Below are 56110 nucleotides of genomic sequence, written 5' to 3' on the forward strand. Positions count from 1 at the left end.
CGACAGGGGCGATCAGTCATACCGGACCTGGCGACCAGGAACCCCCTCGACGAGGGAGCGCGAGGAAGGTAACGGGGCCGCGAGGTCGAGGCGGCAGCCGCCGCGAGCCCTCCGGATGACCACATCCTCGATGTCGCAGCGCCGCACCGCGTCCGGCGTGCCTAGCCTGGCCCGCGGCCCGGCGCGCACGCGCCGGCCGGGAGGAGAGCGGACCATGTGCGGCATCACCGGCTGGGTGTCCTTCGAGCGGGACCTGGGGGAGCCGGGGCACCGCGCCGACGCGGAGGCCATGACGGCGACCATGGCGTGCCGGGGACCGGACGCCGAGGGCCTGCACGTCGAGCGCCACGCGGCCCTCGGGCACCGCCGGCTGGCCGTCATCGACGTCGAGGGCGGCGCCCAGCCGATGTCGGTCCGCACCGACGACGGCGAGGTCGTGCTCCTGCACAGCGGGGAGATCTACGGCTTCGAGGACCTGCGGGCCGAGCTCGTCCGCCGCGGGCACCGCTTCCGCACGCGCAGCGACACCGAGGTGGTCCTCCACGGGTACCTGGAGTGGGGCGAGGCCGTCGCCGAGCACCTCGACGGCATGTTCGCCTCGGCGATCTGGGACGGACGGGTCGAGCGCCTCGTCCTCGTCCGCGACCGGCTCGGCATCAAGCCGCTCTACTACGCCGAGACGCCGGACGGCGTCCTCTTCGGCTCGGAGTCCAAGGCGCTGCTGGCGAACCCGCTGGGGGACCGCACGGTCGACCTGGACGGGATGCGGTCGATGCTCAGCCTCGCCGTGCCGCCGGGCGCGTCGCTGTGGCGGGGCATGCGCGAGGTGCTCCCCGGGGGCCTCGTCGTCGTCGACCGCGACGGCCTGCGCGAGCACCGCTACTGGACGCTCGCGACCCGGCCCCACACCGACGACCTGCCGACCACGCTCGAGACCGTCCGCGGGCTGCTCGAGGACGTCGTCGCGCACCAGACCGTCTCGGACGTCCCCCGCTGCACCCTGCTCTCGGGCGGGCTCGACTCCAGCGTGCTGACGGCGCTGGCCGCGAAGGCGCTCGCCGCACGGGGCGAGCAGGTGCGCAGCTTCGCCGTCGACTTCGTGGGCGAGGGTGACGGGGAGGGCGCCACGCCGGACAGCCCCTTCGCCACGGAGGTGGCCGAGCACGTCGGCACGCGGCACGAGCGCATCGTCCTCGACCACCTGGCCATGGCCGACCCGTCGGTCCGCCGCGCGGTCATCGCCTCCCGCGACAGCCCCGTCACGTGGGGCGACATCGACTCCTCGATGTACCTGCTCTTCAAGGCCATCCGCGAGCACTCCACGGTCGCGCTGTCCGGGGAGGGCGCCGACGAGCTCTTCGGCGGGTACGAGTGGTTCACCCACCCCGAGCGGCGGGCGCACGACAGCTTTCCGTGGATGGAGGTGCTCGTCCGGCGGTCGCAGGCCCAGCTCTCCTCGCGGCTCAGCGGCGACCTGCGGGCGGCGCTGGACCTGCCCGCCTTCGTCGACGCGCAGTACGCCTCCGCCGTCGCGGAGGTGGGGCACCTCGACGGGGAGAGCGAGGAGGAGCGGCGCTACCGGGTGATGTCCTACCTCGCGGTCACCCGCATCGAGCGCTCGCTGCTGGAGCGCAAGGACCGCCTGAGCATGGCCGTGGGCCTGGAGGTGCGCGTCCCGTTCTGCGACCACCGGCTCGTCGAGTACGTCTACAACGTGCCGTGGGCGATGAAGAGCTACGACGGCCACGAGAAGAGCCTGCTGCGCGGCGCGGCGGGCGACCTGCTCCCCGCGTCGGTCCGGGAGCGGCGCAAGCTGCCCTACCCGGCCAACCCCGACCACGACTACACCCGGGCGCTGCTGCAGCAGGGCGCCGACCTGCTCGCCGAGGGCCACCCCGTCCTGGAGCTCGTCGACGACGGGTGGCTGCGCGACGTCGTGCGGCGGGACCCGGCCGAGACCCCCCTCGGCGTGCGCGCCGGCGTCGAGCGGGTCCTCGGGCTCGGCGTCTGGCTGGACCTGTACCAGCCGCGGCTCGTGCTCGACTGACGTCGGCGCGACGGCCGCCGCGCGGGCGTTCCCGCCGCGTCGGGGACGGCTCGTCGGGGTGGCCCGGAGCGGGCCGGGGCGCGTCGCGGGCTGCCCCGTCCCGTCCCCGGTGCCAGGGTGGCGGGCGTGAGCGACACGAGCACCGCACCGCCCCTCGACCTCGACGGCCTGCGCGCGCAGGTGCCCGCCCTGGGCGAGGGCATCGCCTTCTTCGACGGCCCGGGCGGCACGCAGGTGCCGGCGCCGGTGGCGGACGCCGTCGGCGCGATGCTCGGCTCGGCCGTCTCCAACCGGCACGGGCCGCACCACGCCAGCCGCCGGGCCGAGGAGGCCGTGGCGGCGGCCCGCCACGCGGTGGCCGACCTCGTCGGCGGCGTCCCCGAGGGCGTCGTCCTCGGCCCGTCGATGACGCACCTCACGTACGTCATGGCGGGCGCGCTCGCCAAGGGCTGGGCCGAGGGCGACGAGGTCGTCCTCACGCGGCTCGACCACGACGCGAACGTGCGCCCCTGGGTCCAGGCGGCGGCGCGGGCCGGCGCGTCGGTGCGGTGGGTGGACGTCGACCCCGCGACGGGCGAGCTGGTCGAGCCGCTCGCGGCGGTCACGGACCGCACCCGGCTCGTGGCCGTCACCGGCGCGAGCAACGCCCTCGGCACCCGGCCGGACGTGGCCGCCATCACCGCCGCGGCGGACGCCGTGGGTGCCACCTCCTACGTCGACGGCGTGCACCTCACGCCCCACGCGCCCGTCGACGTCGCCGAGCTGGGCGCCGACCTCTACGCGCTGTCCCTGTACAAGCTCATGGGCCCGCACATGGCGGCCGTCGTCGCGGACCCCGTCCTCCTCGAGGGGCTGCAGCCGGACAAGCTCGTGCCCGCCTCGGACGCGGTGCCGCTGCGCTTCGAGCACGGCACACCGCCGTTCGAGCTCATGCCCGGCGCCACCGCGGCGGTCGACCTGCTCGCCGGCCTGGTGCCCGGCGCCCCCGACGACGACCGCCGCACCCGCGTGGTCCGCTCCGCGGCCGCCCTCGAGGCGAGCGAGGAGCGGGTCTTCGCCCGCCTGCTCGACGGCCTGACGGGCACGGACGCCGTCACGGTGGTCGGGGCGCCGGCCCGCCGCACGCCCACGGTCTCCTTCCGCGTCGCCGGCGCGAGCCCCCGCGAGACCTCGCGCTGGCTGGGGTCACGCGGCGTCGCCGTGAGCGACGGCGACTACTACGCGCGCGAGCTCGTCGAGGTGCTCGGGCTCCGCGCGTCCGGCGGGATGGTGCGCGCCGGCGTCGCGCCGTACACGAGCGACGACGACGTCGACCGCCTGCTGGCCGCCGTCGCCGAGGTCGCCGACGGCGCCCGGGTGTGAGGGGGGCGTGACGAGCGCACCGGCGCGGCTGCGGACGGCCGCCCTCGACGACGTGCCCGCGGTCGTGGCGCTCGTCGAGCGCGCCTACCGCGGCGAGGCCAGCCGGGGCGGGTGGACGACGGAGGCCGACCTCCTCGACGGGCGGCGCACCGACGAGGCGTCGGTCGCCGAGCTCGTGGACGCGCCGGGCTCCGCGGTGCTGCTGCTCGAGGACGGCGCCCTCCTCGCCTGCTGCCACGTGCGCGTCCTGCCCTCCGGGGGCGGGCCCCGGCGGGCCCACGTGGGCATGGTCGCCGTGGACCCCGCCCGCCAGGGCGGCGGGACGGGCCGCGCGGTCCTCGACGCGGCCGTCGAGCACGCCCGCGGGCTCGGCGCGCAGGTGCTCGAGATGACCGTCATCACCCAGCGCACCGAGCTCGTGGCCTGGTACGAGCGGCGGGGGTGGCGGCGCACGGGCGAGCAGCGGCCCTTCCCCTACGGCGACGAGCGCTTCGGGCGACCCCGGCGCGAGGACCTGGCCTTCGACGTCCTCGAGCGCTCCCTCCTCGGGCCGTCCGCGGGCCTCTGACGACCCGCGGGCGCGCGGCGCCCCCGCTCACGGCACGGGCGCAGCGCCCGCTCACGCGTCGACGACGTCCTCCTGGCTGCGGAAGCAGCTCTCGAGGACGGCGGTGAGCGCCTGGGAGCGCGCCGTCGAGGACAGCGAGCCGGCGCGGCGGGAGCCGCTGAGGTGCACCGCGCTCAGCAGGCCGGTGATGCTCGCCACGGCGATGACCCCCTCCGGCGGCACGGACTCGTCCACGACCCCCTTCGCGGGCGCACCGGCGGACGGCGGCACCGGACCGCCCCCGCCCGGCCCCCGGGCCCCGAGGACGGCGCCGTCGGCGCGTGCGCGGGCGGCGGCCATCTCGCGGGCGACGCCCAGCGCCACGAACTCCGACCAGGTGTCCTCGACCCGCTGGGCGACGCCGTCGTCCGTCGCGGCGGTCCGCAGCAGGGAGCGCCAGTAGTCGCGCGTCTCCGGGTCGTCCCAGCAGCGCTCGACGAGCCCGGCGAGGTAGGCGGCGCGCTCGGCGCGCGGCAGGGCCGCCATCGCCTCGAGCTGGTCGTCGAGGGCGCTCGGCCGCCGCACGACCTGCTCGAAGAGGTCCTGCTTCGTCGAGAAGTAGTAGCGGACGAGCGCCGGGTCGCAGTCGGCGTCGCGGGCGATGGCGCGCGTCGAGGCGCCGTCGTACCCGTGGTCGGCGAAGGACCGCACGGCCGCCTCGGTGATGCGGCGCCGGATCTCCCCGCGGGCGCCGCGGGGGCCGCGGGTCGCGGCGCTCGCGGTGGGCGCGGCGGGGGAGGCGCCGTCCTCGGTCGGGTGATCCACCGTGCTCGTCCTCCACTACGTCGTACACCAGCCCCTGCGGGGTGCATCATCACCCGAGGTCGCCCCCGGCGCCCGGCGCCGTGCCGGTGGGCGTCGCGCTCCTCGGATCGCGCGGGTGCTCCTACGCTGGGGAAGTCGCGGTCCAGACGACGGGCGGCGACCGAGGGCGGCGCGGAGGGGGGACCCGTCGTGGACGCAGACGTGAGAGAGCGCTCCCATGGCCCCTCCGGACGTCCGGCGCCGCACGTCGCCGAGGTGGCGGTCGCGCGGCGGGTGGCCGAGGAGGTCTCGGCCGACCGGGTCGCCCTCGTGCTCCCTCACGGGCGGCGACCACTACCCCGTGCGCGGCTCGGACGCCGTGCTCGTGCGGCTCGCCGAGCAGGAGCGGCTGGCCGGCGAGGGCCCGGGCACCGACGTCGCCCGGACGCCGCGCGACCTGCCTGGGCGACATGCACGAGGCCGTCGCGCGGTGGCCGGCGCTCGCCGTCTGCGGTCCGCCGGCGCAGGTGCGGACGCTGCAGCTGCACCCCCTCCTCGGCCGCGGCGGAGACGACCGCCCGCAGGTGCTGGGGTGCTCGCCCTCAGCCGCTCGCAGGTACGCCCCTTCTCCCCGGCCGAGACGGCGGTGGTGGGCCGCCTGGCGGACCTGCTCTCCCACATGCTGCAGGCGCGGGCGCTCGACGACCTGGCCGCCGACGAGGCCGGCCGCCTCGGGGGGCGGCTGGACGAGGTGCTCGACCCCTCGGCCCACGTGCTGCCGCTGGCGGTGGGCCACCTCATGGTCCGCGAGGGCCTCAGCGAGGACGAGGCGCTCCTGCTGCTCGAGCGCCGCGCCTCCGAGTGCGGCCGGTCGGTGGACGACCTGGCGCGCGAGCTCCTCCGCAGCGGAGCGGACGCCGCGGAGCCCTGAGGCCGGAGCCCTCGCGGGGGGCGGACGGTCGTCCGCCGAGGAGGTCCGACGGGCGGGTCCGGTGCCGGAGGAGCACGCTCGTGGCGGGGGCTGGAGCAGCGCGGCTCCCCGGCACCTCGCGCACCGCAGGAGGCCCCATGTTCCGCCACGTCAAGGAGCTGCAGTTCGAGGCGAAGCCGGAGAAGCCGGACGCCCTCTACGCCATGAAGTTCCAGGAGATCCTGGGCGGCCAGTACGGCGAGATGACCGTGATGATGCAGTACCTCTGGCAGGGGTGGAGCTGCCGCGTCCCGGGCAAGTACAAGGACATGATCATGGACATCGGGACGGAGGAGATCGCGCACGTCGAGATGCTCACGACGATGCTCGCGCGGCTCCTCGAGGGCGCTCCGGCCGAGACGACGGCGGCCGCCGCCGCCGCCAACCCCGTCCTCGCCGCCACCCTGGGCGGCCAGAACCCCCAGCAGGCCATCGTCGCGGGTGGCGGTGCCATGCCGACGAACAGCATGGGCGTGCCGTGGAACGCCGGCTACATCGTCGCCAGCGGCAACCTGCTCGCCGACTTCCGCGCCAACGCGGCGGCCGAGGCGCAGGGCCGGCTCCAGACGTCGCGCCTCTACGGCATGACGGACGACCCGGGCGTCAAGGCCATGCTGAAGTTCAACTTGGCGCGTGACACCTGGCACCAGCAGCAGTGGCTCCTCGGCATCGAGCAGCTGATCGAGGAGGGGTACTCCGAGGTCGTCGAGCACTCGAACGCCGAGGACGAGGACCAGCGCTGGAACAAGGCGTTCTACTCGCCCAACGCGGGCAGCGCGGCGGGCGAGGGCCGGTGGGCGCAGGGGCCGACGCTGCTCGGCGACGGCGACATCGAGTACGTCGCGGACGCCCCGCCGCTCACCGACGACGACGGGACGCTGCCGGCGCCGGACCCGAACCTCTTCGCGACGTACGACGGCTCGCAGGGCCCCGGGACGCCGGGCACGCCCGGCGGCCGGGCGAAGGGGGCCGCCGAGGGCGTCGTCGGCAAGATCAAGGACGCGCTCGACTGAGCCGGCGGGCCCGCCCGCGGCGCTCGCGACGCCCGGGCGGGCCCACCACCCGCACCGCCGCCCCCGCGCGACCCACCAGCCCGGAGGCGACGAGGGAGCCCTCGACGACACCGGCGTCGTCGGCTCCCTGCTGCCCGCTCGCGCAGGCACCCAGCGTCCCGTCCTGGGACCGCCGTCGTGCTCCAGCGGGGCGAGGGGGCGCAGGGGCAGACTAGGGCAGGCGGGGCGCGTGGTGCCCGGTGCGGTCGAGCGGCCGGTCTGCTGGGGCTCTCGTCCGGAGCCGGGCGCCGGTGCACCGCGGTCGGCGGGACAACCGGTACCTTTCCTCCGCCCGCGGAGGCGGGGCGCTCGCCGCCCCGCCGAGTTGAGACGCCAGCTCGCGCGTGGCCGCCGTCGGGGTCTGGCCGTGCTCTGGCGAGCGAGGGTGAGCGCCGCCAGGCGCACGAGGCCGCAGGACCACCGCGCATGTCGTCGCACGACCCCCGCGAGCCGCACCACCGCACCCCGGACCACTCGTCCCCGCCGTCCGCGGCCTCCGCGGGCGCTCCCGCACCCGGCGCAGCGGCGCACCCCGCGCTCGCCGCCCTGGGTCAGATCCCGCTCGACCAGCCGCTGGGGCACGTCCTGCAGCAGGTCTGCGACCTCGCCTCGCAGGTGCTCGTCGACGTGGACGCCCTCTCGGTGACGCTCGTCGACGAGGCCGGCGGCGCCCGCAGCGCCGCCTTCGCCGGCGTCGTCGCGGCCACGCTCGACGAGCGGCAGTACGAGGACGGCTTCGGGCCCTGCATGGACGCCGCGCGCTCCGGCGGGGTCGTCCGGATCCGCGACACGGACGCCGACGCCACGTACCCGGGCTTCAGCGCGCTCGCGCACCGCCACGGCGTGACGTCGGTCGTCTCGGTGGGCGTCCCGTGGGCGGACCGGGTCGTCGGGGCGCTCAACCTCTTCAGCACCGGTGGCGCCGTGCTCGACGACGACTCCGTGGAGGTCGCCGGGGTCTTCGCCGGGTACGCGGGCGCCGCCCTCGCGCACGCGGCGCTGCTCACCTCGACGGCGGAGCACGCGGGTCAGATGCAGGAGGCGATGCGCTCGCGCGCCGTCATCGAGCAGGCCAAGGGCGTCCTCGTCGCCGCCCTCGGGCTCGAGCCGGAGGCGGCCTTCGCCGAGCTGTCCCGGCGCAGCCAGCGGACGAACACCAAGCTGCGCGACGTCGCGGCGCAGGTGGTGGGGCAGGCGCTGGAGGCGCACGCCGACCCCGGCGTCGACGCCGACGGCGGTGACCGCGCCTGAGGTCCGCCGGGCGGGGCCGCGGCGCGGGCGGCACGCTCGGGCCATGAGAGCAGCGCAGGTCCGGCGCACGGGCGGCCCCGAGGTCGTGGAGGTCGTCGACGTCGAGGAGCCGCGGCCCGGGCCGGGCCAGGTGCTCGTCGAGGTCGACGCCGCCGGCGTCAACTTCATCGACACCTACCAGCGCAGCGGCACCTACCCCGTCACGACCCCCTTCGGCCTCGGGCTCGAGGGCGCCGGCCGGGTCGTCGCGGCGGGCGAGGGCGCGGACCTCGCCGAGGGCGCGCTCGTGGCGTGGAAGCAGGCGCCGGGCAGCTGCGCGGAGCGCGTCGTCGTCGACGCCGCGGAGGCCGTGCCCGTGCCCGACGGCGTGGACGCCGAGACGGCGGCCGCGCTCATGCTCCAGGGACTGACGGCGCAGTACCTCTGCGCGTCGACGTACGCCGTGGCGCCGGGCGACGTCGTCGTCGTCCACGCCGCCGCGGGCGGCGTGGGCCTGCTCCTCACCCAGATGGTCGTGCTGCGCGGCGGGCGCGTCCTCGCGACGACGTCGACGCCGGAGAAGGCCGAGCTCGCCCGGCGCGCCGGCGCCGAGGAGGTGCACGGCTACGAGGACTTCGCCGCGCGGGCCCGCGAGCTCACCGACGGGGAGGGCGTCGCGGCCGTCTACGACGGCGTGGGCCGGGCCACCTTCGCGCAGGGCCTCGACGCGCTCCGCCCCCGCGGCACCATGGTGCTCTTCGGCGGCGCGAGCGGGCAGGTCGAGCCGCTGGACCTGCAGCAGCTCAACGCGAAGGGCTCGCTGTACGTGACCCGGCCCTCGCTCGCGGCGTACACGCGCACCCGCGCGGAGCTGCTCGAGCGGGCCGGCGCCGTGCTCGGGTGGGCGGAGCAGGGGCGGCTCTCGGTGCGGGTCGGCGGGCGCTACGCCCTCGAGGACGTCGCCCGGGCCCACGAGGACCTCGAGGGACGCCGGACCACCGGCAAGCTCCTCGTCCTGCCCGAGGGCGCGGCCGAGGCGGAGCTCGGGCGGAGCTGAGCGGTCGAGCCCTCCCGCGGGGCGGCGCGGTCGGTCGGCGCGCGGTCGTGCGGGTCGGGGCGCGGTCAGGCGGCGTGGGGGCCCGTGGCCGACCGCAGGAGCGGGCTCGCCGGTCCGGCGACCAGGCGGGCCAGCCCGTCGACGGCGTCACCGGTGCGCGAGAGGCGCACCCGGTCGCCGCCGAGGACGAGGCAGCGCTCGAGCGCGGTCAGCCCGCAGCAGTCGACGAACGCGACGGCGGAGACGTCGAGGACGACGTCGGCGCCGCCGTCGACGAGGGCCAGGACGTGGTCGGCGAGGCCCGGGGCGGCGGACAGGTCGAGGTCCCCCGAGAGCCGCACCTCCACGGACGGGCGCCGGGGACGCCGTGCGCGGGGCGTGGTCGACCGGTCGGTGGTCGACCGGGGGGTGGTCGACCGGGCGGTGGTCGATCGGGTGCGCGGGGCTGCGGTGGCGGTGGTCACGTCGTCTCCCGGGGCCGGGGTCGTCGTCCGCGGGCGACCTGGTGCCCCCAGGGCACACCCGCGGGCCGTGAGGGACGTGGGCGCCGGCTGGTGGTCTCCTGGACGACCGGGACGCCCCCGCCGGGAACCGCGCCGGGACGGCGGTGCGTCCCACCGCCATGAGGACCGGGAGCGGGACGGCGACGCCGCCGAGGGGGCCGGCAGGTGGGAGCTCGGCACGACGGGCCGTGCTCGTGCTCGCCGTCGCGGCCGCGTGCGGGGCCTGCGGGGACGGGGGAGCGCCCGTGGCCGGCGGACCGGCGTCACCACCCGCCCCGTCGACGTCGCCCGCCCCGTCGACGTCACCCGCCCCGTCGACGTCGGCAGCGCCGCCGCCGACGGGCAGCGGCGCGCCGCCGTCCGCCCCCGGCGCGGGGCCCGCGGCGGGCTCGTGCCTGGCGGCGGTCGAGGTGGCGGGGAGGACGTACGTCTGGTGGGAGCCCCCGTCGGGCGTCGAGCCGCCGCCGCCGACGGGGCCGGAGCTGGCGGCCGTCGTCCTGCCCTGCGGGGACGCCGCCCTCTACGAGGGCGTGCCGACCACGCCGTCGCCGGTACGGGTGCGTGCGCTCGCGGGCGTCCCGGTGGAGGAGGCCGTCTTGCTCGACGGACGCGTCCACCTGGCCGACCCGTCGTCCCCGCCGGCGGCGCTCAGCGCGCCCTGACGCGGCAGCGCCGTTCGTGCGGAAGGCCTCCACTCCCCGACCCGGGCGACCGATGATCCGTGGCGTGACCCGAACACGCCGCGCCGGCACGACCCTGCTCACCGCTGCCGCCCTCGCGCTGCCGGCGGCCGCACCGGCCACGGCGACGCCCGCGGTCGTCCCCGCGCCGACCGCGGTCGTCGAGCAGCTCGAGGGCGTGCTGCCGGAGGAGGTCGCGGAGGACCTGCCCGCCCGGGCGGCGGCCGAGGTGGCCGACGCTCTCGTCGAGGACGGTGACGGCGCCGTCGTCGCGCTCGCCGTCCCGACCGACGACGGCGGTCTGACGGTCGAGCGCGTCCCCGTGGAGCCCGCGGAGGCGGCGGACGTCGTCGAGCTGCTCGAGGCGCTGCCCTCCGTGGAGGCCGCCTCGGTCGACTCCCGCGTGCGCGCCATCGGCGAGGTCACGACCTCCGCGCAGGTCAGCGCCTCCGCCGCGCCCGACCCCCTGCGCAGCCGGCAGTGGGGCCTCGACGCCCTCGGCGCGGAGCGCCTGCGCGCGCTCGCCGCCCCGGACGCACCCGTGGTCGCGGTGGTCGACACCGGCGTCGACGGCCGGCACCAGGACCTCACGGGTGCGGTGCTGCCCGGCCTGGACCTCGTCCGGCCCGGCGGAGACGGCTGGCGCGACGAGAACGGCCACGGCACGCACGTGGCCGGCACGGTCGCCGCCCTCGTCGGCAACGGGCTGGGCGGCCAGGGCGTCCTCGCCCGCGCCCGGGTGCTCCCGGTCCGCGTCCTCGACGGCGCGGGCGAGGGCTACACCTCCGACATCGCCGAGGGCGTCCTCTACGCCGCGGAGCAGGGCGCCGACGTCGTCAACCTCTCCCTCGGCGGTCCCGGACGGGACCCGGTGCTGGCGGCGGCCGTCGCCCACGCCGTCAGGAGCGGGGTCGTCGTCGTGGCCGCCATGGGCAACGAGGGGCAGGAGGGGTCCCCGACCTCCTACCCCGCCGCGCTCCCGGACGTCCTCGCCGTGACCGCCCTCGACCGCACCCGGGCGCGGGCGCCGTACTCGTCGCAGGGCGGGCACGCCGACCTCGCGGCGCCCGGCTCGGACGTCGTGTCGACGATCCCCGGGAACCGGTACGCGAGCGCCGACGGCACCTCCATGGCGGCCCCCCACGTGTCCGCGGCGGCCGCCGCCCTGGCGGCGGCCGTCCCCTCGGCGACGCCGACCGAGGTCTCCGCCGCCCTCACCTCCACGGCCGACGACCTCGCGACCCCGGGGCGCGACCCCGGCACCGGGTACGGGCTCGTCGACCCGGACGAGGCGATCGCGCTCCTGCGCGCCAGCACCGCGGTGCTGCCCGCGGTGCCCCAGCGACCCGTCGTCACCTCGAGCGACCGTCGCGCGGTCGTCTCGTGGTCAGCGCCCGCGACCACGGGTGGAGGGGGCCGGCCCACCTGCTACGAGGTGGAGGTGCGCGGGAAGGGGCAGCCGGTCCAGCACCCCGTGCTCGACGCGGGGACGACGACCTGGGCGGCCACCGGGCTCGTCAACGGCCTCGGCTACGAGGTCCGGGTGCGCGCCCGGAACGATGCGGGCGTCGGGCCCTGGACGTCGACCGTGGTCGCCCGGCCGGCCACGAGGCCGTCCGCCCCGCGCGGCCCCGCCGTCCGCGACGGGGACCGCTCGGCCGTCGTCAGCTGGTCGCCCCCCTCCTCCCACGGCGGCTCGCAGATCACCCGGTACGACGTCGTCGTCCGCGGCAGGGGGCAGCCCGAGCAGCGGCTGAGGACGACGGCCCGCTCGCTGCAGGTCACCGGCCTCGTCAACGGGCTGGGCTACGAGGTCCGCGTGTCCGCGGTGAACGCCCAGGGCGGGTCCCCCACCGCCTACGTCGTCGCCCGACCGCGGACGCTGCCCTCGGCGCCCCGCTCGCCGTCCGCGTCGAGCGGGTCGACCCGCGACCGGGCCGCGACCGTGACGTTCCGCTGGGCGGCCCCGAGCTCGCACGGCGGCGCGGCGATCACCGGGTACCGCGTGGTGGTGCGCGAGGACGGCACCACCCGCGACGTGACGCTCACCGCGCCGAAGGGCGCGACGTCGCTCACGGCGAGCGGCCTGCGCCGCGGCGCCGGGTACACCGCCGTGGTCCGGGCGGTGAACGCGGCGGGCACCGGCCCGGCGTCGGCGCGCACGGCCACCGCGACCGCCCGGTAGCCGCCGCCGCGGCAGCCGGCGCCTCACGCGACGCGCTCGGCGCCCCCCGCGGCGACGACGGCGACGAGCTGCGGCCGCGGGTGCCCGGCGTCCGCGCTCGCGCGGCCGACGGCGTCGGCCACGGCGTCGACGCCGTCGGCCCGCACGAGCGCCACCGCCGAGCCGCCGAAGCCGCCCCCCGTCATGCGCGCGCCGAGGGCCCCCGCCTCCCGCGCGGCGTCGGTGACGACGTCGAGCTCGGGGGAGGACACCTCGTGGTCGTCGCGCAGGGACGCGTGGGAGCCGTCGAGGAGGGGGCCGATGTCCTGCGGCCGGTCGGCGCGCAGGAGCCGCACCACCTCGCGGGTGCGCTCCTCCTCGGTGAGCACGTGCCGCGCCCGTCGGAAGACCTCGTCGTCGGCGCCGGCCGCCAACAGCCGCTCGAGCACCGGCCCGACGCCGTCGTCGCCCGCCGCCCGGGCGAGGTGCCGCACCCCGAGCAGCTCGGCCGCCCGGGTGCACGCGGCCCGGCGCTGCGCGTACTGGCCGTCGACGAGGCGGTGGGGCGCGCGGGTGTCGACGACGAGGAGCACGAGCCCGTGCTCCTCCAGGGCGAGGGGCACCTGCTCGACCGACCCGTCGGCGGAGTCGAGCAGCAGGAGGTGGCCGGCGCGGGCGCGCAGCGAGGCCTGCTGGTCCATGCCGCCCGTCGGTGAGCCGGCCACCTCGTTCTCCGCGCGCACGCAGGCCGCCACGAGGTCGGCCCGCAGGGCCTCGTCGTCCTCGTGGCCCAGGAGGTCGGCGACGGCGAGGGCGGTCGAGCAGGTGAGCGCCGCCGAGCTCGAGAGGCCGGCGCCCACGGGCACGTCCGAGGCGACGGCGAGGTCCACGCCCGGGACGTCCCACCCCGTCCTGCCGCGGCCCGCCTCGCTGCCGCTCACGTCCTGGCCGAGCGCCCACAGCACGCCGGCCGGGTAGGCGGGCCAGCCGTCCACCGAGCCGGCGCGGTCCCCCTCGCCGGGGCGGACGTCCGCCAGCGCGCCCTCCCACGGCTCGTCCGGCGCCCAGGCCGACACGAGCCGCACCCACCCGTCCTCGCGGGGGCGGACGGCGACGAGCGTGCGGTGCGGCAGGGCGAGGGGCAGCGACGTCCCCCCGGCGTAGTCCACGTGCTCGCCGACGAGGTTCACGCGCCCCGGGGCGGCCCAGACGCCGGCGGGCTCGCCGCCGTGCGCGGAGGTGAAGACCTCCCGCACCTGCGCCAGCAGGCGCGCGGGATCGAGGTCGGGCACCCGGTCGACGCCGGTCCCGCGGGCGGCCTCCTCGCGCACCGCCTCCCCGCTCGCCGTCGTGCGGTCCGTCGTGCCGTCCGTCGGGCCGCTCATCGGGCCACCTCCCGCAGCCGCTCGGCGATCGCCTCGGGCGTCCTGTCGTTGATCCACGCGGCCACGCCCGACTCCGAGCCGGCCAGGTACTTGAGCTTGCCGGGCGAGCGCAGCAGCGAGAACGCCTGCAGGTGCAGGCGCCCGAGGTCGCGGCCCTCGCCGGTCGGGGCCTGGTGCCACCCCGAGATGTACGGCAGGTGCTCGACCTCGTCGAAGAAGCGGTCGAGCCGCTGCACGAGGTCGAGCTGGACGTGGGCGAGCTCCTCGCGCTCGTCGTCCTCGAGCGCGGCGAGGTCGGGCACGTCGCGGTGCGGCGCCAGGTGCACCTCGACGGGCCAGCGCGCCGCCGCGGGCACGTAGGCGGTCCAGTGCTCGGCCTCGAGGACCACGCGCGTGCCCGCCCGCCTCTCCGCGGCGAGGACGTCGGCGAGGAGGTTGCCGCCCGTGCGCTCGCGGTGGGCGCGGGCCCGGCGCAGCAGCGCCTGCGTGCGCGGCGGCACGAAGGGGTAGGCGTAGACCTGCCCGTGCGGGTGGCGCAGCGTGACGCCGATCTCCTCGCCGCGGTTCTCGAAGCAGAAGACCTGCGCCACGTCGGGCAGCGCGGACAGCTCCTCCGTGCGGTGCGCCAGCGCCCGCACGACCGTCCGGAGGCGGTCGACGCCGAGGTCGCCGAAGGACGCGTCGTGGTCGTCGGAGAAGCAGACGACCTCGGTGCGCCCGACGGCGCGGCCCACCGGCCAGAGCTCCTCGCCGTCGAGGAGCGTGCCGTCGTCGGGGCCCGTGGCGACCTCGGCGAAGGAGGGGAACCGGTTGTCGAGGACGGCGACGTCGTAGGCCCGCGCGGGCACCTCCGACGGCTGCCCCGAGGAGCCCTCGCTGCCGCTGGGGCACAGGGGGCACTGCCCGGCGGGGGGCAGGAAGGTGCGCGTCATGCGGTGCGCGGCCACGGCGACCCAGTCGCCGGTCAGCGGGTCCTGGCGCACCTCGCCGGCGCGGCCGCGGTCGGCCTCCGTCATCGGCCGCTCGTCGGGGCGAGGCCGCTCGGCGCCGGAGCCGCCGTCGTCGTCGTAGTAGCGCAGGGTGCGGCCGTCGGCGAGGCGCTGCTCGGTGCCGGTGCCGCGCACGGCGGAGGCCGGGCGCGCGGGGGACGGGGCGGTGGGTGGGTCGGGCGGGGTCACGAGGGGTCCTCCTGGCGGGGGCGGGGTCCGGTGGGGGCGAGGACGAGCCGGCCCGCGCGGGTGGCGGCCTCCTCGCGGGCGGCGGGCGGGAGGCCGTCGTCGGTGACGAGGACGTCGACGTCCTCGAGCGGCAGCGCGGCGGCCAGGCCGACGACGCGCCACTTCGAGGAGTCGGCGAGGACGACGACGCGGCGTGCGGCGCGGGCCAGCGCCCGGTCGGTCTCGGCCTCCTCGAGCGTCGGCGTCGTCAGCCCGCGGGCGGGGTCGACGCCGTGGGCGCCGAGCAGCAGGACGTCGACGTTGACCGCCTCGAGCGCGCGGACGGCGACCGGGCCGACGAGGGCGCGCGACGGCGTCGGCCGGCCTCCGACGAGGAGCACCTCCGCCCCGCCGGGCGCACCGGCGAGCAGGTCGGCCACGGGCAGCGAGTTCGTCACCACGGTGAGGCCGGGCACCTCGCGGAGCAGGCCGGCGGCGAGGTGGGTCGTCGTCCCGGCCGAGACGGCCACCGACGAGCCGGGCGGCACGAGCGCGGCGGCCTCGCGGGCCACCGCCGTCTTCGCCGCGACGTGCAGCCCCGACTTGGCCGCGAAGCCCGGCTCCTCGGTGCTCGGCGCCCGCAGGGCCATGGCGCCGCCGTGCACGCGGTCGAGCACGCCGCGCCCGGCGAGCTCCGCGACGTCGCGGCGCGCCGTCATCTCCGAGACGCCGAGCTCCTCGGCCAGCTCGGTGAGGCGGACGGCGCCGCGGGCGCGCACGAGGTCGGCGACGGCCTGGCGGCGCTCCTCGGCGAGCACGGGACCTCCTGGTCGAGCGGGGCGGCGCTCGGAGATCGCCGGCCCTCGTCGTGTTCGACCGTGTCAGGTGCTGTTCGGGGTTGTCAAGGCGGTCCGAGGTGGGGGTCAGCCGTGGCGGCCCGCCCCTCTCCGCCCGCCGGGACTCGTGCTTGCGGTTGACGCGGCGTCAGCTCCTAGCGTCCGTCGAGCCGGTGGGACGGTCCCGCCGGCGCCGTGGTGAGCGGCGGCACGAGGGAGCGGACCAGTGGCGTGGACGACGGCCGAGGTGGCGCGGATGTCGGGGACGACGGCGCGCACGTTGCGGCACTACGACGCCGTCGGGCTGCTCGTGCCCGCCGGCACCGGGGCGGGCGGGGTCCGGCTCTACGAGCGGGAGCACCTCCTGCGGCTGCAGCGGATCCTCCTGCTGCGCGCGCTCGGGGTGCCCCTCGCGGTCGTCGGGCAGGTCCTGGCCGGACAGCGCGACGAGGCCGCGGCTCTCCGGGCCCACGCCGACCAGCTCGCGGCCGAAGGTGCACGGCTGGCGCGTCTGGCCGCGACCGCGCGCCGCACCGCGGACCACCTGGAAGGGGACACCGACATGACCGAGCAGCAGTTCTTCGAGGGACTGGCGCGCGATCGCGACCAGTACGAGCAGGATCTCGTGGTCCAGCACGGGGAGGGCGTGCGGGCGGCGTTCGCCCAGGCGCGGGAGCGGACGGCGGGCTGGAGCCGGGAGGACTTCGAGCGAGCCGGGCGCGAGCACCGCGAGCTCGCCGAGCGCCTGGGCGCGGTGATGCGACGCGGTGCGGCGCCGGGCGACGAGGAGGTGCAGGCGCTCGTCGCCGAGCACCACGCCGGCGTCGCCGCGCACTGGACGCCGGACCGCTCGGCGTACCGGGGACTCGCCGACACCTACGTCGAGGACGACCGCTTCCGAGCCTTCCACGACGACGTGGAGGCCGGCCTGGCCGCCTGGCTGCGGGAGGCGATGGGTGTGTGGGCCGACGCCCACCTCACCTGAGCGCCGGACCCGACGCCGCACGGGTACGGCCTCCGCGCCGGACCCGTGCGGCGGCCCCGCGCGTCGTCCGCCGACGAGCGCGGTCGTGCCGAAGCGGTGCAGGTGCTGCGGGACACGGAGACGCTGCGTGCGTGGTGACGTCCACCGGGTCGCGTCGCCCCGCAGGGCTCGTGGTCACGAGCAGTCCGGTGCTCGCTCCGCCGTCGTCGTCCAGCCCGACGACCTCCCGTCGAGGACGTGGCTCGTCGCGCCGACCTACACGTCGGCGCGACCCGCGTCGTCCCGCCCCGAGGTGGAGGTCGAGAGCCGTGCCACCCGGGACCTCGCCGAGCAGACCGCCGCCGTCGCCTGCCGTCGGCTCGGGGAGGTGGGCGGCGCTCGGGCCCTCGAAGAGGTGCAGCGGGTCGACGCCGCGCTGCACCTCGTCATGGAGCTGTAGGCGATTCCCGCAGACCATCCCCTTCTGGCGAAGCGCTGCCGATCCGACGTCACAGGGCCAAGTGCAGGCGCAGCGCCTCGTCCACCTCGGCCAGGAGCTCTCCGCCGAGTCGACCCAGCGCGGCGCCGACCCGCTGGACGGCGACCGAGCGCACCTGCTCGGCCTGCGCCTTGGAGTCGCGCTCGAGACCGGTGTACTCGGCGGCCAGCAGGACCTGGAAGGGCCACACGCGCGCGGTGTTGCTCGTCAACGGGACCACGGTGATGACGCCTCGGCCGGAGCCTGCTGCGGCGGCGTTGGCGTGGTCGTTGCTGACGACCACGGCGGGGCGGCGCTTGTTGGCCTCGCTGCCCAGTGCTGGGTCGAGGTCGACCAGCCGGATCTCACCGCGCAGCATCGTCGAGGCCGTCTCCGGTGGTCGTCTCCCACCAAGCCCGCTCACCGGAGACGTCCCACTCGGCGTACGCCTCGGCATAGGCCTGCTGCAGCCCTTGGTGTCGCAGACGGCGCACCGCCTGCTGTACGGCAGCGGACCGCGAGGGCAGTCCTGCCGCGCGGACGTACTCGTCGAGCGTGGCGACGTCGTCCTCTGTCAGACTCACACTGAGTTTCACACCGCAATGCTACCTCGATGCCACCGACGCGGATCGAGTGCAGCCGGTCAAGCTGACCGACTGCCGCCTCTTCTCCGACGCCGCCGACTCCCAGCGAGCCGGCCGTCGCGGCCCCACAAGGGATCGTTGGCCGGACAGCGTCCCGCTGTCGATCGCTTACCGGAGATGTTGCTCGGCGCGTCGAGCGCGTAGGGCGAGGTGCTTCTGCTCGGCGAGGTTGGTGGCTCGGGCGGCTGCCTGCCGGTAGCTGAGGGCGGCGGCGGCGGTGTCGCCGGCTCGTTCGAGCAGGTAGGCGCGGACGGCGGGCAGCCGGTGGCCGGTGGCGAGCGGTCCTGCGTCGAGGTCGTCGAGCGCGGCCAGGCCCGCTCGGGGGCCGTCGCGCATGCCGAGGGCGACGGCACGGTTGAGGTCGACCACAGGGCTGGGCGCCAGCCGCTGCAGCACGTCGAAGAGGCCGACGATCTCGGCCCAGTCGGTGTCCTCAGCCGACGGCGCTAGGGCGTGGACGGCGGCCACGGCCGCCTGCAGCTGGTAGGGACCGACCGGTCCGGTGCGCAGCGCGGCCTCGGTGAGCCGCGCGCCCTCGGTGATGGCGGCGTGGTCCCACCGGTCGCGGTCCTGCTCGGCGAGAGGCACGAGCGCACCGTCGTCGTCCTGGCGGGTGGCCCGACGACTGTCGACGAGCAGCATCAGCGCCAGCAGACCGGTGGTCTCGCTCGAGGAAGGCAACGACCCGTGCAGCAGCCGGGCCAGCCTGACTGCTTCCGCGCACAGGTTCGGGCGGTTCAGCTCGGGCCCGGCCGCAGCGGCGTGCCCCTCGGTGAAGACGAGGTAGAGCACCTGGTGCACCACGTCCAGACGCGCGATGAGCTCGGGCCCGGACGGTACGGCGAACCGGGCGCCGGCCTCTCGCACCGTCGCCTTCGCCCGGGTGATACGGCGGGCGACCGTGGTCTCCGGCAGCAGCAGCGCCGCGGCGATCTCCGCGGTCGTCAAGCCTCCGACGGCGCGCAAGGTCAGGACCAGCTGCGACGCCGGTGTCAGAGCGGGGTGGCAGCACAAGAACAGCAGCGCGAGGGAGTCGTCGCCCTGCTGCGGTTCTTCGTCGGCGGCAGGCGCGAACAGTCGCACCTGCTGGGAGAGCGCGAGCTCTCGACGCTCACGTGCGGCGTCGGCGCGAAGGGCGTCGATCAGCCGCCGCGTCGCGACCGTGACCAGCCACCCCCTCGGTGAGCCCGGGACCCCGTCGGCCACCCACGCCGTGTGCGCGGCGAGCAGCGCCTCCTGCACCGCGTCCTCGCACCGGGGGAGGTCGCCGTGGCGGCGCACCAGCGCGCCGAGGACCTGCGGGGTCAGCTCCCGCAGCAGGTCCTCGACGCGCTGGTCGTGCCCCGGCTGGCCGGACAGGTTCACGCGGGCGCGTCACCGTGGGTCATCAGCGGCCAGACCTCGAGCCCGCCGCCGTGAGCCGAGGGGTGGCGCAGCGGCGGGTAGGAGCGGGCGATGGCCAGCGCGCGCTCCTCGTCGGCGACGTCGAGGAGGAAGAAGGACCCGACGTGCTCCTTCGCCTCCAGGTAGGGCCCGTCGCTGACGACCGGCGCCCCACCCCGGGCTCGGACCGCGTGCGGGGACGGGATCAAGCCCTCGACCGCCACCATCTCGCCGGACTCCCGCAGCGCGGCGTTGAAGGCGTCGACCTCGGTGATCAGCGCCGCGACGTCGACCTCGGGGTCTCCCCAGACCTGCTCGTTGCCGTAGACCAGCACCAGGAACTTCATCACTGCCTCCATCCGCGGGCCCCCAGCGGGCCCGTCACCCACTGGTCGGAACTGGCACCGCCGATACGACACACCACCAGAGACAACCTCAGCCACCCTCGGCCCGCCCTCTTCAGACCGCGCGACGGCGAGGACGGCCGCCTCCCCCGCCGTTGCGACGACCACCTGAGCCCGCCGACCCCCAACCGGCGACGACGCAGGGCACGCCGCCGCAGGCGCACTGCTCAGCGGGCTGCGTCCCGTTCGACCCGCCCGGAGGCGGTCCCGGCCGACGCCCGGCATGTGGAGCAGTGCGAGCCCGCCGCACGGGAGACGAGGAGTGGTGAGCCCGCTCACCAGCCTGGTGGTGGCTCGAGCGCGCAGGCGGTGCCGCCGACGCCGTCCCTGACGCCGCGCATCCACGGCGCCGGTCGACCCGGGGCGCTCAGCGACACCGTCCGGCGCTCGGTGAGGCGGAGGCGCTGCCCGTGTCACCGTCGCGACCGCGCCCATGAAGATCAAGCGCGCGTCCGGTCCGCGCCGTATCGTCCGATCGGCGCCGCTTGGTGCCCTCGTGGTCGACACCCCTCCGAGGTCCTGGTGCTTCATCCTCCCGCCGCCTCCCGACCGCCCGTCGTCGTGCGCTCGCGCCGCACGGCCCTCGTGGCGGCCGCCGCCCTGGCCGCGAGCCTGCTCGCCACCGGAGGCGTCGGCGCCCGCCCCGCCGCCGCCGCCCCGTCCGCCTGCGCCGACGTCGAGGTCGTCGTCGCCCGCGGGACGGGCGAGGCGCCGGGCCTCGGCGTCGTCGGCCGCTCCTTCGCTCGGGAGCTGGCGGCCGCCCTGCCCGGGCGCACGACGACGACCCGTGCCGTCGCCTACAGCGCGGAGCAGACCCGAGAGAGCGTCGAGCAGGGCGCCGCCGACCTCGCCGCCCACGTCGAGCGCCGGATCGACGAGTGCCCCGGCACCAGGTTCGTCGTCAGCGGCATGTCGCTCGGCGCCGCCGTCGTCAGCCTCGCGGCGGCGCGGGCGTCCGGCCGCCAGGGTGGCCGGGCCGTGCCCGCCGCGGACGCCGACCGCGTCGCCGCGGTGGTCGTCTTCGGCAACCCGCTGGGGAGCCTCGGCCTGTCGCTCGACGAGCTCGTGCCCGAGCTGGAGGGCCGCTCGCGCGACTACTGCGCCACCCTCGACGACGTCTGCGGCCGCTACGAGCCGGCCCTGCCCGGCGGGCACGCGTCGTACGTTTCCGGCGGGGCGACCCGCGAGGGTGCGGCCTTCGCCGCGGCACTGGTGGACGGGGTCGCGGCGGCGACGCCGGGGCGGGCGCCCGCGCGCTGACCGCCGGCCTCGCCCCCGCCGCGGACGGGAGGCGCCCGCCGCCCGGGAGCGCTGCGGCGCGGGCGCCGACCCGACCCGCGGAGCGGCTCAGGATCGCCCGGGTACCGGCCGACAGGAAGGGCATGCCCGAGACCGCTCCCGACCGCCGCGCCGGCGTGCTGGGGTTCCTCCCCCGCGGGGGCGCCCTCGACGACAGCGCCTTCGCCGCCCGGCACGCGATGCTGTGGTGGCTGCTCGTCGCGCACGTGCCCGTCCTCGCGGTGCTGGCGGTGTGGCACCTGCGGTCGGCGCACGGAGGAGCCGGGCACCACGACGGCGGGATGGGCGGGATCACCACCGGCGCGGTCGTCGTCGTCGTGCAGCTCGTCGCCGTCCTCGCGCTCGCCGCCCTGGCGCGGGCCGACCGGCGCCAGCCCGTCCGCGCCGGGGCCGTCGGGCTCGGCCTCATGGTCTGCGCCGGCGTGCTCGTCCACGTGGGCGGCGGCCTCACCGACCTCCACATCTGGTTCTACGTGCTCCTGGCCGCCGTGGCGCTGTACCAGCAGTGGGTGCCCTTCGTGCTCGCCGTGGTCTTCGTCGCCGTCCACCACGCGGTCATGGGCGTCTGGATGCCCACGGCCGTCTTCACCACCCCGGCGGCCCTCGAGCACCCGGTGCGCTTCGTGCTCCTCCACGCCGTCTTCATCCTCGCCGAGGGCGTCTTCCTCGCCTACGGCTGGAAGTACACCGAGGCCGCCGAGGCGGCCCGGCGCGCCGAGGCCGAGCGCGCCGCGGAGCGCCACCGCTCCGAGGCGGCCGTGCACGCCCAGCTCGGCGAGGAGCGCCTGCGCGCGGCCGAGCAGGAGGCCGAGGCGCTGCGGGCCCGCCACGAGCGGGCGGAGGCGCTGCGGGGCCGTCTCGTCGCGCTGCAGGAGGGCAGCTCGCGCCTCAGCCAGGACGTCGCCGTCGCCGGGACCGTCATGGGCGGGCTCCACCAGGCCATCGACGAGATCAGCCGCGCCGCGTCGAGCGCCACGACCACCGCGCGCCGCGCGGACGAGGAGGCGCGCGAGAGCGCGGCCGCGGTCGCTCGGCTCACCGCGACCATCGGCCAGATCGACCAGATGGCGACGGCGATCGGCGCCATCGCCGGCCAGACGAACCTCCTCGCCCTCAACGCGACCATCGAGGCCGCCCGCGCCGGGTCCGCCGGGCGCGGCTTCGCCGTCGTCGCGGGCGAGGTGAAGGAGCTGGCGCAGGAGACCTCGCGCGCCACCGAGAGCATCAGCGCCGTGGTCGAGACGGTCCGCGGCGACGTCGCGGCGGCGGCCCGGACGCTCGAGGGCATCCAGGGCGTCGTCGGTGGCGTCGTGGCCGCGCAGGCGACCATCGCGGCGGCCGTCGACGAGCAGTCCGCCGCGACCGCGCAGGCCCAGCAGGCCATGGCGGGCGCCACGTCCGAGGCGGCCGCCGTGGCCGAGCAGCTGGGGGCCGTCGCGCGCCTGGCCTGATGCCCGGCCCGCCCGACATCTGGCCGCCGGACGTCCGGCCGTGCCGGACGTCGAGCGGCCCGGCCTCAGCCCTTGACCGACCCCGCGTTCAGCCCGGCGATGAGGTAGCGCTGGGCGATGAAGGCGAAGACGAACACGGGCAGCGTCAGCAGCAGCGAGGCCGCGCCGGCTTGCTGGAGCAGCGGCAGCGTCTGGCCGAGCTGGGTCGCGATGAAGACCGGGACGGTGGCGCTGTTGACGTCGGTGAGCACGACCGCCGTCAGGTACTCCTGGAAGGCGAAGAGGAACATGAAGAGCGCCGCCGTGATGATGCCCGGCCCCATGAGCGGGATGATCACCCGGCGCAGCAGGGAGAGCCGCGTGCAGCCGTCGATCATGGCCGCCTCGTCGATCTCCTTGGGGATGGCCGCGAAGAAGTTGCGCAGCAGCCAGATGGAGAAGGGCTGGTTGATGGCGACGAGCGCTAGCGCCAGGGCGATCCGCGTGTCGTAGATGCCGAGCGTCCGCGCGATCTCGTACATCGGCAGCACGACGGCGGTGCGCGGGAGGGCGCGGAAGACGAGCGCCGCCACGAGGAGGGCCACCGACACCCAGCTGGGGGAGCGGGAGAGGGCGTAGGCGGCCGGGAGCCCGATGACGAGGGCGATGGCCGTCGAGATGACGGCGACGAAGGCCGTGTTGATGAGGTACTGGTAGAAGTTCGTCGTCTGCCAGAGGTTGACGAAGGCGTCGAACGTCGGGGTGAAGGTGAAGGTCGGCGGGTTGAGGAACGCCACGCTCGTCGGCTTGATGACCGAGAAGGCCGTCCACAGCACCGGGCTCAGCATGACGACGCACACGACGGCGAGGACGACGCCGGCGACGACGCCCCCGATGCGCGAGGTGCGCGGCCCGCGGGGCCGGCGGTACAGCTCGCCCCGCCCGGCGTCCGCGCCGCGGGTCGTCGTGGGCCGCTCGGCGGCCTCCGGGTCGACGGTGCTCTGGTCGCTCACGCGTTGCGCCCCTCTCGTGCGGTGTCGCGGATGAAGGGCAGCAGCATGATGACGATGAGGACGATGAGCAGGACGTTCATCGCGCTGCCGAGCCCGAGGCGCTGGCCGCCGTCGAGGAAGGCCTGGTTGTAGATGTAGAGCACGAGCGACTCGTTGCCGATCTGCACGGCCTGCGGCGACAGCGGGATGAGCTGGTCGAAGAGGCGGAGCACGTCCATGATGCAGATCAGGGCGACGAAGCCGATGACCCCGCGGATGCTCGGGGCGATGACGCTCCAGTGGGTGCGGAGCGTGCCGGCGCCGTCCATGCGCGCCGACTCGAGCAGCTCCGTCGGCACCCCCTGCAGGCCCGCGAGCATGACGAGCATCGCGAAGGGCAGCAGGAACCAGACCACCGAGGCCCCGACGAGTCCGCGGTTGGCCCACGTCTCGGTGAACCACAGCACCTGCGGCAGGCCCAGCGCGCGGATCAGCTGGTTGACGATGCCGCCGAAGTTGTCGTTGAACAGCCAGGAGAACATCGTGCCGCCGACGAGCCCGGGCACGACGTACGGGACGAGCAGCAGCCCGAGCACGAAGGGCCGGGTGCGGCGCCCCAGGCGGTTGACGAGGACGGCGAGGACGTAGCCGCCGAGCACGAGCACCGTCACGGTCGTCAGGGTGATGACGACGGTGAAGGACACGGCGGAGAGGAACCGCGGGTCGGAGAAGGCCTCGCGGTAGTTGTCCAGGCCGACGAAGGTGCCCGGCTGGCCGTAGCGCACCCGCTGGAAGCTCCACTCGATCGTCCGGTACAGCGGGACGACGAGCAGCGCGAACATCACGAGGACGCTCGGGCTCACGAGCAGGGCGTAGTCACGTCTGCGCACAGCGGCTCCTGGGCGACGGAAGGGGCTCGGGGCCGTGACGCCGGCCCGGGAGGGGAGCCCGGGAGGAGAGCCCGGAGGTGCGGCTCGGGAGGGAGGGCGCGGCGCCGGCGGGTGGTGCCGCGACGCGGAGGAGGCGGTGCGGGCACCGCCTCCGGGCTCACCACGGGGGCCGGACCGGTCGCTGCCGGCCCGGCCCCCGCGGAGGGCTCAGGAGTACTGCGCCAGGACGTCCGTGGCGATCTGCTGCATGCGCGCCGTCGCGTCCTCGACGGAGGTCTGCCCGAGGACGACCTCGGCGATGACGGGCCGCGTCTCGTTGGAGATGGGCGCGGTCCACGGGAAGGGCTCGGCCGGCGGGGCGTTGTCGATGGCCTCGCTGGCCGCCTCGATGATCGGCGAGTCCGAGCTGTCGGCGACGCCGTCGCGAGCCGGGTAGGCCGCCGGCAGCGAGGCCTCGGAGGCGTCCTCGGACACCGACGTGGCGATGACCTGGAAGAGGACGTCGTCGTCGACCGCGGAGTTGGCCGGGATCGACCAGCCGTCGACCGACAGCGCGCTGAACTGCGGGCCGTCCGCCTCCACCGAGGGCGGCGGGGCGAAGCCGAAGTCGGCCGCGTACTGCGTGTTGTCCTCGTCGGCCAGGTCGCTCATGCGGCCCGAGAACATGATGGCGATGGCGGCGTCGCCGTTGTACATCTGCTGCTGCACGGCGGGCTGGTCGAACGTCGTCACCTGCGGGTCCATGAACGGCACCAGCGACTGCATCTCCTCGAGGGCCTGGGCGGCCTCGGGGGTGTCGAAGTTCGGCGTCATGGTCTCGGGGTCGACGTAGTCGACGCCGAGGGAGCCCAGGGCGGCGTCGTAGGCGGTGGTGATGTCGCCGCTGGCCAGCCACGGCAGGGCGAGCGGGTACTCGAAGTCGCCCGCGTCCTGGATGGCCTGCGAGACCTGGCGGAGCTCCTCGAAGGTCGTCGGCGGCTCGAGGCCGAGGTCGTCGAAGACGTCCTGGCGGTAGGCCATGAGGAACATCTGCGCCTGCATGGGGATGGCGTACAGCGAGCCGTCGTAGCTCATCGCCTCGCGCATGCCCTCGTTGAGGGCACCGAGGTCGTACTGCTCGCCGTAGGTGTCGACGAGGTCGTCGAGGGGGACGAGCGACTCGTCCGCGGCGAGCTGCGGGATGATGTACCCGTAGGTCTCGAGGACGTCGTACGTGCCCTCCTCGCCCGCCAGGGTCGCCGTCGTGCGCTGCGTCTGGCCGGCGAAGTCGATGGGCTCGTGCGCCACGGTGAGGTCGCCCTCGGTGCAGCTGCGGACCATCGCGTTCGTGTACGGGTCGATGGCCGAGGAGTTGTAGGCCAGGACGTTTACGGTGGTCGGCGAGTCGACCTCGACCGGGCAGTCCACCTGGGCGGCGGTCTCGGCCCCGGTGCGCGAGCCGGCACCGCAGGCGGTGAGGCCGGCGGCGACCACGAGGGCCGAGGCGGCGGCGAGGCCGACGCGGGCGCGTGGGCGGAGGGGGATGCGCATGGCAGCTCCTGTCGAAGGGGGGTGCGAACCCGGTCTTCCGCGGTGAGCGGTGCGGGACATCGGCAGGCGCAGCGGGGTCTTGGGAGCGCCGGATCGCGGCTCACGTTAGTGAGCGCGACCGACGCCGACAACACGGTCGGTGAGGGCTCGGGTGCACCGTGACGGGAGCCGCTGCGGCGCAGCGGCTCCCGTCACGGCGGGCCGGGTTCGGGGTGGCCGGCCGGGAGGTCACCCGCGGACCGCGGGTGACGGCGGGCTGTCCGGCCAGGACGGCGCTCGGGGCTCTCAGCGCCCGGGCGGGGCTGGCGCGGGGGTGGCGAGGGGCTCGGGTCGTGCCCGGCCGGGCGTGCGCGGCCGGGGGGCCGGGGCCGGTGGTGGTCCCAGGAGCGGCAGGGGCGTGTGCAGGGGGTGGGTGGCTTCGGCGTCGATGCGCCGGGCGAGGGACTCGAGCGGTCCCGGGCGGCCGAGGTGGTAGCCCTGCAGGAGGGGGCATCCCAGGGCGGCCAGGACGTGGGCCTGCTCGATGGTCTCGACGCCCTCGGCGACCAGCGTCATGTCCAGGGAGCGGGCCATCGCCGCGGCGGCGCGCACCAGCCGGGCCCTGCGGGGCGACGTGTGCACGGTGGCGGTGAGGCTGGCGTCGAGCTTGAGGTACTGGGCGCCGATGTCGTCCAGGCGGCCGAGCGCGGAGAACCCCGTCCCGAAGTCGTCGACGGCCAGCTCCACCCCCAGGCGGGTGAGCTCGTGCAGCGTGGTCAGGGCTGCCGCGGAGTCGGCCTCCACGGCCGACTCGGTGACCTCGAGGATGAGCAGCTCGGCGGGCCAGCCCGAGTCCTGCAGCACCTGGTGGACTCGGCCCGGGTAGGTGGGGTCCGCCAGCTCGAGCCCGGAGACGTTGACGCCGACGCGCAACCGGCGCGCGGCCGCGTCGGGGAGGGCGGCGAAGTCCTGGCACGCGCGGCGCAGGACGTGCTGGCCGAGCTGGCCGATGAGGCCTGCGCGCTCGGCCAGGGGGACGAAGACGTCCGGGCCGATCGTGCCGTGGACGGGGTGGGTCCAGCGGACGAGGGCCTCGGCGCCCACGAGCGGGACTTGCGCGGCGGTGAAGCCGGTCGTCGCCGGGGTGGCGCGGATGGGTTGGTAGACGACGTCCAGCCCGTCGCTGCGCAGCGCGGACGCCAGGTCGGAGAGCAGGACAGCGCTTCCGTGGGGGTCGGGCAGGTCGCGCCCGGCGATCGCGCACCGGCCCCGGCCGGTGGCCTTGACGTGGTACATCGCGTTGTCGGCGCGGCGCAGCGCGTCGGTCCTGGACTCCTCGGGCGTCGTGTCGGCCACGCCGGCGGAGGCGGGGCGCCGCGCGTCGGCGCACAGGTCACCGAGCAGGGCGGCGGCGTCGGCGGCGCTGCGGCCGGGCAGCAGGACCGCGAACTCGTCACCGCCCAGGCGGGCCAGGGTGACGTCGGCCGGCAGGGCGGCGCGCCATGCCCGTGCGGTCTCCCGCAGCAGCCGGTCCCCGGCCTCGTGGCCCAGCTCGTCGTTGACCGACCCGAAGCCGTCCAGGTCCAGCAGCCCGACCGCCAGCGGGAGCCCGGCGCGCGCGGCAGCGGCGGCGGCGACCTCGAACGCCTCGTCGAGCCCGCGCCGGTTGGGCAGCCCGGTCAGGTCGTCCACCCGCGCGTCGGAGGCCTCGCGGGCCAGGACGCCCACCACGGCGGCGGTGGCCAGCAACGCGACCACCACCACCAGCACCTCACCGAGCGCGACGCCCTGCCGGCTGGACAGGCCGGCGGCGGCGGCCAGCACGCTGCCCAGCACCTGGGGCGTGGAGTAGCGGGGGGAGAAGACCGCGACGCTCTCGATCACGACGAACCCGTAGAGCGCCGCGAGCACCAGCGCTGACCCGGGGCTCGGGGCCGCGAGCACCGCGGTGGTGATGAGGCCTGTCCCGCCGGTGGCCAGCACGTGCGCCCACCGGTGGGTGAGCCGGTCACGCCACGCGGTGACGGCGCCACCCACGCAGACCGCGACGAGCGCCACCGCCAGCAGGAGCCAGCGGCCTGACCCGCTGTCCGCCGACCCCTCGCTCGTCGGCCCACCACCGAGGACGCCCCACGGGGCGCCCAGCAGTGCGACGGCCGCCACCGCCAGACCACCGGCCGAGTAGAAGATGCCCATCGACGCAGCGATCGCCCTGGGGATCGCGACCTCGTGCGTCCGAGCCCACGCCTGCGACCAGCTCCACCTCCGGGCGGCACCGGCGCCGCTCGACCGACCGGTGGCGGTCCGTCGTGCGGCTCGCTCACCCACGGCGGCCGACCCGCCCGCGACGACTCCCCGGTCGGGCCGTGCGACCGGCCCCCAGGTGCCTGCGCCCGCGTCAGGACCGGTGAGCGCCTCCACCCCACACCTCACCCGGGCGCCATCGGCGTCCCTCGCCGCGTCCTTGAGCTCTGCTCCGTGCTGGGAGGACGGGCGCGCCGAGGTCCCCGCCGGGCGCGCACGCCCTCGCCGGCGTGGTCCGCCCGTCGGCGAGGGCGTAGGTGATCGCGACGACGTCGGTGGTCCCGCTGTCGTGGGCGGCGTGGATGACGGGCGACCTGCGCAGCAGGAGGTCCGCCGTGCTCGCCGCGTGGTGGGCGCTGACCTGGTGGGGGTGGCTCATGCCGTCGAGCCGGGCGCGGTCGACGGCCGGGACGAGCGCGGCGACGAGGTCGCCGAGGTGGCCGCCGGGGGCCGGTGCGCCCTCCAGGACGGCGGTGGCGGCGGCGAGGGCGCCGCAGCCGTGGTGGCCCATGACGACGAGCAGGGGCACGTGGAGCTGGCTCACGGCGTAGTCCAGGGACGCCAGGACGGTCGTGTCGAGCGCGTGCCCGGCGGTGCGGACGACGAAGAGGTCCCCGGGGCCCTGGTCGAGGACGAGCTCGACGGGCACCCGGGAGTCGGAGCAGGCGAGGACGGCGGCCACGGGGGACTGGGCGTGGACCAGCCGCGTCCAGCTGCGCGGCGACCGGGCGGGGCCGGCGTCGCTGCCACCTGCGGCCCAGCGGGCGTTCCCGGCGGCCAGGCGCGCCCAGGTCGCCGGTGCTGCGGCTGCCCGGTCGGAGGGGCCGCGGGGCGCGGGGACCGGTCGGGTCGGACGACCGGGCGTCGGGCCGGCGCCGCCGGCGCCGTCGTCCGAGCCGCTCACCCGAGGATCGCGCGGGTCACGGCGAGCTGCTCGGTCAGGACGCCGCCGATCATGGTCTGGACGTCGTTGATCTCGGCGACCGCGGCGCTGATCTGCGACAGCGAGATCGTGACGTCGTCGACGCGGGCCTGGATGGACTGGACGCGGGCGTCGACCTCGCGCGTGGCCTGCTCGGTCTCCCCGGACAGGCCCTTGACCTCGCCGGCGACGACGGCGAAGCCCCGGCCGGCCTGCCCGGCGCGGGCGGCCTCGATCGTGGCGTTGAGGGCCAGCAGCTTGGTCTGGGCGGCGATCGCGGCGATGGTCGCGACGACGTCGTGGATCTCGGCGCTGGCCCGGCCGAGGGCCTCGACCTGCTCGTTGGCGCTGTCGGTCAGCGCCCCGGAGCGGGAGGCGACGTCGGTCGCCGACAGGACGCCTCGCTCGACCTCGCTGATGGAGGTGAGCAGCTCCTCGCCCGCGGTCTGGAGGCGGTCCTCGGCGGCGAAGCGCTCGAGGGCCTGGCCGACGAGGAAGGCGGTGTTGCGCAGGGCGCTCATCCGGCTGTCGGCCATCAGCAGGGTGCGGGTGGCGAAGAAGTCCATCGTGCCGATGAGGCGCCCGCCGACGGTGATGGGCAGGCAGACCCCCGACTTCACGCCGGCGCGCTGGGCGGCGGGGGCGCGCACGCAGTCGGTGAGGTCGCCGAGGTCCTCGACGAAGACGAGGTCGCCGCGCTCCCAGGCGCGCCCGGACAGGCCGACGCCGCGGGCGAAGGAGGCCTCGAGGGTGACGCGGCGGAACTCGGCGCCGGCGTCGCCGGACTCGGTGGCGAAGCGCAGGACCTGCGCGCTCTCGTCGAGGCGCCAGAAGGAGCCGTACTGCCAGTCGAAGTCGCGGCGGATGGTGTCGAGCGCCACCCGCAGGGCCTGGTCCTCGCTGGTCGCCGTGGTGAGCTCGCGCAGGACGGTGGAGACGGCGTCGACGTCCTGGGCGGCCTTCTCCTGCCGGACGGCCTCGTGCAGGCGGGCCAGGGCTCCGGAGACCAGCAGGGCGACCGAGCGAAGGACGGCGAGGCGGCCCTCGCACGGGGTGAGGACGTCGGTGCTGAAGAAGTCCATCGTGCCGACGACCTCGCCGCCCTCGACGACGGGGAAGCAGATGCCGCTGCGGACCCCGGCCCGTCCGGCCGCGCCGGCGCGCACGCAGTCGCTGAGCTCGGCGAGGTCGGCGACGAACACGAGCTCGCGGCGGCGCCACGCCCTCCCCGACAGGCCCACGCCCTCGGCGAAGGTGGCGTCACGGGTGACCTGGCGGAACTCCGCGCCGGCGTCACCGGACTCCTGGGCGAAGCGCAGGACGCCGCCGGCCCGGTCGAGCGCCCAGTAGGAGGCGTAGGCCCAGCCGAAGCGCTCCCGCACCGCGTCCAGGGCGGCCTGCACGGCCTCGTGCGGGCTCCGGGCCTCGGTGACGGCGCGCACGACGTCGATCAGCGCGGCGACGTCGGCCTGGTAGGCCTCCACCTCCTCGCGGAGGCGGGGGGCGGGGGTGGTGGACCTGCCGAACACGGGTGCTCCTGTCGTCGAGGATGTCTCGTGCTCCGTCGGCCGTCGGGACGCGCCGCCTGACCACCCGCGGCGCGCTCCACCCCGCCGGCGCGCCAGCGCCCCCCGGACGGCCTAGTTGAGCGTCGGAACATCTCCTCGGGTGGGGACGAGCGCCGCGGCCCCCGTGACGGGACGGGGTCCGCCCGGCGCCCGGGTCGCTAGCGTCGCCGCCGTGAGCGGCGACCAGGTCGGGCGGCGCGCGGACGGGCTCGAGCTGCGCGACATGCACGAGGACGAGCACGAGCAGTGGGTGGCCCTGGGCCGCCGGGGCTTCCTGGAGGCGCGGCGGGCCACGCCCGCAGCGGTCGAGTCCCGACGGCGCGCCATGGCCGGGCACCGCCGCCGCGTGGCGGTGGACGCCGGCCGCGTCGTCGCCACGTTCCGCTCCTACGGCCTCGACCTCCCCGTCCCGGGCGGGGTCGCACGGGCCGAGGCCGTCAGCTCCGTCGTCGTGGCGGCCACCCACCGGCGCCGGGGGCTCCTGAGCAGCCTCATGGCCACCGACCTGCGCGAGGCGCGCGAGCGGGGCGACGCGCTCGCCGTCCTCATCGCCGCCGAGGCGCCGATCTACGGCCGTTTCGGCTTCGGCGCGGCCACCGAGGCCTGCCGCTGGACCCTCGACGGGCGGGCGGCGCGCTTCCGGAACGACCCGGTGCGCGAGGGGCGGGTCTCGCTCGAGCTGGCGGAGGACGCCGACCTCGTGGAGCTCGTCGTCCCGCTGCACGACCGGCTCGCCGCCCGCTCGCCGGGCGCCACGCCGCGCGACCCCCGGTGGTGGCGCCTGGCCCTCGGGCTCGAGGACGACGGCAGCGGCACGGACCCGCACCTGCAGCGCCCGGCCGTCGTCGCGCGCGACGACGCGGGACGCGTCGTGGGGGTGCTGCGCTACCGCGCCGTCGAGCGGGAGGAGGCGCGGCGCCCGGCCACGACCGCCGAGGTGCTGGACCTCCTCGCCGACTCACCCGACGCGACGACGGCGCTGTGGCGCCACCTCGCGGACCTCGACCTCGTCGTGGGCGCGAGAGCGGCCTTCCGCTCGCCCCACGAGCCGCTGCCGCACCAGCTCGTCGACGAGCGGGTCGCCCGGCAGCACGAGCGCAGCGACTTCCACTGGGTGCGGGTGCTCGACGTCCCGGCGGCGCTCACCGCCCGCCGGTACGCCGCCGCCGGCGCCTGCGTGCTCGAGGTGCGCGACGACGCGGGCCTCGCCGGTGGGCGCTGGCGCCTCGAGGTGGGCGAGGACGGCTCCGCCGTCGTCGAGGCGACGGCGGCCGAGCCCGACGTCGTCCTGCCTGTCGCCGTCCTGGGCTCGGTCGTCCTCGGGCAGGTGCCGCTCGTGGGCCACGTCGCGGCCGGGGACGTCGAGGAGGCCACCCCCGGTGCGGCCCGGCGTCTCGGCGCGCTCCTGCACGACCCGTCGGCCGCCGTGCTGGGGCGCACCTGGTTCTGACGCGGCCTGTCCCGACGCCGCCGGTCCGGACGCCGCCACGGGCGCGCCGTCGGGCGGCTCGACCGGTGCCCGGCCCGCCCGCTCAGCGCTCCGACGGCGCCGCCTGCGCCGCGTGCTGCAGGCACAGCCCGTCGCCCGCGCGCAGCACCGCCGCGCGGGGCACCGACCAGACGCCGGGGCGCACCTCGGCGACCTCGCCCGGCCCGGTGGCCTCGAAGCGGACCTGGTCGGGCCGGTCGCCGTCGCGCTCCGGCGAGGAGGCGTCGCGGACGGCGAGGTCGGCGCACCGCACGCAGTAGAGGGTCTGCGGGGGGAGGGTCATGCCCCCCACCGTGCCCGTCTCGTCCATCGATGTCAGAGATCGGCGTCTGGTCGTGACCGGATCGTGCCCCGGGGCTCCCTCGAGCGCGCGAGCGGGGAACACGCGCACGGGCCGGCTGGTTGTCCGCACCATGACGACGCGCGAGCTGACGCTGGACCAGCACGACGAGACCGTCAAGGACGGCATCGTCCTCATCGACTTCTGGGCGGAGTGGTGCGGCCCCTGCCGCAGCTTCGCACCGGTGTACGAGAAGGCCTCCGAGGCCAACGAGGACATCACCTTCGCGAAGGTGGACACCGAGGCCGAGCAGGAGCTGGCGGCGCGGTACGGCATCACGTCGATCCCGACGCTGGTGGCCTACCGCGACGGCATCCCCGTCTTCAGCCAGCCCGGCGCCCTGCCGCAGCCGGCGCTGGAGGACCTCATCGGCCAGCTGCGCGGCCTCGACATGGACGAGGTCAAGCAGCGCTACGCCGAGGCCCTGCAGCAGCACGAGGCCGAGCAGGCCGCGGCGGCCCAGGCCCGCTGACACAGCCCCGCTGACGCAGGCCCGCTGACACGCGGGCGGCGCCGGCCCGACGGCCGGACGCACGACCGACGGCGTCGCCCCTCCGGGGACGGCGCCGTCGTGCGTCCCCGGGGCGCCACGGGGACCGGCGGCGGCCGTCGTCAGTGGACGACGGCGACCTCCTCGACGGCGCCGAGCACGACGAGCACCTCGAGGTGCCCCGTCGCCGGCGCCCCCTCGGGGAGCGCGACGACGTGGGTCGTCGGCACGAGGTCGCGGGTGCACGGCTGCCCGGGGTGGGCGTCGTCGAGGACGACCCTCACCCGGTCGCGCCCCCGCACGCCCGCGCCGCGCTGCAGCTCGACGCCCACCGGGTAGGCCGGGCAGGTGCCGCTGCCGAGGGCGGTGACGGCGAGCGCGTCCGCCGTGCGCCGGGCCCCGAGCCCGGACGGCGGCAGCGGCCGGTCCGGCAGGCCGACACCCCGCGGCAGGCGGGCGGCCAGCCCCACCGACCGCTCCGGCCCGGGCGGACGGCCGCTCACAGCCGCGCCGCCTCGAGGAGGCGGGCGGTCGCCCCGCCGTCGTCGGAGGGGCACCAGCGCTCCACGAAGGCGGCGCGTCGCTGCGCCCAGGCGTCGGTGACGGCCGGCAGCGCAGCCAGCGCCTCCTCCAGCGCGTCCTGCGTGCGCAGGACGGGCCCCGGCGACTCCTCGTCCAGGTCGAGGTAGAAGCCGCGCAGCCGGTCGCGGTAGTGCTCGAGGTCGTAGGCGTAGAGGAGCACCGGCAGGCCCGTCGGGGCGACGTCGAAGAGCGACGACGAGTAGTCGGTGACGAAGGCGTCGGCCGCCAGGTAGAGGTCCGCGATGTCGGGGTGGGCGCCGACGTCGAGGACCCGTTCGTGCTCGACGCCCGGGACGCGCTGCACGAAGTAGTGCAGCCGCATGAGGACCCGCCAGCCCTCGCCGAGGTGGTCGGCGAGGCGGGCCGCGTCCAGGCCGAGCGGGACGCCCGGCTCGAGGAGGTCCTCGTCGTCGCGCCACGTGGGGGCGTAGAGCACGGCCCTCTCGCCGTCGGCGAGCCCCAGGCGGGCCCGGACGGCGGCGCGGCGCTCGCCGGCGTCGGGCGCGTGGAGGACGTCGTTGCGCGGGTACCCCGTGCTCAGCACCGGGCCCTGGTAGCGGAAGGCGCTGCGCAGCAGCTCGCTGCCGGCCGCGCCGGGCCCGACGAGGCAGCTCCACCGGTCGACCTCGGCCTGCAGGCGGGCCATGAGCTCGCCGTCGTACTGGGTGTGCGCGTCGCCGTGGATCCGCTTGAGGGGGGTCCCGTGCCAGGTCTGCACGTAGGTGCAGCCGGGCGTGGGCTCCCAGTCGAGCGGCATGTGCGTGTTGGCGACGACGACGTCGGCCCGCCGCAGCGCCGCGTCCGCCTCGGGCGTGCCGACGCCGACGGTCGTGACGCCCGCGGGGAAGCCCGCGCGGTGCCGCTCGTCCAGCAGCCAGACGTGCTCGGCGTCGTCGCCGCGCGACACCAGCGCCTCGTGGACGGCCCGGGGGTTGTCGGCGTAGCGCCCGTTGAAGCTGTTGTAGACGACGCGCACGCGCTCGGTCTCCCGTCCTCCGCGGCGGCCGAGCCCGGCGCCGGCCGCCCGCCCGCGAGGCTACCGACCGGCGGTGCGGCTCCCGGACGCCGCGGGGCGGCCCCGGCGGGCCTCGGGGTGCGGCGCGCCCCCGCGCGGAGCAGGGTGTCCCCAGGTCCAGACCAGGGCCGACGACGTCCGCGCCGCGACGTCGCGCGGCACCCGGCCCTGCTCCCCGCCGACGCGCCTCAGCCTCGTCGCGGCCCCTTGCGCACCTTGTGGCTCCCGTCGCAGTACGGGGCGAGCGAGGAGCGCCCGCACCGGCACAGGGCCACCGTGCTCCGCCGGCGCTCCACGGGCTCGCCGTCCGTGCCGACGATGTCGACGTCGCCGCGCACGAGCAGGGGCCCGTCGGGGCAGACCGTGATCGTGGCGCCGCCGTCCCTCCCGGGGCCCTCGGCGTCGCGGGCGGGCGGGGGGAGGGCGTCGTCGTCCTGCGAGGTCGGCGCCCCTGGCTCCGCCCCGGACTCCCGCGCAGCGGGGACGGGGGCGAGCGGGGGGCGCGAGGAGGAGACCACCGCCCGAGCGTGAGCGACGGCGGCACGCACCGCGAGCCGGGGAGCCGGAGATGACGAGCACGACCAGCACCACCAGCACGAGCGAACGCAGCACCGCCGCAGGCCCGTCCGACCGCACCGCCGACCGCGCCGGTCCCGTCGCCGTCGGGCTGCCCACCGGCCGTGGACCGGTGTCCGACGCCGTCGTCGACGTCCTCGCGGGCGGGCCGACGACGCCCGCCGACCTGCGCCGCACGACCGCCGCCGAGCTCGACCGGCGCGCGCTCGCGGCCGACGAGCTGCTGCGCGACGAGGACCTGCAGCTCGCCCTGTGGACCCTCCAGGAGCTGTCCTTCCGCGGCTTCGGCGGGGCCGGCGACCGCTTCGAGTGGGACCTCGACGTCGTCGCCGCGCGGCAGCTGCTGGAGGGCGCGCTGGAGGCCGCGCTGCGGGAGGTCGTCCCGGTGCCGACGGGCGTGGCGCCCGAGGAGGTGCCCGAGGCCCTCTTCGCGCTCACGGCCGAGGAGGGGCCCGGCGCGCTGTCGACGCACCTGGCCCGGCGCGCGACGCTCGACCACTTCCGCGAGCTCATGGTCCACCGGTCCGTCTACCACCTCAAGGAGGCGGACCCCCACACCTGGGCCATCCCGCGCCTCGAGGGCTCGGTGAAGGCGGCCATGGTGGAGATCCAGGCCGACGAGTACGGCGGCGGGCGCCCCGAGCGCATGCACGCGGCCCTCTTCGCCCGCACGATGCGCGCCCTCGGGCTCGACGACACCTACGGCGGCTACGTCGACGAGGTGCCGGCGACCACGCTCGTCAGCTCCACCGCCATGGCCCTGTTCGGGCTCAACCGGCGGCTCGTCGGCGCCGTCGTCGGGCACCTCGCGGCGTTCGAGATGACGTCGTCGCTGCCCAACCGCCGCTACGGCGCGGGCATGCGGCGCCTCGGCTTCGACCGCGACGCGACGTGGTTCTTCGACGAGCACGTCGAGGCCGACGCCGTCCACGAGCAGATCGCGGCGCACGACCTGGCCGGTGGCTTCGCCCGCCAGCACCCCGACCGCACCGACGACGTCCTGCTCGGGGCGTCCGTCGCCATGGCGCTCGACGACGTGGCGGGCGACCACCTGCTCGCGTCGTGGGAGGCCGGCCGGTCGTCGCTGCGCGGCGCCCACGCCGTCGAGGACCTGCTGGCCCCGGCCGCCTGACCGGAGCACGACGAGGGCGCCGACCGGTGCCCGGAACGCGAGGAGGACCCGTGAGCGGACCGAGGGACACCATCACGAGCGCCGTGCGCGGCGCCGTCCAGGGCGTGGCGGGGAAGGTGGGGGAGGTCGTCGGACGGCGCTCGTCCGGCGCCCAGCAGACCCTGACCGTCGGGCGGCCCGTCGACGACGTCGCGGCGCTGTGGCGCGACCCCGCCGCCGTCCGCCAGGCGCTCGGCGACGCCGGGACGGTCGAGGCCGACGGCGACCGCTGGACCTGGCGCCTGGCCCGGCCGGGCTCGGACGACCCGGTCGAGTGGCGCACGACGCTCGTCGAGGGCGGCCCGTCGACGGCGTTCCCCGGCTCGTCCGTCGTGCTGCGCTGGAGCGACCCCGACGACGGCTCGGAGGCGGCGAGCGAGCTCGTCGTCGTCCTGCGGGAAGCGCCGCAGGACCTCGGCACCGAGCAGGTGGTCCGCCTGGACCTGCCCGTGCCGGACCTCGCGGCCGGGGCGTTGGCCCTGGCCCTCGGCTACCGCGCCCGGGCCCTGGTCATGACGGGCGAGGTGCCGACCATCACGCCCCAGCCCGCCGGCCGGAGCGCCGACCGGTGAGGCGCACGCGCCCGGCCCGGCCCGCCGCCGCCCCCACCCCGACCTGCAGGAGCTGACATGCGCGCCCTCGTCTGGAACGGCGTGAACGACCTCGCGGTCGAGACCGTCGACGACCCCACGCTGCTCAACCCGCACGACGTCGTCCTGCGGGTCGGCCTGACCGTGACCTGCGGGTCCGACCTCCACTTCATCGACGGGTACCTGCCCGGCATGCGCCCCGGCGACGTCTTCGGGCACGAGTTCATGGGCGAGGTCGTCGAGGTGGGCTCGCAGGTGAGCCGGACGGAGGTCGGCGACCGGGTGACCGTGCCGTCCTTCGTCTCGTGCGGGGAGTGCTGGTACTGCTCGCGCGGCATGCCGTCGCTGTGCGACACGACCAATCCCAACGCCGCCCTGCAGCAGCCGGTCCTGGGCTACCCGGGCGGCGGCATCTACGGCTACACGCACCCCTTCGGCGGGTACCAGGGCTCGCACGCCGAGTACGTGCGGGTGCCCTTCGGCGACGTCAACTGCTTCACGGTGCCCGAGGACGTCACCGACGTGCAGGCGCTCTTCGCCTCCGACGCCCTCGCGACGGGGTACACGGGCGCCGTCTTCTGCGACGTGCAGCCGGGCGACACCGTCGCCGTCTTCGGGGCGGGCGGCGTCGGGCTCATGGCCGCGGCCAGCGCCCGCGCGCTCGGCGCCGGGCGCACGATCGTCGTCGACCGCTTCCCCGAGCGGCTCGCCATCGCCCGCGCGCAGGGCTCGGAGGTGCTCGACTACACGGAGGTCGACAGCGTCCAGGAGGCGCTGCGGGAGATGACGGGCGGCCGAGGGCCCGACTCGGTCGTCGAGGCCGTGGGGATGGAGGGTCACGGGACGGGCGTCCAGCACGTCGTCGACCGGGCCAAGCAGGCCGTGCGCGCCTCGACGGACCGGGCGACGCCGCTGCGCGAGGCGATCATGGCGTGCCGGAAGGGCGGGGTCGTCTCCGTCCTCGGCGTCTACGGCCTCACCGACTCCTTCCCCATGGCGATGGTGACGAACAAGGGCCTCACCATCCGCTCGGCGCAGCAGTTCGGCCAGACCCACATGGCCGCGATGCTCGAGCACGTGCGGGCCGGGCGGATCGACCCGACGCCGCTCGCGACGCACACCATGCCGCTCGAGGAGTCGGTCGAGGGCTACCGCCTCTTCAAGGAGAAGGAGGACGGCTGCGTGCGCGCGGTCTTCCGGCCCTGACGCCTCGGCCCTCACGTCGGCCGGCCCGCCTCGAGTCCGACGTCCGGTGCCGGGTCCGACGTCCGACCTGTCCCGAGCAGCGCAGGACCCGCGGTACGTCGGACTCGCGGTCTCGCGTCGGACTCGGCGCCCGAGGTCGTCGACAGTCGCGGCGAGCCCCCGCCTCCGGGCGACGCGGAGGTGGCAGCACCTCGTCGCGGTGGAGCGCGACGAGGGGCTGCCACCTCCAGCGGTGACGCCCGGTCCCTCAGCGCTCCTCAGAGGTCGCGGGCCGCCCAGAGAAGGCCGCGCTCGACGATCGTGCGCACGGCGGGCTGGCGCAGGACGTCGGGGTCGTGCCCCGGCGTGCAGACGAACACGCGCCCGTCGCCCCACTGCCGGGTCCACACCGCCGGCGACGTCACCGGGCGGTGCCACTCGTCCCAGGGGCGCACGGCCTGCGTCGTCGTCGCGAGGACGTCGCAGTAGTCGTCGGTGAGCACCCAGTACTGCTCGGTGACGAGGTCGAAGTCCTCGACCCCTGCGGTGATCGGGTGGTCGGCGGCCGCCGGGAGCATCTCGACCCGGTAGGGCACGTAGTTGTCCTGCGGGCCGCCCTCCCGCTCCTCCGGCGCCTTGCCCGGGTGGCAGGCGAACTGGCCGCCGACGAGCTGCAGGTAGTCCGAGGACGCGCGGTAGGAGTCGGCGATGCCGCCGTGCCAGCCGGCGAAGCCGGTGCCGCGGGCGACGGCGGCGCGCAGCCCCGCGAGCTCGTCCGCCTCGATGCTCGTCATCGTCATGCACTGGAGGACGAGGTCGACGCCGGCCATGTACTCGGCCTCGGCGTAGACGGCGGTGGAGTCCTCGACCACGCGCACGTCGAAGCCGTGCTCGCGCAGGTGGGGGATGAAGAGGTCCGTGGCCTCGACGGGGTGGTGCCCGTCCCAGCCGCCGCGGACGACGAGGGCGCTGCGCTCAGCCACGGGGGCCTCCCCCCGTCGTCGCGCCGGCCAGCTCGACGAGGCCCTCCACGGGCGCCGGGCGCTCGCAGGTCGTCGTCGTCGCGACGGACGCGCCCGTCGCCGAGGCCTCCTCGAGGCGGGCCATGACGTCGACGACGTGCAGCGCCACCTCGGCGCTCGCGCGGTGGGGAGCGCCGGTGCGGAGGGCGAGCGCGAGGTCGGCGAGCCCGTACCCGCGCCCCGCGCCCAGGTAGCCGGCCCGCGGCGGGACCTCGTCCCACACGGCGCCGCGCAGGGGCTGGCGCGCCGCCCGGGCGACCTCGACCGTGCCGTCGAAGTGGTTCGGGTCAGGGACGGAGAGCGAGCCCTCGGTGCCGTGGACCTCGATCGGCGGGGTGCGGGAGGCCCAGGCGTCGAAGCTCATGACGAGGGTCGTCAGGGCGCCGGAGGCGTGCTCGAGCACGCCGGTGACGTGGGTGTCGGTCGTGACGCCGACGCGCTCGCCCTCGCGCGGGCCCGACCCGATGACGCGCTCGTCGCGGGGGCGCGCGCTCAGGCCGGTGACGCGGACGACGGGGCCGAGCAGGTGCACGAGCGCCGTCAGGTAGTACGGGCCCATGTCCTGCAGCGGGCCGCCGCCCGGCTGGTAGTAGAAGTCGGGGTTCGGGTGCCAGCGCTCGTGGCCGGCCGTCGTCATCGTCGCCGTGGCGGCGTGGGGCACCCCGATCTCCCCGGCGTCGACGAGCGCGCGCGCCGTCTGGACGCCGGTGCCGAGCACCGTGTCCGGCGCGCAGCCGACGCGGCGGCCGGCGCGGCGGGCGGCCTCGACGACGGTGAGGGCGTCGGCGGACGTCGTGGCCAGCGGCTTCTCGCCGTAGAAGGCCTTGCCCGCGGCCAGCGCCTGCAGGGCGACGTCCGCGTGCCCGGCGGGGAGGGTGAGGCCGAGGACGACGTCCACGTCGTCGGCGGCGAGCAGGCCCGGCACGTCGAGCGCGCGGGCGCCGTCGTGCTCGGCCGCCAGGGCCTCGGCGCGCTCGGGGACGGCGTCCGCCACCGCGACCACCCGCAGCTGGGGCAGGCGCTGCACGGCGAGGGAGTACTGGGCGCTGATGACGCCGGCGCCGACGACGCCGACCCGGAGCGGGTCCCGGTCGTCCGGGTCGGCCCCTGAGCCCCGGCTCGTCCCCGGGGCGGGGTGGGCGGTGCTGGCGGTCGGGGGGTGCTGGTCGGTCATCCCGGTCCTCTCGCGCGGCGCCACGTGCGCCCGGGTGCGGCGCTCGCACCGTCGTCGAGGACCCATCCTGGGGGAGCGACGCGGTGCGGCGCTCCCCCAGGGGGTGGTGCGGTCGTCCTGCGGCGGGCGAGCCCTCCGCGGACGAGGCCCTCCGCGGCCTCAGGCGACGGACCGGCTGGGCTCCCGCTCGGTGCGGGCGACCCGGAGCCGGACGCGCGGGCGCAGGTCGTCCCGGCCGCCGGCCCGGTGCAGCTCGGCCGCGGCGTCGTCGGACCCGCGCGCCACGACCCGCAGGTCGGCCCACGGCTCGACGACGGCGCGCACCTCGGCGACGAGCCGGCCCCGCTCCTCGACGACGCTCCCGCGGGCGGAGCGGACGCCGTGCGCCTGCTCGACCCGGGCGGCGAGGGCGTCGGCGAGGGCGCCCCCGTCCAGCCGGTCGCGGCCCGCGGGCCCGCCGGAGGAGGCTCCGCCCGCCCTCCGCAGCGCGAGGGCGCCGGGCGAGCGCGGCGGGACGTGGCGCAGCAGCCACGCCAGCCCGAGCAGCACGAGCACGACGCCCGCCGCGAGGCTGGCCGCGCCCCACCAGGAGGCCTCGAGGACGCTCGCCGCTCCTGCCGTGGGCAGGCTCTCCGGCGCCCCGGGCAGCACGGCGCCCAGCTGCCCGAGGCCCCACGCGGCGGCCCCGGCGCCCGCGACGACGAGGACGAGGTCGAGCACGAGCAGCACGGCGCGGTCGCCGGCCGCCGACCGGCGGCTCACGACGCGCTCCCGGCGGTCTCGGTGCGCACCCGCACGCGGGGCGCGGGGCGCAGGACGCCGAGGCGGTCCGCGACCGCGGCGCGCACGGCGGCGTCGTCGAGCGGTCCGGTGGCCCGGGCGCTGACCTCGACGCTGCGGCGGCCGGTGCTGGCGCCGGCGTCGAGGACGCCGTCGACGGAGCGGGCGGCGCCGGCGGCGACGCGCGCGACGTCGCGGCGGTGGAGCACCACGCCGCTGCGGGACTCGACGCCGACCCAGCGGCGTCGCCGCCGGGACAGGCCGAGGACGACGAGGAGCAGGCCGACCACCGCGACGCCGACGCCGACCGCCGTCACGGCGGACGAGGGCGCCAGGCCGTCGAGGGCCTGCACCGGGCCGGCGAGCCACGAGCTCCCGCCGAGGACGCCGAGCGCGACGAGGCCCTCGTGGCCCAGCAGCGCGCCGAGCGCGACGACGACGAGCGCGAGGACGCAGGCCGCGACGGTGACGCCGACGGCGGCCGTGGGGGCCGGCGCGGCGCGCAGCCCGCCCGCCCCGGCGGGGGCGGCGCCTGTCTCCCGGCCGGTGTCGTGCTCGGCGTCAGGAGCGAGGGCGTGCACCTCGACGTCGACGGCGTCGACCTGCACGCCGCCGAGGTCGTGGAGCCGCCCGGCGACGCGCTCGCGGACCCGCTGGGCGAGCTCCGGGGCCGGCGCCGGCCACGCGGCGCCGACCCGCACGGCCACGCGGGCGCGGCCGCCGGCGTGGTCGACGTCGACGGACGGCAGGGAGCCACCCAGGACGCCGCCGAGGCGGCCGTCGTCCCCGCGCGCGCCGTCGACCTCGAGGACGGCGGTGCGGGCCAGCGCCTCGAGGACGCGGTCGGCGACGACGAAGGAGCCGCGCTCCTCCGCGGCGGAGCGGCTGCGGGAGCCGTCCCCGTCCCGGGCGGAGCGGTGCGCCTCGGAGGGGCGAGGCCTCTCGGAGGAGCGGGGCGCGCCCCGCGGCGGTGCGGTCGCCTCAGCCACGGCGCTGCCCCTGGACGAGCTCGCGGACGTCGATGCGCCCGTCGACCTGGGCGCCGACGACCCAGCCCACGGCACCGAGGACGACGGCGAGGAGGAAGGCCCCGAAGCCGCCGACGGCGGCGGCGAGGGCGAGGAGGAGGCCGACCAGGAGGCCGGTGCTGGCGGTGGACATGGCTGCGTCTCCAGGGTTCAGGGGATGGGCCGGGCGACAGGGAGGCGGCGCGCGGCGCCGGGCGCACGGAGCTGCGCGCGGTCGGGCGGCGCTCGTCGGGGTGCGCGGTGCCGGCGGCGCGCGGCGGGCGGGGCCACCGGCCCCCGGCGGGTGCGCCGGGGGCCGGTGGGGGCGGCGGGTCAGCCGACGGACCCGCCGGGCGGGGCGACGTCGCCGACGACGACGTGCACGGGGCCCGTGAGGGCCACCAGCGGCGCGAGGGCCGCGTGGACGGCCGCCGCGGTCTGCGCGAGGGGCGCCGCGGTGGACGCCACGACGTGGACCTCGGAGGGGCGGGAGCCGTCCCCGAGGCGCACTCCGGCCACCCGGCGGCCGGGCAGGTACGTGCCCACCTCGCCGAGCGGCCCGCCGTGGAGGTCGACGACGCCGGGCGCGGCGAGCACCGCGGCGCGGACGCGGTCGGCGTCGGTCGGCTCCTCGACGGGAACCTCCTGGACGGGGGCGGTCTCGAGGCGCGGGTCGCCGGCGGGGGCCGCCGTCACTGCACGCGGGAGGACTTCTCCTCCCCGTCCTCGTCGTCGTCCTGGCCCGGGATGTGGATGTCGGTGACCTCGACGTTGACCTCGGTGACCTCGAGGCCCGTCATGCCCTCGACGGCGGAGATGACGTTGCGGCGGACGCCGCGGGCGACGTCGGCGATGCTGGCGCCGTACTCGGCCACGATGGTCACGTCGACGGCGGCCTGGCGCTCGCCGACCTCGACGGACACGCCCTGCGACACGTTGGTCGATGCGCCCGGGATGCGCTCGCGGATCTGGCCGAAGGCGCGCGCCGCCCCGCCGCCGAGGGCGTGGACGCCGGCGACGTCGCGGACGGCGACGCCCGCGATCTTCGACACGACCTGGTCCGCGATGGACGTCCGGCCCTGCGAGGTCGTCAGCTCCGACCCCGACCCGGAGGACGACCCGTGCTGGGCGGCCTGGCTGCTGGTCGTGGACGTCGACTGGCTCATCGTCGTTCCCTTCCGGCCCTTCCGGGCCCGGTGTGGCGGCTCGTCTCTCGAGCCGCTCGTACAGGGTTGGACGACGCCCGCCCGGTGGAGCGCACGCGGCCGGTCGTGTGATCTGCGTCATATCATAGAGCGGCTGTCGACGAGGTGCGACGGCCCTCGACGGGCGGCCGGTCGCGGTCTCCGCTACGACTCTCCCGGTGGACGCGGACGGCACGGCGCAGGGCGACGCGGCCCTCGTCGCCCTGGCGCGCGAGGGCTGCGGCGGGGGCTTCGAGGAGCTGGTGCGGCGCCACCAGACCCGGGCGCACACCCTGGCGGTGCGCATGCTGGGGGACCGGCACGAGGCCGCCGACGTCGTCCAGGAGGCCTTCGTCAAGGCGTGGACGGGCCTGCCCCGCTTCGACGACCGCGCGGCGTTCTCCACGTGGCTCTACCGGATCGTCGTGCGCGAGAGCATCGACCAGCAGCGGCGGCGCGCCCGGCGACCGCTGCCGGTCGAGCAGGACGTCGAGCGCCCGGCGACCGACCGGACGGACGCCCTCGTCGAGCAGCGGGTGCGCGAGGATGCGGTGAGGCGCGCGGTGCGGGCCCTGCCCGAGGACCAGCGGGCGGCGCTCGTGCTCACGGCCTTCCTGGACCTCGAGCACGCCGAGGCCGCCGAGGTGCTCGAGACCACGCCCGACGCCGTCCGCGGGCGCGCCGCCCGGGCGCGCCGGGCGCTGATGCGCGAGATGGGGGAGTGGGCATGAGCGAGCACGACCCCGCGGCGGGCGGCAGCGCCGGCGGCGGCCCGGGGGCCGACGTCGCACCCGACCTCGACCGCGACACCCAGCCCTGCGGCACGCCCACCGACGCACTGCTCGACGTCGCCTCCGGCGAGCCCGCTCCGCCGGACCTCGCGGACCACGCCGGCACGTGCGTGCACTGCCGGGCCGTGCTGTCCCGGGCCGAGGAGCTGTGGGAGCCGGTGCGGCAGATGGCCCGTCAGGAGGAGCCCCCGCCGCCGGACCTCGTCGCCTCCGTCATGGCCGCGGTGCGCCGGCTCGGCCGGGAGCCGCTGCACCTCGTGCTGCCGGACGAGCGGGGCACCACGCGCGTGGGCGCCGCGGTCATCGCGCGCATCGCCGAGGAGGCCGCCCGCCGTGCCGTCGGCGTCGCCGCCGTCCTGGCGCGGGACACGCGGGCCGAGCTGGTGGACGAGCCGGCGGGCGGGGCGCCGGGCGGGGCGGGGGCGGTCGGGGTCGCCGACCGCCTGGTCGTCGTCGCCCTCGCCGTGGTGACCGACCTCAGCCGCCCGATCCCCGCCGTGGCCGACGACGTCCGCGCCCGGGTCGCCCGCGAGCTCGTCGGCCTCACCGGCCGCGGGGGCGCGCAGGTCGACATCTACGTGCACGACGTCGTCGTCGCCTGAGGCGCCGCCGCCGCCGCCGACCGGACGCGGCGGGCGGCTCGGGTCAGAGGTGCCCGGGGCCGGCCTCCGCCGGGCGGGGCCGGTCCTCGGGGTGGGCGCGCAGCGCGAGGAGGGCGACGTCGTCCTCGCCGTGCCCGCCCACGAGGTCGTCGAGGAGGGCGTCCGCGAGCTGGTCCAGGGGCAGTCCGCCGTGCCGCTCGAGCGAGCGGCGGAGCGCGTCGACGCCGTCGAGCAGCGACCGGTCGCGCCGCTCGACGAGCCCGTCCGTGGACAGCAGCAGCGTGGACCCGGGCTCGAGCACCGCCTCGTGGTCGTGCCGCGGGGTGCCCGTGCGCACGCCGAGCAGCAGGTCGCCGCTGCCGGGGAGCTGGTGCGCCGTGCCGTCCGGCCCGAGGAGGAGCGGGGGCAGGTGACCGGCGCTCGACCAGCGCAGCCGGCGGACCCCCGCGGCGGCGTCGTCCGGATCCTGCTCGACGCGAGCCAGCACGCAGGTGGCGAGGCACGAGACGTGGAGCCCGCGCATCGCCTCGTCGACCCGGGAGAGCACGTGGCTCGGGCTCTCCTGCTGCGCCCACACCATCGTCCGCAGGAGCGACCGCAGCTGGCCCATGGCCGCGGCGGCGCGCATGTCGTGGCCCACGACGTCGCCGATGACGACGTGCGTCGCCCCGTCGGGGGTGACCAGGGCGTCGTACCAGTCGCCGCCCACCTCGGCGTCCCTGGCGGCGGGCACGTAGCGGGCCACGAGCTGGAGGTGGTCGGGCTGCGGGAGCTCGGTGAGCATCGCCTCCTGCAGGAGGGTGGCCGTCGAGCGCTGCTCCGCGAGCAGCTGGGCGCGGGCGACCGCCTGGCCGACGTAGCCGGCCGTGGCCGTGACGACGCCGAGGGCCGCGGCGTCGGGTCGTCCGCTGCCGGTCCAGGTGAGCGCCAGCGCGCCGAGCACCCTCCCGGCCACCTGCAGCGGGACGACCACCGCCGTCCCGTCCCCCGCGCCCGCGCCGAGGTCCGTCGCGGGGTGCTCCGCGAGCAGGGCGGTGCGGTCCTCGGCGACGACGGTCGCGCGCCCCCGCACGGCGGCGCCGACGGCGTCGCGGGCGTCGACCCGGCGCTCGAGCGGCGGGTCGGAGGGGTCGGCGTCCGGCTCCACCGCCAGGAGGCGCTGGCGGGTGCCGGCGAGGACGTGCAGGTGGGCGGAGGCGGCGCCGAGCTCCTCGCGCGCCAGCGGGGCGACGGCGCGCACGACGTCGTCGGCGGTGGACGTGCGCGCGAGGCCCTCGGAGAGGGCGAGCAGGAGGCGCGAGCGCCGCTCGGCGGCGTCGGCGAGGCGCCGGCTGCCCTCGGAGGCGCGCAGGGCCGCGTCCGCGCGCTCGCGCAGCTGGCGCAGGGCGATCTCGGAGGAGCAGGAGCCGGCCAGGTCGGCCAGCACCTGGAGGTCGTCCTCGCTCCAGCGCCGCGGCACGCCGTCGACGGCGCACAGGGAGCCCACGACCACCCCGTCGGCGTCCCGCAGCGGGTGGCCGGCGTAGGCGACGACACCCAGGTCGTCCGTGGCGAGGGACCCGGGGAGCTCCGGGAGCTCGCGGACGTCCTCGCAGGCGAAGGCCGCGCGGGTCCGCACGACGTGCTGGCACACCGAGTGGGTCAGGGGCGTGGAGCGCTCCTCCTGCCACGGGAGCGGCAGGCCGAGGGCGCCCGGGAAGGCCTGCCCGTCGAGCGTGACGAGGGAGACCAGGGCCGTGGGGACGCCGAGCTGGGTGCGCACGAGGCGGGCGTAGCGGTCGAACGACGCGTCGGCGCCCCCGGGGAGGGGGGCGCGCTCGGGGAGGTCCGCGCCGGCGTCGTCCGTCACCGGACGATCATGCCGTGCGCCGCGGGCCCCGTGCGGCCCGCCCCTCCCCCGGACGGGCGCACCCGGGGCGGTGACGCGCCCGTCCTGTGGTGCCGCCGAGGTCGTCAGGTGCCGAGGGGACGGGCATGGACGCGGGGGCAGCAGCGTCGCCGTCCGGGCACCGCGCTGGACCGCGGCCGGTGACGACGGGGGCGGGCGCGCCCGCGCTCGAGCAGGCGCTCGTGGCCAGCACGCCCGCGCTCGTCTGCGTCATCGCCGGTGACGGGCGCTTCCTCCTGTTCAACCCCGCGCTCGAGCGCTCGACCGGCTGGCGGGCCGAGGAGGTCCTCGGCCGCAGCTTCTACGAGGTGCTCGCCGTGCCGCACGAGGCGGCGCTCGCCCGGGAGTTCGTCGAGGACGCCGTCCGCACCGGGGTCGCGGACGCCCAGGAGGGCGACTGGCTCGACCGGTGGGGCGGTGTCCGGCGCGTGTCCCTGCTCACCAGCGTCGTGCACGACGAGCACGGCCGGCCGACGGGCGTGGCCTGCGTGGGCGTCGACGTCACCGACCAGCGCCGCGAGGCGCGCCTGCGCGAGGCGGCGGCGAGCGACCCGCTGACGGGCCTGCAGAACCGGACGGCGCTGCTCGCGGCGCTCTCCGCCGAGCTGCGGTCCGGAGCCGTGGGCACCGACGTCCTCTTCTGCGACCTCGACCGCTTCAAGGCGGCCAACGACACCCACGGCCACGACGTCGGCGACCAGCTGCTCGTCGCCGTCGCCGAGCGCCTGCGGGCCCTCGTCGACCGCGACGACGTCGTGGCGCGCCTGGGCGGGGACGAGTTCGTCGTCCTCCTGCGGCGCGGCGGCGCGGGGCGGCTGTCCGCGCTGCGCGAGGCCGTCGACGCCGAGCTGGCCCGTCCCTTCGAGACGGCTCACGGCTGCGTGCTCCTCGGGGCGAGCGTCGGCGCGGCGCTGGGCGCGGCCGGCGACGACCCCGAGCGGCTCCTCGCCGCGGCGGACCGCCACATGTACGGCATCAAGAGCCGGCGCCGCGAGCGCCGGCGGGTGCCGGAGCCGCGCTGATGCGTCGTCCGCCGACCACCCGCGCCGTCGCCCCCCGGACGGCCTCGCCGCCGGCCTCGGACGCCGCCCGCGCCCGTGCCCGCGGACCTCGAGGGCCGCCGGACGGTGCGCCGGCCCTCGAGGTCCGCGCCCGCACGGCGGGGCCGTGGCCCGAGCCGAGCTCAGTGCGGGAGCAGCGTGTCGGCGCCGACCGCGGTCCGCGGCGTCGGGGGCCGCGCGTCCGTCGCGGCACGGCCGGTGCGGACGCGCGCGCGCCCCTTCCCGGCGCGCTTGGCGTCGTACATGGCCGCGTCGGCGTCGCGGAGCAGGTCGTCGGCGCTCGCGCCGTCCCCGGCGGGTCGGACGCCGACGCTGGCGCCGACGACGACCTGAACGCCCGCGCCCTCGAGGTGCACGGGCCGCGCCAGCTCCTCGACGACGCGCCGGGCGAGCTCCTCGAGGTCGCGCGCCGGCCCCGCGGCGGAGCAGAGGGCGGCGAACTCGTCACCGCCGAGCCGCGCCACCACGTCGTCCGGGCCCAGGCAGCCGCGCAGCCGGCGGGCCACGTGCTGGAGCAGCTCGTCGCCCGCGGGGTGGCCGTGGGCGTCGTTGACGGCCTTGAACCCGTCGAGGTCGAGGTAGAGCAGGCCGAGCGCGCGCGCCCCGCCGCCCGCGACGGCCTCGAGCCGCTCGCGCAGCAGCAGGCGGTTGGCCAGGCCCGTGAGGGCGTCGTGCCGCGCCTGGTGGGAGAGCCTCGCCTCGGCCTCGCGCTGCGCCGTGACGTCCTCGACGAGGCAGACCAGGTACGGGTCGCCCGCGACGGGGCGGACGACGGCGGCCGACACCGACCCCCAGCGGCTCGTGGAGTCGGCGCGCAGCACCCGCCGCTCGCACCGCACGCGCTCCTCGGTGCCGGCGAGGAGGTCCTGCAGCGGGCCGTCCCGGTCGTCGGGGTGCAGGAGCTCGAGGAGGTCACGGCCGAGGAGGTCCTCCTCGTGGCGGCCGGTGAGCGCGCAGGCCGAGCGGTTGACCCGCAGGAGGCGACCCGGTGCGGCGGGGTCGAGGGACGCGAGGAGCATCGCGGAGGGCGCCACCTCGAAGCCGAGGCGGAACAGCTGCTCGGAGTCGGCGAGCCGGCGCTCGGCCTCCAGGCGCCCCGTGACGTCGGTGGCCACGCAGATGAAGCTCGTGGGCGCGCCGGCGTCGTCGCGCACGGCGGTGGTCGTGAGCTGGACCTGCAGGGTCGAGGCGTCGGCGCGGCGGTAGGTCCAGCGCCGCGTCTCGTGCCGCCGGCTCCGGGCCACGGACACGAGCGCCTCGAGCGGCGCCGCGTCGTCGGGCAGCGCGAGGGCCCGGGCGCGCCGGGCGAGCTCTGCGGCGTCGTGGAGCTCGACGAGGGGCCGCCCGAGCAGCTGCTCGCGCCCGCACCCGAGCATCCGCTCGGCACCCGCGTTGACGACGGTGACGACCCCGGTGGCGTCGGCGCCGATGATCGACTGCTCCGTCGCGCCGTCGAGGACGCCGGCGAGGAGGTCACGGGCACGGGCGAGCTCCGCGGCGGCCTCGCGCGCGGCCGACACGTCGACGTACGCCGCGACCGCGCCCGAGGGCGTGCCGTCCGCGTCCGGCGGCAGGGGGCGGGCGGCCACGGACAGCACCGCCGGCTCCCCGCCGGGGCGCTCCACCCGCACGTCGACGCCGTCGACGCTCTCCCCGGCGAGCGCCCGCGCGACCGGGAGCTCGGCGGCGTCCAGGGGGCTGCCGTCGAGCCGGGAGAAGCGGTAGTGCTCCGACCAGCGGGCCATCGGCACCTCGCCGGACACCGACCCGACGAGGGCCTCGGAGGCCGGGTTGCGGCGGAGCGCCCGGCCCGCGGCGTCGTAGACGTCGAGGCCCGTTCCGGTGGCGGCGAAGACCGCCTCGAGCAGGGCGTGCTCGCGGCGGTGCGCGGCGAGGGCGTCCTCGCGCTCGTCGCGGTGGAGGGCCAGGACGAGGCTCAGGAGCGCCACGACGGCGATGAAGCACTGCGCCTGGACGACGGCCTCGGGCGTCGGCAGGTCGGCGAAGGGCCCCGAGCGCACGAGCGTCGCGGCGATCACCACCGCGGCGGAGACGATGACGTGGCCGGCGACGGCCGTGGTCGAGCGGCGCAGCGCGTGCCACACGCTCACGGGGAGCAGCGCGAAGGGGAGCAGGTCGCCCGCGGCGAACCAGAAGACGTCGGCGTAGCTGGCCGCGAAGGCCAGAGCCATGAGGGCGCGCTCGCGCCGACCGGCGGCGCCGTGCTCCCGCGGTCGCGAGCGGGCCAGCAGGCGCAGGGCCAGCGGCACGACGACGACGAGGCTGACCAGGTGGCGCACCCAGTACTGGGCGGCGGTGCTCGCGGCGCCGGCCACGTCGCCGGAGGCGCCCAGCACCACGGCGGTCAGAGCCAGCAGCGCCCCGGCGGCGCCGGCCGCGAGGGCGGCGGCCGCCGTGAACCACCAGAGGTCCCGGGTCCTGCGGAGGCCGGTGGCGCCGTCGCCCCCCGGACGCCGCGCGTAGACCTCGACGACGGCGAGCGCCTGGGCGGCGTTGAGGACGCCGAGGACGAGCGACAGGTCGGTCCGCATGCCGGTGACGGCGATGACGGCGCCGACGACGCCCGCGACGAGGACGGCGCCGGGGAGGTACCAGCGCGTGCCGCGCAGGACGGCGAGGGCGACGACGGCCACGCCCGCCGCGGGCCAGACGAGCGAGAGCTCGCTGTCCGCGGGGCGGGTCAGTCGGCCGAGGACGGACGCGGCGACGAGCGCCGCGAGGAGGAGCAGGAGGGTGGCGGGCCGAGCGACGGCGCGGGTCGGCGCCCCGTCGCTCGCCGCGGTGGTCTCCACGGTGCCCATGGGTGCTCCTCGGCAGGAGGGCGCGGCGGCTTGAGCCCGGGGTCCTGGCCGGCGTCCTGGCCGGCGACCGGGGTGGTCGACCGGGACCGTCGACCGGGGTGCCGGTGCGGTCGCCCGCGCGGTGGACCGGGATGCTGGGGCGATGGACCCGCTGGAGCCCGACGCCGCCCGCGCGCAGCGGCGGGTGCTGGGACGGGCCGTGCGGGCGGTGCGGTCGGCGCTGGTGCGCCTGCCCCTGCCGGACGCCGCCCGCCTGCCCGGCACGGTCGTGCTCCCGGGCGGTCGGGCCGTCCGGCTCCCGCTCACCCGGCGCGCGCGCCGTCGGGCGCTCGTGCGGAGGGCGGCCGCCGCGGCCCTCCCGCTGGCGTCGCTGGCGGCGTCCTACCTCGTCGTCGTCCGCCGCCCCTCCGGCGGGGACGTCGTCGCGCGGATGACGCACCGCGAGGTGTCGCCGACGGCGGGCGCTGGGTCCGGCACCGACGTCCCCCGGCTCCCGTCGTCGAGCGGGACGCCGGCCGGGTCGCTGCCCCCCGTGGTGCTCGTGCACGGCCTCGGCATGTCCTCGCGCTCGATGGAGGGCCTCGTGCGCGGGCTCGGCCGCTCGACGCGCGCGCTCGCGCCCGACCTCCCCGGCTACGGCCGCAGCCCGCAGCCGCGGTTCGGGATGCTCGACGTCGAGCAGCTCGGCGACGCCGTCGCCAGCTGGATGCGGGCCCACGACGTCGGCCCCGCGGTGCTCGTGGGCCACTCGCTCGGCGCCCAGGTGGCCGGCGAGGTGGCCCTGCGCGCCCCCGACCTCGTGCTGCGGCTCGTCGCCGTCGCCCCGACGGGCGACCCGGCGCGCCCCCGCGTGCGCGAGCTCGCCGGCCGGCTGGCGCAGGACGCCCTGCGGGAGAGCCCGGGTCTGTGGGTGGTCGCGACCGTCGACTACGTGCGGGCCGGCCCGGGCCAGATGGTCGCGCTCATGCGCCGCGCGCTGCAGCGGGTCCGGCAGGAGCTCGACGACCGGCTCGCGGTGCCGCTCCTCGTCGTCCGCGGCGACCGGGACCCGGTGTGCCGGGCCGGGTGGTGCGAGGACCTGGCCTCCTCGGTGCCGGACGGGCGCTGCGCCGTCGTCCCCGGGGCGCACGGCGTCACCTACGACGCCCCGCCGGAGCTCGTCGACCTCGTCCTCGCCGAGGTGCGCGCCGCGGCGCGCTGACGCAGCGCGAGACCGACGGACGGCGGCTCGGGGCTCCGAGACCGACGAAGGGCGGGCTCATCGCGCTCGGGACGCCGTGCTTCGTCGGTCTCGTCCGCCGTCTCACGCCCCGGCGAGGAGGCGGGCGAGGTGACGCAGCATCTCCGCCGGCTGCGCGAGCACCCGGGCGTCGACCTGCAGCACGACCCACCCGAGCGTCCGGAGCCGGTTGTGCCGCGCGAGGTCCAGCGAGTGCTGCCGCGGGTCGCGGTGGTGGGCGCCGTCGTGCTCGAGGGCCACGCGCCGGTGGGGCCACGCCAGGTCGAGACGCGCGACGAAGGCTCCGTCGGCGTCGCGGACCTCGTGCTGCGGGACGGGCGGCGGGAGCCCCGCGTCGATGACGAGCAGCCGCAGCGCCGTCTCCCGCGGGGACTCCGCGAGCGGGTCCAGCCGCTCGACGAGGCGGGCCGCCCGTGCGGCACCCCGGGCGCCCGCCTGCCGGTCGCGCTGCGCGCGGACGTCGTCCCGGGTCAGCGACCAGCGGTGGGCGAGGGCCTCGGCGGCCCCGAGGGCCCGGACGTCGGGGTGCAGGACCCTCAGCAGGTCGACGGCCGTGCGCGCCGGTGACGTCGCCCACCCGAGCTCCGTGCGCACCTGCTCGTCGCGCTCGAGCCGGCACTCCCGGACGAGCAGTCCCGGGCGCGAGCGCGGGGCGGGTCGAGGAGCGACGACGACGACGTCGTCGTCCGCCCCCGCCTCGTGCACGCCGAGCGCCCAGGCGGCGGAGAGCTCGGACAGGACGGCGGGGCGGCGGAGGCCGGCGAGCAGGTGACGGGCCCGCTCGCCGTGGTCGGCCGGGTCGTCGCCGGCGACCCGGTAGACGCCACGACCCATTCGCCGGAGCCCGGGCCCATGAGCTGGTCGCGGGTGACGCGGGGGTCGAGGCGCCGCCGCAGCACGGGCCGGCCGCGCAGGTCGGCGGGGACGACAGGGCGCTTCGGCACCTCGGGAGAGTGCCCCGACGCCGCACGTCCTCGCTCGAGCCCTGTGGACGACACCACGGGACCGACGAACGGCGGCTCCCCACCGCCTGAGAGGCGTCGTCCGTCGGTCTCGTCGGCGGCGTCCCGCGATTCGTCGGTCTCGTCAGCCCGCGAGCACCGCCCACCCGTGCGGCGGCAGGACGACGCGGTCGCCGTCGAGCCGCGCGCCGTCACCGGCGAGGACCTCGCGGGCGCCGGGGGCCTCGAGCGCGACCTCCTCGTCCTCCAGCGAGAGGGCCAGGAGCAGGCGCTCGCCACCGCCGGACGGGTCCTCCGAGGCGACGACGAGGCGGCGGTTCTCCACCGAGACGACCGACGGGCGCGCGGTGTGCAGCCACCGGTGGCGACGGCGCAGCGCGACGAGCTCCTGGTGGCGGTGGAAGACGGGCAGGCCGACGGGCGAGAGGTCCTCCGGCGCCGCGGGGAAGGACGGGCGGACGTCGTCGTCGCCGCCCTCGCGGTCCTCCTTGACCCCGCGGTAGCCGTGCTCGTCGCCGTAGTAGACCGACGGCGTCCCGCCCGTGCCCATGAGGACGACGAGGGCGTGCGCGAGGTGCCGCTCGTCGGACAGCCGGCTGGCGATGCGCGTGACGTCGTGGTTGCCGACGAAGGTCTGCGGCGTGAAGGCGTCGAGGAACTCGGCGTGCCGGCCGAGGGCGTGGCTCAGCTCCCAGAGGTTGCCCTCCTCGAGGCTCGACCACACCGCCTTCCACAGCTCGTACTGCGTGACGGCGTCGAGGTGGCCCTCGCGGACCACGCCCGCGTAGTCGCCGTGGATGACCTCGCCGAGCAGGTACGCGTCGGGGTGGCGCTCGCGGACGCGGTCGGCCACCTGCGCCCAGAACGCCGTCGGGACGGCGTAGGCGGCGTCGAGGCGCCAGCCGTCCACGCCGCGGTCGAGCCAGTGGGACATGACCTCGGCGACGTGGTCGACGACGGCGGGGGAGGAGTGGTCGAGCGCGACGAGGTGGTGGTGGCCCTCGAAGTCGTCGTAGTCGGGCTCGACGCCCGGCTGCCACCCGCCTTCGGGCCAGCGCAGGCGGAACCACGACGCCGTCGACGCCGAGGGGCCCTGCTCGATCACCTGCCGGAAGGCCCAGTGGTCGCGGCCCACGTGGTTGAAGACGCCGTCGAGCAGCACCCGCACGCCCTTCTCGCGCGCCGCTCCGAGCAGCGCGTCGAGGTCGGCGTCGTCGCCGAGGCGGGGGTCGACGCGGAGGTGGTCGACCGTGTCGTACCCGTGCGTCTGCGAGGCGAAGACGGGCCCGAGCAGCAGGCCGTTGGCGCCGAGCGCGAGGAGGTGGTCGAGCCACCCGACGAGGTGCGGCAGCCGGTGGACGACGGGCCTCTGCGGGTCGCCCTCCTTCTCGGCCCCGACGAAGCCGAGGGGGTAGACGTGCCAGAAGACGGCGTCCCGCACCCAGGCGGGACCCTCGACGCGCGCGGTGCTCATGGCCCCACCCTCCCGCACGGCGGGGGCGCCCCGCGCGCTCGCGGGACGCGCCCCCACGGGGGCGAGTCGTCGCCTGCTCGCCCCTGGGGACGGCCGCCGGGGGGCGAGTCGTCGCCTGTTCGCCCTCCGGGGGCGCGGGTGGGGCGAGTCGTCGCCGGTCCGCCCTCGGGCGTCAGCCGGTGGCGCCCTGGTCGGCGTGCTCGTACGACGTCGGGGCCGAGGAGAGCAGGTGGCGCGCCGCCGCCCCGATGACGGCGCTGTACGTCGGGTAGGCGTACTCGACCCGGGCGAGGGTGGCGACGTCGACGCCCGCGGCCATCGCCGTCGTCACCGCCTGCACCACCTCGACGGCGCTCTCGCCGACGGCGTGCGCCCCCAGCAGCTGCTCGCGCCGGCTGTCGGCGACGAGCTTGAGGAAGCCGCGGGTGCGGTCGTCGATGACGGGGCGCTCCATCTGCGCGAAGGGCACGAGCGCGACGACGCAGCCCGGGTCGCGCTCGCGGGCCTGCGCCTCGGTGAGGCCGACGTCGGCGTAGTCGGGGTCGGTGAAGCCGCCCGCCGGCAGCAGCTCGTGGCGGCGGCTGCGGCGCGGCCCGAGGACGGCGTTGACGGCGGCGTCCTCGGCCTCGCGGTGCGCGGCCTGCACGAGCATCGACTCCTGGTTGGCGTCGCCGACGGCGTAGACGTGCTCGACGTTGGTCCGCAGGTGCTCGTCCACGGGGATGCCGCGCCCGGTGTGCTCGACGCCGGCGGCCTCGAGGCCCAGGCCGTCGAGGGAGGCGGGCCAGCCGGTGCTCATGAGCACGGCGTCGAAGACCTCGGAGCGCTCCTCCCCGCCGTCGTGCTCGCCGTCCGTCCAGGTCAGCCGTACCCCCTCGCCGTCGCGCTCGAGCGAGGAGACGCCCGCGAGGCCGGTCCGCACCCGCACGCCCTGCTCGACGAAGGCGCGCTGGACGGCGGCGGAGACGTCCGCGTCGGTCTGGGCGAGGATCCGCGGCGCCACCTCGAGGAGCGTGACCTCGCTGCCGAGGGCGTCGAAGACCGTGACGAGCTGCGCGCCGGTGTTGCCCGCGCCGATGACGGCGAGGCGCCGGGGCACGGCGGGCAGGTCGAGCACCTCCTCGGGCAGGACGGCGAGCTCCGCGCCCGGGATCGGCAGGCGCCGCGACCGCCCGCCGACGGCGACGACCACCGACCGGGCCCGGAGCCGGCGTCCCGAGCCCTCGAGCTCGACCTCGTGCGGGCCGGTGAAGCGGGCCCGCCCCTCGAGGACGAGGTCGACGCCGGCGGCGGCGAGCTTCTCCGGCTCGGCCTTGGCCTCCTGCACCCGCTCGATCGTCGCCCGGACCCGCGCGACGGTCCGCGTCCAGTCGACGGGCTGCTCGGTGACGGCGAGCCCGTAGTCGCCGGCCTGGCGCACCTCGCGGACGAGCCGCGCCGTCTTCGCGAGCACGCGCGTCGGCACGCAGCCGGTGTTGACGCACGTGCCGCCGGTGCGCCTCGCCTCGACGAGCGCCGTCCGGGCGCCCAGCCCCGCGGCCCGCAGGCCGGCGGCGGTCCCGGCGGGGCCGCCGCCGATGACGAGGACGTCGTACTCGGGCGTCTCGGGCTGCCGGTTCTCCTCGCTCACGAAGCCATGGTCGGGCGACGGGTGCGGGGACGCCCGCCGGGCCCTCCTCAGCTCCGCGCGTCGCCCTCGACGACCACCCAGGCGCCGGCGTCCCCCGGCAGGACGCCGTCCTCGACCGGCGCTGAGGCCACGAGCACCCGGGCGCCCGCCGGCAGCGCGACCGGCCCGGCGCCGAGGTTGACCCACGCCTGCACGTCGGTGCCCTCGCGGGCGAGCGCCAGGACGTCGGGCGACGGCGTCTCCAGCCACCGCATCGGCCCGGCGGGCGCGAGGTGCTCGCGCCGCAGGGCGAGGAGCCGGCGGTAGAGCGAGAGGGTGGACGTCGGGTCGCCGTCCTGGGCCGCCGCCGTCAGCGGCCCCCACCCGGCGGGCTGGGGCAGGTGCGGCTCCGCGGCGGGCGACCCGTCGGCGCGCCTCGCGGGGGAGAAGCCGAAGGGCGGCGCGTCGCCCGACC

54 protein-coding genes (1 of these 54 cut by a window edge) are annotated in these 56110 nt (G+C 77.2%); 22 read left to right on the forward strand and 32 right to left on the reverse strand.

Annotated features, from left to right (window positions below; translation table 11 throughout):
- Positions 1-214 precede the first annotated feature (214 nt).
- The 3 genes from asnB to Q0789_RS11260 all read left to right on the forward strand — a co-directional run bounded on the left by asnB (position 215) and on the right by Q0789_RS11260 (position 3977).
- Positions 215-2047 (forward strand): asparagine synthase (glutamine-hydrolyzing), encoded by a 1833-nt coding sequence (asnB, locus tag Q0789_RS11250; protein WP_298805185.1) that lies wholly within the window; start codon positions 215-217, stop codon positions 2045-2047.
- Positions 2048-2173: 126 nt separating this feature from the next.
- Positions 2174-3409 carry a cysteine desulfurase-like protein gene (locus Q0789_RS11255; protein WP_298805187.1) on the forward strand — a complete coding sequence of 412 codons (1236 nt, stop codon included), beginning with the start codon at positions 2174-2176 and terminating at the stop codon, positions 3407-3409.
- Between the two features lie 7 nt (positions 3410-3416).
- Positions 3417-3977, forward strand: coding sequence for a GNAT family N-acetyltransferase (locus Q0789_RS11260; RefSeq protein ID WP_298805189.1), 561 nt, complete (start codon positions 3417-3419; stop codon positions 3975-3977).
- Between the two features lie 51 nt (positions 3978-4028).
- Here the strand turns inward: Q0789_RS11260 and Q0789_RS11265 are convergent, their stop codons facing one another.
- Positions 4029-4781 carry a TetR/AcrR family transcriptional regulator gene (locus Q0789_RS11265; RefSeq protein WP_298805191.1) on the reverse strand — a complete coding sequence of 251 codons (753 nt, stop codon included), beginning with the start codon at positions 4779-4781 and terminating at the stop codon, positions 4029-4031.
- Between the two features lie 571 nt (positions 4782-5352).
- On the opposite strand from Q0789_RS11265, the gene Q0789_RS11270 reads away from it, so the two are divergent.
- From Q0789_RS11270 to Q0789_RS11285, 4 genes are all read left to right on the forward strand, one after another.
- Positions 5353-5691: an ANTAR domain-containing protein gene (locus tag Q0789_RS11270; protein WP_298805195.1), complete on the forward strand. Its 339-nt coding sequence runs from the start codon at positions 5353-5355 to the stop codon at positions 5689-5691.
- A 137-nt stretch (positions 5692-5828) separates the two neighbouring features.
- Positions 5829-6743 (forward strand): manganese catalase family protein, encoded by a 915-nt coding sequence (locus tag Q0789_RS11275; RefSeq protein WP_298805197.1) that lies wholly within the window; start codon positions 5829-5831, stop codon positions 6741-6743.
- 465 nt (positions 6744-7208) lie between these two features.
- Positions 7209-8033 (forward strand): GAF and ANTAR domain-containing protein, encoded by an 825-nt coding sequence (locus Q0789_RS11280; RefSeq protein ID WP_298805199.1) that lies wholly within the window; start codon positions 7209-7211, stop codon positions 8031-8033.
- 43 nt (positions 8034-8076) lie between these two features.
- Positions 8077-9069: a quinone oxidoreductase gene (locus Q0789_RS11285; RefSeq protein WP_298805201.1), complete on the forward strand. Its 993-nt coding sequence runs from the start codon at positions 8077-8079 to the stop codon at positions 9067-9069.
- A 65-nt stretch (positions 9070-9134) separates the two neighbouring features.
- Here Q0789_RS11285 and Q0789_RS11290 read toward each other — a convergent pair whose 3' ends face one another.
- Positions 9135-9416, reverse strand: a complete 282-nt coding sequence (locus tag Q0789_RS11290) for an STAS domain-containing protein (protein ID WP_298805203.1) — start codon at positions 9414-9416, stop codon at positions 9135-9137.
- Positions 9417-9760: 344 nt separating this feature from the next.
- Between Q0789_RS11290 and Q0789_RS11295 the strand changes: the two genes are divergently transcribed.
- The gene (locus Q0789_RS11295; protein ID WP_298805204.1) at positions 9761-10234 is read left to right on the forward strand and encodes a hypothetical protein; all 474 of its coding nucleotides are present in this window, start codon (positions 9761-9763) and stop codon (positions 10232-10234) included.
- 64 nt (positions 10235-10298) lie between these two features.
- Positions 10299-12437, forward strand: a complete 2139-nt coding sequence (locus tag Q0789_RS11300) for a S8 family serine peptidase (protein WP_298805206.1) — start codon at positions 10299-10301, stop codon at positions 12435-12437.
- 23 nt (positions 12438-12460) lie between these two features.
- Here Q0789_RS11300 and galK read toward each other — a convergent pair whose 3' ends face one another.
- Genes galK through Q0789_RS11315 form a run of 3 tightly spaced genes read right to left on the reverse strand, consistent with a single transcriptional unit; the run spans position 12461 to position 15776 of the window.
- The gene (gene galK / locus Q0789_RS11305) at positions 12461-13801 is read right to left on the reverse strand and encodes a galactokinase (RefSeq protein WP_298805208.1); all 1341 of its coding nucleotides are present in this window, start codon (positions 13799-13801) and stop codon (positions 12461-12463) included.
- The gene (gene galT, locus Q0789_RS11310) at positions 13798-14979 is read right to left on the reverse strand and encodes a galactose-1-phosphate uridylyltransferase (protein WP_298805210.1); all 1182 of its coding nucleotides are present in this window, start codon (positions 14977-14979) and stop codon (positions 13798-13800) included. Before galT ends, galK begins: the two co-directional genes overlap by 4 nt.
- Positions 14976-15776 carry a DeoR/GlpR family DNA-binding transcription regulator gene (locus Q0789_RS11315; RefSeq protein WP_298805212.1) on the reverse strand — a complete coding sequence of 267 codons (801 nt, stop codon included), beginning with the start codon at positions 15774-15776 and terminating at the stop codon, positions 14976-14978. The genes galT and Q0789_RS11315 overlap by 4 nt, the downstream gene beginning before the upstream one ends.
- 244 nt (positions 15777-16020) lie before the next feature.
- On the opposite strand from Q0789_RS11315, the gene Q0789_RS11320 reads away from it, so the two are divergent.
- Both Q0789_RS11320 and Q0789_RS11325 read left to right on the forward strand, forming a co-directional pair.
- Positions 16021-16779, forward strand: coding sequence for a TipAS antibiotic-recognition domain-containing protein (locus tag Q0789_RS11320; RefSeq protein ID WP_298805214.1), 759 nt, complete (start codon positions 16021-16023; stop codon positions 16777-16779).
- Between the two features lie 127 nt (positions 16780-16906).
- Positions 16907-17218: a type II toxin-antitoxin system PemK/MazF family toxin gene (locus Q0789_RS11325; RefSeq protein ID WP_298805216.1), complete on the forward strand. Its 312-nt coding sequence runs from the start codon at positions 16907-16909 to the stop codon at positions 17216-17218.
- Between the two features lie 49 nt (positions 17219-17267).
- On the opposite strand, the gene Q0789_RS11330 is transcribed toward Q0789_RS11325, so the two are convergent.
- The 4 genes from Q0789_RS11330 to Q0789_RS11345 form a co-directional block, all read right to left on the reverse strand.
- Positions 17268-17615: a type II toxin-antitoxin system PemK/MazF family toxin gene (locus Q0789_RS11330; protein WP_298805219.1), complete on the reverse strand. Its 348-nt coding sequence runs from the start codon at positions 17613-17615 to the stop codon at positions 17268-17270.
- On the reverse strand, positions 17602-17832 hold the full coding sequence (locus tag Q0789_RS11335; RefSeq protein WP_298805221.1) for a ribbon-helix-helix domain-containing protein: 231 nt from the start codon (positions 17830-17832) through the stop codon (positions 17602-17604). The genes Q0789_RS11330 and Q0789_RS11335 overlap by 14 nt, the downstream gene beginning before the upstream one ends.
- A 156-nt stretch (positions 17833-17988) precedes the next feature.
- Entirely contained in the window at positions 17989-19245 is a 1257-nt protein-coding gene (locus Q0789_RS11340; protein WP_298805223.1) for a sigma-70 family RNA polymerase sigma factor, read from the reverse strand.
- Positions 19242-19610, reverse strand: coding sequence for a YciI family protein (locus Q0789_RS11345; RefSeq protein ID WP_298805225.1), 369 nt, complete (start codon positions 19608-19610; stop codon positions 19242-19244). Before Q0789_RS11345 ends, Q0789_RS11340 begins: the two co-directional genes overlap by 4 nt.
- 579 nt (positions 19611-20189) lie before the next feature.
- Here Q0789_RS11345 and Q0789_RS11350 point away from each other — a divergent pair.
- Together Q0789_RS11350 and Q0789_RS11355 are read left to right on the forward strand one after the other, a co-directional pair.
- Positions 20190-20927, forward strand: a complete 738-nt coding sequence (locus tag Q0789_RS11350; RefSeq protein ID WP_298805227.1) for a cutinase family protein — start codon at positions 20190-20192, stop codon at positions 20925-20927.
- 122 nt (positions 20928-21049) lie between these two features.
- Positions 21050-22417: a methyl-accepting chemotaxis protein gene (locus Q0789_RS11355; protein ID WP_298805230.1), complete on the forward strand. Its 1368-nt coding sequence runs from the start codon at positions 21050-21052 to the stop codon at positions 22415-22417.
- A 65-nt stretch (positions 22418-22482) separates the two neighbouring features.
- On the opposite strand, the gene Q0789_RS11360 is transcribed toward Q0789_RS11355, so the two are convergent.
- The 6 genes from Q0789_RS11360 to Q0789_RS11385 form a co-directional block, all read right to left on the reverse strand.
- Positions 22483-23409 (reverse strand): carbohydrate ABC transporter permease, encoded by a 927-nt coding sequence (locus tag Q0789_RS11360; RefSeq protein WP_298805232.1) that lies wholly within the window; start codon positions 23407-23409, stop codon positions 22483-22485.
- Positions 23406-24278, reverse strand: coding sequence for a carbohydrate ABC transporter permease (locus Q0789_RS11365; RefSeq protein WP_298805234.1), 873 nt, complete (start codon positions 24276-24278; stop codon positions 23406-23408). Before Q0789_RS11365 ends, Q0789_RS11360 begins: the two co-directional genes overlap by 4 nt.
- A 207-nt stretch (positions 24279-24485) precedes the next feature.
- Complete coding sequence (locus Q0789_RS11370; protein WP_298805236.1) at positions 24486-25808, reverse strand: extracellular solute-binding protein; 1323 nt, start codon at positions 25806-25808, stop codon at positions 24486-24488.
- Positions 25809-26093: 285 nt separating this feature from the next.
- A complete protein-coding gene (locus Q0789_RS11375) occupies positions 26094-27983 on the reverse strand; it encodes a bifunctional diguanylate cyclase/phosphodiesterase (protein WP_298805238.1) in 1890 nt (629 codons plus the stop codon).
- A gap of 202 nt (positions 27984-28185) precedes the next feature.
- Positions 28186-28995 carry a carbonic anhydrase gene (locus tag Q0789_RS11380; RefSeq protein ID WP_298805240.1) on the reverse strand — a complete coding sequence of 270 codons (810 nt, stop codon included), beginning with the start codon at positions 28993-28995 and terminating at the stop codon, positions 28186-28188.
- The gene (locus Q0789_RS11385; protein ID WP_298805242.1) at positions 28992-30542 is read right to left on the reverse strand and encodes a GAF domain-containing protein; all 1551 of its coding nucleotides are present in this window, start codon (positions 30540-30542) and stop codon (positions 28992-28994) included. The genes Q0789_RS11380 and Q0789_RS11385 overlap by 4 nt, the downstream gene beginning before the upstream one ends.
- Positions 30543-30753: 211 nt before the next feature.
- On the opposite strand from Q0789_RS11385, the gene Q0789_RS11390 reads away from it, so the two are divergent.
- A complete protein-coding gene (locus Q0789_RS11390) occupies positions 30754-32031 on the forward strand; it encodes a GNAT family N-acetyltransferase (protein ID WP_298805244.1) in 1278 nt (425 codons plus the stop codon).
- Between the two features lie 82 nt (positions 32032-32113).
- On the opposite strand, the gene Q0789_RS11395 is transcribed toward Q0789_RS11390, so the two are convergent.
- Positions 32114-32353, reverse strand: coding sequence for a hypothetical protein (locus Q0789_RS11395; RefSeq protein ID WP_298805246.1), 240 nt, complete (start codon positions 32351-32353; stop codon positions 32114-32116).
- A gap of 130 nt (positions 32354-32483) precedes the next feature.
- On the opposite strand from Q0789_RS11395, the gene trxA reads away from it, so the two are divergent.
- A complete protein-coding gene (gene trxA, locus Q0789_RS11400; protein WP_298805247.1) occupies positions 32484-32882 on the forward strand; it encodes a thioredoxin in 399 nt (132 codons plus the stop codon).
- Between the two features lie 140 nt (positions 32883-33022).
- On the opposite strand, the gene Q0789_RS11405 is transcribed toward trxA, so the two are convergent.
- From Q0789_RS11405 to Q0789_RS16740, 3 genes are all read right to left on the reverse strand, one after another.
- On the reverse strand, positions 33023-33403 hold the full coding sequence (locus Q0789_RS11405) for a hypothetical protein (RefSeq protein WP_298805248.1): 381 nt from the start codon (positions 33401-33403) through the stop codon (positions 33023-33025).
- The gene (locus Q0789_RS11410; protein ID WP_298805250.1) at positions 33400-34458 is read right to left on the reverse strand and encodes a CDP-glycerol glycerophosphotransferase family protein; all 1059 of its coding nucleotides are present in this window, start codon (positions 34456-34458) and stop codon (positions 33400-33402) included. Before Q0789_RS11410 ends, Q0789_RS11405 begins: the two co-directional genes overlap by 4 nt.
- 227 nt (positions 34459-34685) lie before the next feature.
- On the reverse strand, positions 34686-34865 hold the full coding sequence (locus Q0789_RS16740) for a CDGSH iron-sulfur domain-containing protein (RefSeq protein ID WP_363326093.1): 180 nt from the start codon (positions 34863-34865) through the stop codon (positions 34686-34688).
- Positions 34866-35065: 200 nt separating this feature from the next.
- Between Q0789_RS16740 and Q0789_RS11420 the strand changes: the two genes are divergently transcribed.
- The 3 genes from Q0789_RS11420 to Q0789_RS11430 are packed head-to-tail and all read left to right on the forward strand — an operon-like array spanning position 35066 to position 38040.
- Positions 35066-36205: an iron-containing redox enzyme family protein gene (locus tag Q0789_RS11420; protein WP_298805254.1), complete on the forward strand. Its 1140-nt coding sequence runs from the start codon at positions 35066-35068 to the stop codon at positions 36203-36205.
- Between the two features lie 50 nt (positions 36206-36255).
- Positions 36256-36816, forward strand: coding sequence for a hypothetical protein (locus Q0789_RS11425; protein WP_298805256.1), 561 nt, complete (start codon positions 36256-36258; stop codon positions 36814-36816).
- Positions 36817-36873: 57 nt separating this feature from the next.
- Positions 36874-38040: a zinc-dependent alcohol dehydrogenase gene (locus Q0789_RS11430; RefSeq protein WP_298805258.1), complete on the forward strand. Its 1167-nt coding sequence runs from the start codon at positions 36874-36876 to the stop codon at positions 38038-38040.
- A gap of 257 nt (positions 38041-38297) precedes the next feature.
- On the opposite strand, the gene Q0789_RS11435 is transcribed toward Q0789_RS11430, so the two are convergent.
- From Q0789_RS11435 to Q0789_RS11465, 7 genes are all read right to left on the reverse strand, one after another.
- Complete coding sequence (locus Q0789_RS11435; RefSeq protein WP_298805260.1) at positions 38298-39002, reverse strand: ThuA domain-containing protein; 705 nt, start codon at positions 39000-39002, stop codon at positions 38298-38300.
- Complete coding sequence (locus Q0789_RS11440; protein ID WP_298805262.1) at positions 38995-40215, reverse strand: Gfo/Idh/MocA family oxidoreductase; 1221 nt, start codon at positions 40213-40215, stop codon at positions 38995-38997. The genes Q0789_RS11435 and Q0789_RS11440 overlap by 8 nt, the downstream gene beginning before the upstream one ends.
- 159 nt (positions 40216-40374) lie before the next feature.
- The gene (locus tag Q0789_RS11445) at positions 40375-40977 is read right to left on the reverse strand and encodes a hypothetical protein (protein ID WP_298805264.1); all 603 of its coding nucleotides are present in this window, start codon (positions 40975-40977) and stop codon (positions 40375-40377) included.
- Positions 40974-41984 carry a DUF6286 domain-containing protein gene (locus Q0789_RS11450; RefSeq protein ID WP_298805266.1) on the reverse strand — a complete coding sequence of 337 codons (1011 nt, stop codon included), beginning with the start codon at positions 41982-41984 and terminating at the stop codon, positions 40974-40976. Before Q0789_RS11450 ends, Q0789_RS11445 begins: the two co-directional genes overlap by 4 nt.
- A complete protein-coding gene (locus Q0789_RS11455; RefSeq protein ID WP_298805268.1) occupies positions 41977-42156 on the reverse strand; it encodes a hypothetical protein in 180 nt (59 codons plus the stop codon). The genes Q0789_RS11450 and Q0789_RS11455 overlap by 8 nt, the downstream gene beginning before the upstream one ends.
- 179 nt (positions 42157-42335) lie before the next feature.
- Positions 42336-42599, reverse strand: a complete 264-nt coding sequence (locus Q0789_RS11460) for a hypothetical protein (RefSeq protein ID WP_363326092.1) — start codon at positions 42597-42599, stop codon at positions 42336-42338.
- A gap of 95 nt (positions 42600-42694) precedes the next feature.
- Positions 42695-43168: an Asp23/Gls24 family envelope stress response protein gene (locus tag Q0789_RS11465; RefSeq protein WP_171203443.1), complete on the reverse strand. Its 474-nt coding sequence runs from the start codon at positions 43166-43168 to the stop codon at positions 42695-42697.
- Between the two features lie 197 nt (positions 43169-43365).
- Between Q0789_RS11465 and Q0789_RS11470 the strand changes: the two genes are divergently transcribed.
- Together Q0789_RS11470 and Q0789_RS11475 are read left to right on the forward strand one after the other, a co-directional pair.
- A complete protein-coding gene (locus Q0789_RS11470; protein WP_298805271.1) occupies positions 43366-43917 on the forward strand; it encodes a sigma-70 family RNA polymerase sigma factor in 552 nt (183 codons plus the stop codon).
- Entirely contained in the window at positions 43914-44579 is a 666-nt protein-coding gene (locus tag Q0789_RS11475; protein ID WP_298805272.1) for an Asp23/Gls24 family envelope stress response protein, read from the forward strand. Before Q0789_RS11470 ends, Q0789_RS11475 begins: the two co-directional genes overlap by 4 nt.
- A gap of 43 nt (positions 44580-44622) precedes the next feature.
- Here the strand turns inward: Q0789_RS11475 and Q0789_RS11480 are convergent, their stop codons facing one another.
- A complete protein-coding gene (locus tag Q0789_RS11480) occupies positions 44623-46428 on the reverse strand; it encodes a SpoIIE family protein phosphatase (RefSeq protein ID WP_298805273.1) in 1806 nt (601 codons plus the stop codon).
- Positions 46429-46607: 179 nt separating this feature from the next.
- On the opposite strand from Q0789_RS11480, the gene Q0789_RS11485 reads away from it, so the two are divergent.
- Complete coding sequence (locus Q0789_RS11485; protein WP_298805274.1) at positions 46608-47489, forward strand: sensor domain-containing diguanylate cyclase; 882 nt, start codon at positions 46608-46610, stop codon at positions 47487-47489.
- Between the two features lie 161 nt (positions 47490-47650).
- Here Q0789_RS11485 and Q0789_RS11490 read toward each other — a convergent pair whose 3' ends face one another.
- Positions 47651-50350 (reverse strand): bifunctional diguanylate cyclase/phosphodiesterase, encoded by a 2700-nt coding sequence (locus Q0789_RS11490; RefSeq protein WP_298805275.1) that lies wholly within the window; start codon positions 50348-50350, stop codon positions 47651-47653.
- A 142-nt stretch (positions 50351-50492) separates the two neighbouring features.
- Here Q0789_RS11490 and Q0789_RS11495 point away from each other — a divergent pair, with 142 nt between their 5' ends.
- Complete coding sequence (locus tag Q0789_RS11495; RefSeq protein WP_298805276.1) at positions 50493-51551, forward strand: alpha/beta fold hydrolase; 1059 nt, start codon at positions 50493-50495, stop codon at positions 51549-51551.
- 102 nt (positions 51552-51653) lie between these two features.
- On the opposite strand, the gene Q0789_RS11500 is transcribed toward Q0789_RS11495, so the two are convergent.
- The 4 genes from Q0789_RS11500 to Q0789_RS11515 all read right to left on the reverse strand — a co-directional run.
- On the reverse strand, positions 51654-52424 hold the full coding sequence (locus Q0789_RS11500; protein WP_298805277.1) for a hypothetical protein: 771 nt from the start codon (positions 52422-52424) through the stop codon (positions 51654-51656).
- Positions 52425-52676: 252 nt separating this feature from the next.
- A complete protein-coding gene (locus Q0789_RS11505) occupies positions 52677-54026 on the reverse strand; it encodes an alpha-amylase family glycosyl hydrolase (protein WP_298805278.1) in 1350 nt (449 codons plus the stop codon).
- Positions 54027-54198: 172 nt separating this feature from the next.
- Positions 54199-55656: an NAD(P)/FAD-dependent oxidoreductase gene (locus Q0789_RS11510; protein WP_298805279.1), complete on the reverse strand. Its 1458-nt coding sequence runs from the start codon at positions 55654-55656 to the stop codon at positions 54199-54201.
- 47 nt (positions 55657-55703) lie between these two features.
- Positions 55704-56110: the end of a glycoside hydrolase family 13 protein gene (locus Q0789_RS11515; protein ID WP_366917727.1), read on the reverse strand. The gene runs 1279 nt beyond the window's last position; 407 of the gene's 1686 nt are visible here — the last part of the coding sequence; the start codon falls outside the window, past its right edge; it ends in the stop codon at positions 55704-55706.

Source organism: uncultured Pseudokineococcus sp. (assembly GCF_947499845.1).
Lineage (GTDB): Bacteria > Actinomycetota > Actinomycetes > Actinomycetales > Quadrisphaeraceae > Pseudokineococcus.

What these genes read in the sequence shown, in the direction of transcription:
- asnB (WP_298805185.1), top strand. Translation starts at nt 215, where the DNA reads ATGTGCGGCATCACCGGCTGGGTGTCCTTCGAGCGGGACCTGGGGGAG.
- Q0789_RS11275 (WP_298805197.1), top strand. Translation starts at nt 5,829, where the DNA reads ATGTTCCGCCACGTCAAGGAGCTGCAGTTCGAGGCGAAGCCGGAGAAG.
- Q0789_RS11280 (WP_298805199.1), top strand. Translation starts at nt 7,209, where the DNA reads ATGTCGTCGCACGACCCCCGCGAGCCGCACCACCGCACCCCGGACCAC.
- Q0789_RS11285 (WP_298805201.1), top strand. Translation starts at nt 8,077, where the DNA reads ATGAGAGCAGCGCAGGTCCGGCGCACGGGCGGCCCCGAGGTCGTGGAG.
- galK (WP_298805208.1), bottom strand. Translation starts at nt 13,801, where the DNA reads ATGAGCGGCCCGACGGACGGCACGACGGACCGCACGACGGCGAGCGGG.
- Q0789_RS11330 (WP_298805219.1), bottom strand. Translation starts at nt 17,615, where the DNA reads ATGCTGCGCGGTGAGATCCGGCTGGTCGACCTCGACCCAGCACTGGGC.
- Q0789_RS11345 (WP_298805225.1), bottom strand. Translation starts at nt 19,610, where the DNA reads ATGAAGTTCCTGGTGCTGGTCTACGGCAACGAGCAGGTCTGGGGAGAC.
- Q0789_RS11355 (WP_298805230.1), top strand. Translation starts at nt 21,050, where the DNA reads ATGCCCGAGACCGCTCCCGACCGCCGCGCCGGCGTGCTGGGGTTCCTC.
- Q0789_RS11370 (WP_298805236.1), bottom strand. Translation starts at nt 25,808, where the DNA reads ATGCGCATCCCCCTCCGCCCACGCGCCCGCGTCGGCCTCGCCGCCGCC.
- Q0789_RS11375 (WP_298805238.1), bottom strand. Translation starts at nt 27,983, where the DNA reads ATGGGCATCTTCTACTCGGCCGGTGGTCTGGCGGTGGCGGCCGTCGCA.
- Q0789_RS11395 (WP_298805246.1), bottom strand. Translation starts at nt 32,353, where the DNA reads ATGACCCTCCCCCCGCAGACCCTCTACTGCGTGCGGTGCGCCGACCTC.
- trxA (WP_298805247.1), top strand. Translation starts at nt 32,484, where the DNA reads ATGACGACGCGCGAGCTGACGCTGGACCAGCACGACGAGACCGTCAAG.
- Q0789_RS11420 (WP_298805254.1), top strand. Translation starts at nt 35,066, where the DNA reads ATGACGAGCACGACCAGCACCACCAGCACGAGCGAACGCAGCACCGCC.
- Q0789_RS11430 (WP_298805258.1), top strand. Translation starts at nt 36,874, where the DNA reads ATGCGCGCCCTCGTCTGGAACGGCGTGAACGACCTCGCGGTCGAGACC.
- Q0789_RS11440 (WP_298805262.1), bottom strand. Translation starts at nt 40,215, where the DNA reads ATGACCGACCAGCACCCCCCGACCGCCAGCACCGCCCACCCCGCCCCG.
- Q0789_RS11455 (WP_298805268.1), bottom strand. Translation starts at nt 42,156, where the DNA reads ATGTCCACCGCCAGCACCGGCCTCCTGGTCGGCCTCCTCCTCGCCCTC.
- Q0789_RS11465 (WP_171203443.1), bottom strand. Translation starts at nt 43,168, where the DNA reads ATGAGCCAGTCGACGTCCACGACCAGCAGCCAGGCCGCCCAGCACGGG.
- Q0789_RS11475 (WP_298805272.1), top strand. Translation starts at nt 43,914, where the DNA reads ATGAGCGAGCACGACCCCGCGGCGGGCGGCAGCGCCGGCGGCGGCCCG.
- Q0789_RS11490 (WP_298805275.1), bottom strand. Translation starts at nt 50,350, where the DNA reads ATGGGCACCGTGGAGACCACCGCGGCGAGCGACGGGGCGCCGACCCGC.
- Q0789_RS11495 (WP_298805276.1), top strand. Translation starts at nt 50,493, where the DNA reads ATGGACCCGCTGGAGCCCGACGCCGCCCGCGCGCAGCGGCGGGTGCTG.
- Q0789_RS11500 (WP_298805277.1), bottom strand. Translation starts at nt 52,424, where the DNA reads ATGGGTCGTGGCGTCTACCGGGTCGCCGGCGACGACCCGGCCGACCAC.
- Q0789_RS11505 (WP_298805278.1), bottom strand. Translation starts at nt 54,026, where the DNA reads ATGAGCACCGCGCGCGTCGAGGGTCCCGCCTGGGTGCGGGACGCCGTC.